The organism is Labrys sp. (in: a-proteobacteria), assembly GCF_047605565.1.
Classification (GTDB): domain Bacteria; phylum Pseudomonadota; class Alphaproteobacteria; order Rhizobiales; family Labraceae; genus Labrys; species Labrys neptuniae.
Genome location: NZ_JASGFM010000036.1, coordinates 1 through 56907, shown reverse-complemented (window position 1 = coordinate 56907; position 56907 = coordinate 1). Strand labels below are relative to the sequence as shown.

51 protein-coding genes and 1 tRNA gene (1 of these 52 only partly in view) are annotated in these 56907 nt (G+C 64.5%); 22 read left to right on the top strand and 30 right to left on the bottom strand.

Annotated features, from left to right (window positions below; genetic code table 11):
• Positions 1-1993, bottom strand: the 5' portion of a protein-coding gene (gene clpB, locus QM672_RS25190; RefSeq protein ID WP_311934319.1) for an ATP-dependent chaperone ClpB. 608 nt of this gene lie to the left of the window's left edge; the window shows 1993 of its 2601 coding nt (coding positions 1-1993); it begins with the start codon at positions 1991-1993; the stop codon falls past the left edge of the window.
• A 184-nt stretch (positions 1994-2177) separates the two neighbouring features.
• The gene (locus QM672_RS25185; protein ID WP_415085892.1) at positions 2178-2723 is read right to left on the bottom strand and encodes a cytochrome b; all 546 of its coding nucleotides are present in this window, start codon (positions 2721-2723) and stop codon (positions 2178-2180) included.
• A 239-nt stretch (positions 2724-2962) separates the two neighbouring features.
• Here QM672_RS25185 and zwf point away from each other — a divergent pair, with 239 nt between their 5' ends.
• A complete protein-coding gene (gene zwf / locus QM672_RS25180; RefSeq protein WP_311934355.1) occupies positions 2963-4438 on the top strand; it encodes a glucose-6-phosphate dehydrogenase in 1476 nt (491 codons plus the stop codon).
• Positions 4439-4623: 185 nt separating this feature from the next.
• Positions 4624-5394, top strand: a complete 771-nt coding sequence (locus QM672_RS25175) for a transporter substrate-binding domain-containing protein (RefSeq protein ID WP_415085890.1) — start codon at positions 4624-4626, stop codon at positions 5392-5394.
• Between the two features lie 281 nt (positions 5395-5675).
• Here the strand turns inward: QM672_RS25175 and QM672_RS25170 are convergent, their stop codons facing one another.
• From QM672_RS25170 to QM672_RS25155, 4 genes are all read right to left on the bottom strand, one after another.
• Entirely contained in the window at positions 5676-7148 is a 1473-nt protein-coding gene (locus tag QM672_RS25170; RefSeq protein ID WP_415085888.1) for an N-acyl-D-amino-acid deacylase family protein, read from the bottom strand.
• Positions 7149-7209: 61 nt separating this feature from the next.
• Positions 7210-7863, bottom strand: coding sequence for a DUF6963 family protein (locus QM672_RS25165; protein WP_415085886.1), 654 nt, complete (start codon positions 7861-7863; stop codon positions 7210-7212).
• A gap of 209 nt (positions 7864-8072) precedes the next feature.
• A complete protein-coding gene (locus QM672_RS25160) occupies positions 8073-8969 on the bottom strand; it encodes a fructose bisphosphate aldolase (protein ID WP_311934324.1) in 897 nt (298 codons plus the stop codon).
• A 347-nt stretch (positions 8970-9316) separates the two neighbouring features.
• On the bottom strand, positions 9317-9511 hold the full coding sequence (locus QM672_RS25155) for a DUF2735 domain-containing protein (protein WP_311934325.1): 195 nt from the start codon (positions 9509-9511) through the stop codon (positions 9317-9319).
• A gap of 375 nt (positions 9512-9886) precedes the next feature.
• On the opposite strand from QM672_RS25155, the gene QM672_RS25150 reads away from it, so the two are divergent.
• From QM672_RS25150 to QM672_RS25135, 4 genes are all read left to right on the top strand, one after another.
• Entirely contained in the window at positions 9887-10921 is a 1035-nt protein-coding gene (locus QM672_RS25150; RefSeq protein WP_311934326.1) for a glutamine synthetase beta-grasp domain-containing protein, read from the top strand.
• A gap of 157 nt (positions 10922-11078) precedes the next feature.
• The gene (gene rlmN / locus QM672_RS25145; RefSeq protein ID WP_415085883.1) at positions 11079-12350 is read left to right on the top strand and encodes a 23S rRNA (adenine(2503)-C(2))-methyltransferase RlmN; all 1272 of its coding nucleotides are present in this window, start codon (positions 11079-11081) and stop codon (positions 12348-12350) included.
• Between the two features lie 125 nt (positions 12351-12475).
• Positions 12476-12973 (top strand): hypothetical protein, encoded by a 498-nt coding sequence (locus tag QM672_RS25140; protein WP_311934328.1) that lies wholly within the window; start codon positions 12476-12478, stop codon positions 12971-12973.
• A 199-nt stretch (positions 12974-13172) separates the two neighbouring features.
• A complete protein-coding gene (locus QM672_RS25135) occupies positions 13173-13736 on the top strand; it encodes an invasion associated locus B family protein (RefSeq protein ID WP_311934329.1) in 564 nt (187 codons plus the stop codon).
• Between the two features lie 131 nt (positions 13737-13867).
• Here the strand turns inward: QM672_RS25135 and QM672_RS25130 are convergent, their stop codons facing one another.
• From QM672_RS25130 to QM672_RS25120, 3 genes are all read right to left on the bottom strand, one after another.
• On the bottom strand, positions 13868-14428 hold the full coding sequence (locus QM672_RS25130; RefSeq protein WP_367625901.1) for a queuosine precursor transporter: 561 nt from the start codon (positions 14426-14428) through the stop codon (positions 13868-13870).
• A 512-nt stretch (positions 14429-14940) separates the two neighbouring features.
• Positions 14941-15564, bottom strand: coding sequence for a DUF1638 domain-containing protein (locus QM672_RS25125; RefSeq protein ID WP_311934331.1), 624 nt, complete (start codon positions 15562-15564; stop codon positions 14941-14943).
• Between the two features lie 76 nt (positions 15565-15640).
• On the bottom strand, positions 15641-16333 hold the full coding sequence (locus QM672_RS25120; RefSeq protein ID WP_311934332.1) for a corrinoid protein: 693 nt from the start codon (positions 16331-16333) through the stop codon (positions 15641-15643).
• 476 nt (positions 16334-16809) lie between these two features.
• On the opposite strand from QM672_RS25120, the gene QM672_RS25115 reads away from it, so the two are divergent.
• Positions 16810-17490 carry a L,D-transpeptidase gene (locus QM672_RS25115; RefSeq protein WP_311934333.1) on the top strand — a complete coding sequence of 227 codons (681 nt, stop codon included), beginning with the start codon at positions 16810-16812 and terminating at the stop codon, positions 17488-17490.
• Positions 17491-17587: 97 nt separating this feature from the next.
• Here the strand turns inward: QM672_RS25115 and QM672_RS25110 are convergent, their stop codons facing one another.
• Together QM672_RS25110 and QM672_RS25105 are read right to left on the bottom strand one after the other, a co-directional pair.
• A complete protein-coding gene (locus tag QM672_RS25110; RefSeq protein ID WP_415085879.1) occupies positions 17588-18940 on the bottom strand; it encodes an MFS transporter in 1353 nt (450 codons plus the stop codon).
• A 218-nt stretch (positions 18941-19158) separates the two neighbouring features.
• A complete protein-coding gene (locus tag QM672_RS25105) occupies positions 19159-19800 on the bottom strand; it encodes a PadR family transcriptional regulator (protein ID WP_311934335.1) in 642 nt (213 codons plus the stop codon).
• 281 nt (positions 19801-20081) lie between these two features.
• Here QM672_RS25105 and QM672_RS25100 point away from each other — a divergent pair, with 281 nt between their 5' ends.
• Positions 20082-20729, top strand: a complete 648-nt coding sequence (locus tag QM672_RS25100) for a VOC family protein (RefSeq protein ID WP_415085876.1) — start codon at positions 20082-20084, stop codon at positions 20727-20729.
• Positions 20730-20781: 52 nt separating this feature from the next.
• Here the strand turns inward: QM672_RS25100 and QM672_RS25095 are convergent, their stop codons facing one another.
• Entirely contained in the window at positions 20782-21474 is a 693-nt protein-coding gene (locus QM672_RS25095) for a DUF1194 domain-containing protein (protein ID WP_415085874.1), read from the bottom strand.
• A gap of 298 nt (positions 21475-21772) precedes the next feature.
• Positions 21773-22465: a DJ-1/PfpI family protein gene (locus QM672_RS25090; protein ID WP_415085872.1), complete on the bottom strand. Its 693-nt coding sequence runs from the start codon at positions 22463-22465 to the stop codon at positions 21773-21775.
• A 65-nt stretch (positions 22466-22530) separates the two neighbouring features.
• On the opposite strand from QM672_RS25090, the gene QM672_RS25085 reads away from it, so the two are divergent.
• From QM672_RS25085 to QM672_RS25065, 5 genes are all read left to right on the top strand, one after another.
• Entirely contained in the window at positions 22531-23553 is a 1023-nt protein-coding gene (locus QM672_RS25085; protein WP_415085870.1) for a GlxA family transcriptional regulator, read from the top strand.
• A 198-nt stretch (positions 23554-23751) separates the two neighbouring features.
• Entirely contained in the window at positions 23752-25272 is a 1521-nt protein-coding gene (locus QM672_RS25080; protein WP_367625986.1) for a sugar ABC transporter ATP-binding protein, read from the top strand.
• The gene (locus tag QM672_RS25075) at positions 25269-26270 is read left to right on the top strand and encodes an ABC transporter permease (protein WP_311934339.1); all 1002 of its coding nucleotides are present in this window, start codon (positions 25269-25271) and stop codon (positions 26268-26270) included. The genes QM672_RS25080 and QM672_RS25075 overlap by 4 nt, the downstream gene beginning before the upstream one ends.
• Positions 26271-26342: 72 nt before the next feature.
• Positions 26343-27287: an ABC transporter substrate-binding protein gene (locus QM672_RS25070; protein WP_311934340.1), complete on the top strand. Its 945-nt coding sequence runs from the start codon at positions 26343-26345 to the stop codon at positions 27285-27287.
• A 522-nt stretch (positions 27288-27809) separates the two neighbouring features.
• Positions 27810-28466, top strand: coding sequence for a hypothetical protein (locus QM672_RS25065; protein ID WP_311934342.1), 657 nt, complete (start codon positions 27810-27812; stop codon positions 28464-28466).
• Between the two features lie 141 nt (positions 28467-28607).
• On the opposite strand, the gene QM672_RS25060 is transcribed toward QM672_RS25065, so the two are convergent.
• A complete protein-coding gene (locus QM672_RS25060; protein WP_415085867.1) occupies positions 28608-29384 on the bottom strand; it encodes an SDR family oxidoreductase in 777 nt (258 codons plus the stop codon).
• Positions 29385-29566: 182 nt separating this feature from the next.
• Between QM672_RS25060 and QM672_RS25055 the strand changes: the two genes are divergently transcribed.
• Entirely contained in the window at positions 29567-30025 is a 459-nt protein-coding gene (locus tag QM672_RS25055; RefSeq protein ID WP_311934343.1) for an NUDIX hydrolase, read from the top strand.
• Between the two features lie 269 nt (positions 30026-30294).
• Positions 30295-31200, top strand: a complete 906-nt coding sequence (locus QM672_RS25050) for a ketopantoate reductase family protein (RefSeq protein WP_415085864.1) — start codon at positions 30295-30297, stop codon at positions 31198-31200.
• 10 nt (positions 31201-31210) lie between these two features.
• Here the strand turns inward: QM672_RS25050 and QM672_RS25045 are convergent, their stop codons facing one another.
• From QM672_RS25045 to cpdR, 6 genes are all read right to left on the bottom strand, one after another.
• On the bottom strand, positions 31211-32230 hold the full coding sequence (locus QM672_RS25045) for an amino acid ABC transporter substrate-binding protein (protein ID WP_415085862.1): 1020 nt from the start codon (positions 32228-32230) through the stop codon (positions 31211-31213).
• A 77-nt stretch (positions 32231-32307) separates the two neighbouring features.
• Positions 32308-32931, bottom strand: coding sequence for a L,D-transpeptidase (locus tag QM672_RS25040; RefSeq protein WP_376717638.1), 624 nt, complete (start codon positions 32929-32931; stop codon positions 32308-32310).
• A 14-nt stretch (positions 32932-32945) separates the two neighbouring features.
• Positions 32946-33452, bottom strand: coding sequence for a hypothetical protein (locus QM672_RS25035; RefSeq protein WP_415085859.1), 507 nt, complete (start codon positions 33450-33452; stop codon positions 32946-32948).
• A gap of 398 nt (positions 33453-33850) precedes the next feature.
• Entirely contained in the window at positions 33851-34567 is a 717-nt protein-coding gene (locus QM672_RS25030; RefSeq protein ID WP_415085857.1) for an outer membrane protein, read from the bottom strand.
• Between the two features lie 497 nt (positions 34568-35064).
• Positions 35065-35139 (bottom strand) — tRNA-Val (locus tag QM672_RS25025).
• A gap of 77 nt (positions 35140-35216) precedes the next feature.
• On the bottom strand, positions 35217-35582 hold the full coding sequence (gene cpdR / locus QM672_RS25020) for a cell cycle two-component system response regulator CpdR (protein ID WP_105864233.1): 366 nt from the start codon (positions 35580-35582) through the stop codon (positions 35217-35219).
• 358 nt (positions 35583-35940) lie between these two features.
• Here cpdR and QM672_RS25015 point away from each other — a divergent pair, with 358 nt between their 5' ends.
• From QM672_RS25015 to QM672_RS24995, 5 genes are all read left to right on the top strand, one after another.
• Complete coding sequence (locus QM672_RS25015) at positions 35941-36819, top strand: N-formylglutamate amidohydrolase (RefSeq protein WP_311934349.1); 879 nt, start codon at positions 35941-35943, stop codon at positions 36817-36819.
• Positions 36820-36830: 11 nt separating this feature from the next.
• Positions 36831-37358: a gamma-glutamylcyclotransferase gene (locus tag QM672_RS25010; protein WP_311934362.1), complete on the top strand. Its 528-nt coding sequence runs from the start codon at positions 36831-36833 to the stop codon at positions 37356-37358.
• A 152-nt stretch (positions 37359-37510) separates the two neighbouring features.
• Positions 37511-38071 (top strand): HNH endonuclease, encoded by a 561-nt coding sequence (locus tag QM672_RS25005; RefSeq protein WP_068290559.1) that lies wholly within the window; start codon positions 37511-37513, stop codon positions 38069-38071.
• Between the two features lie 206 nt (positions 38072-38277).
• Positions 38278-40089 carry a cation:proton antiporter gene (locus tag QM672_RS25000; RefSeq protein ID WP_415085855.1) on the top strand — a complete coding sequence of 604 codons (1812 nt, stop codon included), beginning with the start codon at positions 38278-38280 and terminating at the stop codon, positions 40087-40089.
• Between the two features lie 410 nt (positions 40090-40499).
• Positions 40500-42344, top strand: coding sequence for a peptidoglycan D,D-transpeptidase FtsI family protein (locus QM672_RS24995; protein WP_376717639.1), 1845 nt, complete (start codon positions 40500-40502; stop codon positions 42342-42344).
• A gap of 99 nt (positions 42345-42443) precedes the next feature.
• Here QM672_RS24995 and QM672_RS24990 read toward each other — a convergent pair whose 3' ends face one another.
• The 8 genes from QM672_RS24990 to QM672_RS24955 all read right to left on the bottom strand — a co-directional run bounded on the left by QM672_RS24990 (position 42444) and on the right by QM672_RS24955 (position 52397).
• Positions 42444-43220, bottom strand: a complete 777-nt coding sequence (locus tag QM672_RS24990; protein WP_415085852.1) for a metallophosphoesterase family protein — start codon at positions 43218-43220, stop codon at positions 42444-42446.
• A gap of 61 nt (positions 43221-43281) precedes the next feature.
• Positions 43282-44133 (bottom strand): carboxylating nicotinate-nucleotide diphosphorylase, encoded by an 852-nt coding sequence (gene nadC, locus QM672_RS24985; RefSeq protein WP_415085850.1) that lies wholly within the window; start codon positions 44131-44133, stop codon positions 43282-43284.
• A 1-nt stretch (position 44134) separates the two neighbouring features.
• Positions 44135-45694, bottom strand: a complete 1560-nt coding sequence (locus QM672_RS24980; RefSeq protein WP_367625915.1) for an L-aspartate oxidase — start codon at positions 45692-45694, stop codon at positions 44135-44137.
• Positions 45691-46674 carry a quinolinate synthase NadA gene (gene nadA, locus QM672_RS24975; RefSeq protein WP_415085848.1) on the bottom strand — a complete coding sequence of 328 codons (984 nt, stop codon included), beginning with the start codon at positions 46672-46674 and terminating at the stop codon, positions 45691-45693. The genes QM672_RS24980 and nadA overlap by 4 nt, the downstream gene beginning before the upstream one ends.
• A gap of 334 nt (positions 46675-47008) precedes the next feature.
• Positions 47009-47926 (bottom strand): NrtR DNA-binding winged helix domain-containing protein, encoded by a 918-nt coding sequence (locus QM672_RS24970; RefSeq protein WP_311935927.1) that lies wholly within the window; start codon positions 47924-47926, stop codon positions 47009-47011.
• 122 nt (positions 47927-48048) lie between these two features.
• A complete protein-coding gene (locus QM672_RS24965; RefSeq protein WP_415085845.1) occupies positions 48049-48771 on the bottom strand; it encodes a metallophosphoesterase in 723 nt (240 codons plus the stop codon).
• Between the two features lie 142 nt (positions 48772-48913).
• Positions 48914-49684: a metallophosphoesterase family protein gene (locus QM672_RS24960; protein WP_415085843.1), complete on the bottom strand. Its 771-nt coding sequence runs from the start codon at positions 49682-49684 to the stop codon at positions 48914-48916.
• Positions 49685-49835: 151 nt separating this feature from the next.
• Positions 49836-52397, bottom strand: a complete 2562-nt coding sequence (locus QM672_RS24955) for a GcvT family protein (RefSeq protein WP_415085841.1) — start codon at positions 52395-52397, stop codon at positions 49836-49838.
• Positions 52398-52876: 479 nt separating this feature from the next.
• On the opposite strand from QM672_RS24955, the gene QM672_RS24950 reads away from it, so the two are divergent.
• Positions 52877-53194 carry a hypothetical protein gene (locus tag QM672_RS24950; RefSeq protein ID WP_394312345.1) on the top strand — a complete coding sequence of 106 codons (318 nt, stop codon included), beginning with the start codon at positions 52877-52879 and terminating at the stop codon, positions 53192-53194.
• A 186-nt stretch (positions 53195-53380) separates the two neighbouring features.
• Positions 53381-54955, top strand: coding sequence for an acetolactate synthase large subunit (locus tag QM672_RS24945; protein WP_415085839.1), 1575 nt, complete (start codon positions 53381-53383; stop codon positions 54953-54955).
• A 27-nt stretch (positions 54956-54982) separates the two neighbouring features.
• Here QM672_RS24945 and QM672_RS24940 read toward each other — a convergent pair whose 3' ends face one another.
• A complete protein-coding gene (locus tag QM672_RS24940; RefSeq protein WP_415085837.1) occupies positions 54983-56215 on the bottom strand; it encodes an MFS transporter in 1233 nt (410 codons plus the stop codon).
• 119 nt (positions 56216-56334) lie between these two features.
• Complete coding sequence (locus tag QM672_RS24935) at positions 56335-56817, bottom strand: hypothetical protein (protein WP_367625924.1); 483 nt, start codon at positions 56815-56817, stop codon at positions 56335-56337.
• Positions 56818-56907: the final 90 nt, after the last annotated feature.

The window sequence follows — 56907 nt, the reverse complement described above, 5'->3', positions numbered from 1 at the left end:
CGGTCAGCGCACCGCCTTCGTCATAGCCGACATAGCCCGGAGGCGCGCCGATGAGCCTGCTCACCGAATGCTTCTCCATATATTCGGACATGTCGATGCGGGTCATCGCCGTGTCGTCGTCGAACATGAAGGCGGCAAGCGCCTTCACCAGCTCCGTCTTGCCTACGCCCGTGGGGCCCAGGAAGATGAAGGAACCGATCGGCCGGTTGGGATCCTGCAGGCCGGCGCGGGCGCGCCGAACCGCGGTCGAAACCGCCTGCACGGCCTCGCCCTGGCCGACCACGCGGGTCGCCAGCACGTCCTCCATGCGCAGGAGCTTGTCCTTCTCGCCTTCCAGCATCTTGTCGACGGGCACGCCCGTCCAGCGCGAGACCACCTGCGCGACATGATCCGCCGTCACGGCCTCTTCCACCATGCCGACCTTGCCTTCGGACGCCTCGACCTCCGCCAGCTCCTTTTCGAGCTTGGGAATGATGCCATAGGTCAATTCGCCCGCGCGCTGGTACTCGCCGCGGCGCTGGGCCTCGGCCAGTTCGTTCTTGGCCTTGTCGAGCTGGCCCTTGAGATCGGCGGCGCGGCCGAGCTTGTCCTTCTCCGACTTCCAGCGCTGGGTGAGTTCGGACGAACGCTCCTCCAGATCGGCCAGCTCCTTTTCGAGCTTGGCGAGGCGATCCTTGGAGGCGTCGTCGTTCTCGCGCTTGAGGGCTTCCTGCTCGATCTTGAGCTGGACGATGCGCCGGTCGAGCTCGTCGAGCTCCTCGGGCTTGGAATCCACCTGCATGCGCAGCCGCGAGCCGGCCTCGTCGACGAGGTCGATCGCCTTGTCCGGCAGGAAGCGGTCGGTGATGTAGCGGTTCGACAAGGTCGCCGCCGCCACGATCGCGCTGTCGGTGATGCGCACCTTGTGGTGCTGCTCATACTTCTCCTTCAGGCCGCGCAGGATGGAGATGGTGTCCTCCACCGTGGGTTCCTCGACGAAGACGGGCTGGAAGCGCCGCGCCAGGGCCGGATCCTTCTCGACATGCTTGCGATATTCGTCGAGCGTGGTGGCACCGACGCAATGCAGCTCACCGCGTGCCAAAGCAGGCTTCAAGAGGTTGGACGCGTCCATCGCCCCCTCGCCCTTGCCTGCGCCGACCAGCGTGTGCATCTCGTCGATGAACAGGATGATCTCGCCGTCGGCGGATGTCACCTCGTTCAGGACGGCCTTCAGGCGCTCCTCGAACTCGCCGCGATATTTGGCGCCGGCGATCAGCGCACCCATGTCGAGCGCCAGCAAAGCCTTGTCCTTGAGGCTCTCGGGCACGTCGCCATTGACGATGCGCAGCGCCAGGCCCTCGACGATCGCCGTCTTGCCGACGCCGGGCTCGCCGATCAGCACGGGGTTGTTCTTGGTGCGCCGCGACAGCACCTGGATGGTGCGGCGGATCTCCTCATCGCGGCCGATCACCGGGTCGAGCTTGCCCTCGCGGGCATCGGCGGTGAGGTCGCGGGCATATTTCTTCAGGGCGTCATAGGCGTTCTCCGCCGTGGCGCTATCGGCGGTGCGGCCCTTGCGCAGGGCCTCGATCGCCTTGTTGAGGTTCTGGGGCGTCACGCCGGCAGCCGCCAGCGCCTTGCCGGCCTCGGTATCCTTCTCGACGGCGAGCGCCAGCAACAGCCGCTCGACCGTGACGAAACTGTCGGAAGCCTTGTCGGCCGCCTTCTCGGCCGCCTCGAACACACGTGCGAGTCCCGGCGTCAGATAGACCTGGCCGGCACCCGTGCCCTGCACCTTGGGCAGCTTCTTGATCGCGGCCTCGACGGCATTCAGCGCCTGGCGCGAATTGCCGCCGGAACGATCGATGAGGCCCGCCGCCAATCCCTCGGGATCGTCGAGCAGGACTTTCAGGAGATGCTCGGGAGCGAACTGCTGATGCCCCTCGCGCAAAGCGAGCGACTGCGCCGACTGCACGAAGCCTCTGGCCCGTTCGGTATAGCGTTCAAAATTCATTCTATGTCCCTTCCAGCACGCCCGGGGACCCGTAGCATCGTCCAGGCGCCATACAGATTTGCGAACCCCGCAGGCATTCGCTGAGAATGATGTGGGGTGCCGGAACGAAGCTACAAGGGGTATCGAAGCAAGAGTCTGAGCCAGATCAAACAAGAAGCCAAGACGTCCGTGTCGCCGCCCTGCATCACCGCGCCGGGCGGCCTGGAAGCATGCGTGTCAGCACATCGTCGCCCCGGACATAATGGTGCCAGAGCGCTGCAACGGCATGGAGGCCGGCCACGACCAGGATCCCATCGGCGCACAGCTCATGCACCTCCTTGACCAGATGCGCCAAATCGCGATCGGGGGCCATGGGGGCGGGTATGGTGAACAGGCCGAAAAAGGTCAGGGCATCGCCGCGCAGCCAGGTGAGAGTGATGCCGAGGCCGACGATCCCGATCATCAGGGCATAGAGGAGGAAATGGGCTCCTTTCGCCGCCGCGACCTCCATGCCCGACATGGTCGAGGGCAAGGGCGGGGTGCCGAGCGCCAGGCGGGCGAGGAGACGGGCGGCGATCAAGGCCGTAAGCAGGAGGCCCAGCGAGATATGGCTCCACCAGGACAGATCCCGGATCGGGTCCCCCTTGGCGAAGAACACTTCATTATAGGTGAGGCCATAACAGGCAAGCACCAGCAGGAAGATCGCCCAGTGCAGGGCTTTTTGAACGGGGCGGTAGGACGCGGAGGACATGTTCGGGCTCCAGATTAGATTAATTCTAAGCTGCGCAAAACTGCGGCGACGATATGACATCGACCGCGCCAGGCGAATTAATTCTGCGCCGCCCATTTTTTCTTGCCGCCCTTGATCATCCCTCCCGTCTATGCCCCTATTCCTGCCTCGAACCGGTATGGGGCTCGGCGATGGCGGCTTCAGGCAAGGACGGGCCTGGATCGGCCCGCGGCGTGGCGCGCCGGCGCAGTGCAAAACCAATGGGAACGAGAGCCTTGATCAAGAATTCCTCGCGCGTCGGCCCGGGCAAGCCGCAGGTCGTGGTGCTGGTGGGCGCCACGGGCGACCTCTCCCGCCGCAAGCTGATCCCCGGCCTCTTCCATCTGGCCAGTGCCGGCTTCATCCCGGGCTGCCGCATCATCGGCGTCTCGCTCGATGACATCGATGCCGACGGCTTCCGTGCCATCGCACGCGACGCGCTCGACAAATTCTCCACCCGCAAGGTCTCCCAGGCCGATTGGGAAGCCTTTGCCGCCAGCCTCGACTATGTGCCGATCTCGGCCGGTGCCGGCCCGGTCAAGGAAGCTGTGGCGCGGGCCGAAGCCGAACTCGGCCCTGAAGCCCGCCGCGTGCATTATCTGTCCGTGCCACCCAACGCCGCACTCTCGGCCGTGCAGATGCTGTCGGAGGCGGGCCTCGTCGACCGCTGCCGCATCATCATGGAAAAGCCCTTCGGCACGGATCTGGCCAGTGCCGTCGCCCTTAACGCCCGCCTGCACGAGGTCTTCCACGAGAGCCAGATCTTCCGCATCGACCACTTCCTCGGCAAGGAGCCGGCCCAGAACATCCTGGCCTTCCGCTTCGCCAATGGCCTGTTCGAGCCGATCTGGAATCGCAATTTCATCGACCACGTCCAGATCGACGTACCGGAAACGCTGGGCCTGGGCACCCGCGCCGCGTTTTACGAATCCACCGGCGCCTATCGCGACATGGTGGTGACGCACCTGTTCCAGATCCTCGCCTTCATGGCGATGGAGCCGCCGACCGCGCTGGAGCCCCAGCCGATCTCGGAGGAAAAGAACAAGGTGTTCCGCTCCATGGTGCCGCTCGATCCGCGCGAGGTGGTGCGCGGACAGTATATCGGCTATCGCGAGGAGCCGGGCGTCGACCCTGAAAGCGACACCGAGACCTTCATTGCCCTAAAATGCGCCATCGACAATTGGCGCTGGGCCGGCGTGCCCTTCTACCTGCGCACCGGCAAGCGCCTCGCCGAAGGCCAGCGCATCATCTCGATCGCCTTCCGCGAGCCGCCCAAGAGCATGTTCCCGGCGGGCTCCGGCGTCGGTGCGCAAGGCCCCGACCACCTCACCTTCGACCTCGCCGACGCCTCCAAGGTCTCGCTCTCCTTCTACGGCAAGCGCCCCGGCCCGGGCTTCCGGCTCGACAAGCTCTCGCTGCAATTCGCCCTCAGCGAAACCGGCCTGATCGGCGACGTGCTGGAGGCCTATGAGCGCCTGATCCTCGACGCCATGCGCGGCGACCACACTTTGTTCACCACGGCCGAGGGCATCGAGCGGCTCTGGGAAGTCTCCCAGCCTTTGCTCGAGAATCCGCCGCCCGTGCGCCTCTACGACCAGGGCAGCTGGGGCCCGAAGTCGATCCACCAGCTCATCGCCCCCAACGCCTGGCGCCTGCCCTTCGAGCGAGTGTGGCGTAAACCGGCCGGGAAGGAATAGGCATCGGCCCCCCACCGGCATCGTCGCGAACCGCTCCGCCACCGGCAAACTGCCGGCTTTGGCCGTCATCGGGCCGATTGACCTTGTCTGACGAATACGTTCTGCTGCCACGCGCCGGAGGCTTTTTCCTCTCGGCCCAATCAAAAACGCCGACAGAGCGGGAGCAAAGGGAGGACATTGGGTCCATGAAGAGTTTCAAGACGAGTTTGCTGGCGGGCGCGGCCCTTCTGATGGGAATAGCCGTGGCGCACGCCGATCCCGTCAGGATCAGCGTCTCGGCCGAGCCGATCCCGCCCTTCTTCTCGCTGGACGGCCAGGGCAGTTGGCAGGGCTTCCTGCCCGACTATGCCAAGGCGGTGTGCAAGGAGGCCAAACTCGATTGCGTGGTGGTGGCCACCGCCTGGGACGGCATCATGCCGGCCCTCCTCGCCAAGAAGATCGACGTGATCTGGGCGGGCATGTCGATCACGCCGGAGCGGCAGAAGCAGATCGCCTTCACCATCCCGATCTACAACACGCCGGTTGAGTTCATCGGCAACAAGGACGACAAGTTCGAATTCGTGCCAGGCGGCCTCAAGGGCAAGGCGGTCGGCGTGCAGACCAGCACCATCCACGCCCAATATGTGCAGAAGGCCTATCCGGAGGCCGAGATCCGCAACTATGCCACGCTCGATGCCGCCATGGCTGACCTAGCCGCCGGGCGCATCGAACTGGTGCTGGGCGACGCCGATTCCGTCGGGCCGTTCCTGGAAGGCAAGGACGGCGCCTGCTGCGATTCCAAGGGCTTCCCCAAGGATCCCTTGTTCGAGGGTGGCATCGGCGGCGGCCTGCGCAAGGAGGACACCGAGCTGAAAGCCAAGCTCGATGCCGGCATCAAGGCCGTCTATGCCAGCGGCGAATTCAAGCAGATCGCCGGGAAATACTTCAAATACGATATCGGCATGCCGCCCAAGTGAGGGTGGTCAGGACAGCTCTCGGAATAGAGCGCCATTATCCTTCCCCGGCTTCGGGGAAGGTGCTGCGAAGCGGCGGATGGGGGAGCGTGGCGCGACAGTGCCAATTTTGGTCCGAAAACCACCACTCTCCCCCTTCCGACCTCACTGCGTTCGGCCACCTTCCCCGAAGTCGGGGAAGGACTCCGGCGCCTTTTCTTGCCTCGTCGAGATGTATGAATCCGATAGCCGAAACCGGGGAGGGATCGTTGCGCCTCACTCAGCGCGCCCTCACCACTTCTTCTTCACGCAAATGCGGCGGTGAAATTCTTCGCCACCAGGTCGCGGTTGCGCAGCACCTTGCCGGCGCGGGGGCCGGCCGCCTTGCCCTCGCTCCAGGCCAGGCTCCCATTGACATAGACCGAACGAATGCCGGCCGAGAGCTGGGTGGGATCGTCGAAGGTCGCCTTGTCCCGGATGGTCTCGGGATCGAACAGCACGAGGTCGGCATAGGCGCCCTGCCTGATCACGCCGCGCTGGGCGAGGCCGAAGCGGGCGGCGGGCAATGCCGTCATGCGGCGAACCGCCTCCTCCATGCCGAACAGGCCGATATCACGGGCATAATGACCGAGCACGCGGGGAAAGGTGCCCCAGAGCCGAGGATGCGGGCGCACGTCGTGCGGCAACCCGTCCGAGCCCACCATGGTCAGCGGGAACTGCAGCACGCGCCGCACGTCCTCCTCGTCCATGGTGAAATAGACGGCACCGGCCGGCTGCAGCTTCGCCACCGCCTCCTCCCTGGAGACGCCGAGCTCGCGGGCGATGACGTCGAGCGTCTTGCCGGCGAGATCGGGCCGCGCCTTCGACCAGGTGATCAGGATGCGCTCGACCTGGCCGGCACGCTTGGCCTCCAGCACGGTGGAGGACGCCGCATAGGGATAGACGTCGAGCGTGACGGGCTGCTCGCGCGCCCGCTTCTCGATGATCGGCAGGGACACGCGGGTGCGGCCATGGTTCTGCGGGTCGGTCGCCTTGTGATGCGACAGCACCACCGGCGCATCGGCCTCGCGCCCGATGGCGAAGGCCTCTTCCATCGCTTCCAGCAGGTGATCGGCCTCGTCGCGCAGATGGGTGGTGTAGATGGCCGAATATTTCGCCAGCGGCTCGGCGACGGCGATCACCTCCGCCGTCGAGGCGGCATTGGCCGGCTGGTAATAAAGCCCGGTCGAAAGGCCGATGGCCCCATCCGCCAGCGCCTGGTCGAGCAAATCGCGCATGCGGGCGCATTCGGCCTTGGTGGCCGGGCGGTCGAGCCGGTCCATAGTGGCGAGCCGGAGCGTGGTGTGGCCGACCAGGCAGGTGACGTTCACCGTGGTTCCCGCCGCTTCCACCGCCTCGAAATAATCGGCGAAACGCTCGAACAATTCATGCTCGCCTTTGGCGATCAGGTCGAGCGGTGGCACGACCTCGCCCTTCGCCCGCAGCGGAGCGAGGCTGATGCCGCAATTGCCGACCACCACCGTGGTCACGCCCTGGCTGAGCTTGGCCGCCATGTCGGTGGCGATCACCGCGCGGTCGTCATGGGTGTGCACGTCGATGAAGCCGGGCGCGAGGGCAAGCCCGGCGGCGTCGATCTCGGTCCTGGCCTGGTGTGGCAGCTTCTCGCCGAGGGCGACGACGCGCTCGCCGATGACGGCGACATCGGCGAGATGCGGCGTGGCGCCCGTGCCGTCGAAGATCTTCGCCTGCCGGAAGATCAGGTCGCAGGTGGCAGTCATGATGAGGTCCCTGGGTCGTTCCGGACCGGTATGCCGGCCTCTACTTCGCTATAGCCCGGCCTTATGATTCGTGCCCGGCCAGCACTGCGGCGCCCCGTCGCGCGGCGCTGTCGGCGAGGCCCGCTGCCGGCTCGATGGAGTTGTGCAAGAGGGCCAGGCCGTAACGCCCATCGGTGGCAAGAACATGGGCCTGGCCGCGATCGGCGCGCTCGCGCACCAACTCGCTGTCCTCCACGCCGACGGCATGGGGCGTCACGGCGATCAGGCCAGCATCGACGCGCGGATTGGCTTGGAGCACCATACGCACGGCTTCATCGGGACGGACGCCCCTTTCGATCAGCGACAGCGCCTCCCTGTTCACAGGAAAGCCGGAAGCGCCTACCCTGTTCGGCAACCGGTGGCCGGTGACGAAGCCCCTGCGGCTTGCGGCGAGAAACTGGGCAAGCGGCTCGGGGCGATCAGGTCCGCTGGTGATCACCGCCGCCAGCGGCGAGGCCATCATCCAGGCAAGATCAGGTCGGGTGGACCATTGGGCGCGAATGGTCTCGAGCCCGCCGCGCTGGCACTCCAGGCTGACCGGCTCACCATCCGGCGCCAGGGCGTAGAACACCGCAAAGCCATGCAGGTCGCCCTTGCCCAGCCTCTCAGCCTCGGCCCAGGCTGCCCAGACCGCCCGGCCCGCTTCGGCCCCGAAGGCAGCAATGCCGATCGTCACGACCCGAACTCCCCGATTGCCATCAAGATTGCGTTCCCTAAACGAATCCGGCCGCGAGCCGGGCACCCTGCCCCGCTCGCGGCCAGTGATCTCGAACGGCCCTGGAGCAAAGCGCGATCAGACGAAAACGCTGTTTTGCTCCAGCTCTTTGGTTCGACGCGTCCTTGCGATTCCTGGCGATGCCACCAAATCGCAAAACGCTCTCGGGATCAGACCTTGACGACGCTCGCCTTGTAGATCTGATCGATTGCCTTGCCCAGCGTATCGTTGAATTCGGCATCGCTCATCGAGACGCGCAGGTCTTCGGCGAGAGCGCGCGAGAAGGAAGCAATCATGCCATGATTGTGGCTGAGCTTCTCGCAGGCATCCGGACAGGTGTAGCCACCCGAGAGGGCCACCAGACGGGCCACGGCTTTGTGGTCGACCAACGGCTTGTAGAAATCGGCGACGGTCGGGATGGTGAGCTTGAGCATCACCTGCTCGCCCGCCGGCAGCGCGTCGAGTTCCCGGGCGATCTCATCGCGCAGGATGGCCTCGGCTTCCTGCTTGGTCGGGCTCTTGATCGAGACTTCCGGCTCGATGATCGGCACGAGGCCATGGCCGAGGATCTGCTTGCCGACTTCGAACTGCTGCTTGACGACGGCGGCAATGCCGGTCTTGTCGGCATTGGCGATCACCGAGCGCATCTTGGTGCCGAAGATACCCTTCTTCGCCGCGCGCGCGAGCAGGGCATCGAGTTCGGGCATCGGCTTCATCACCTGGGCGCCGTTCTCTTCTGCCGCCAGGCCCTTGTCGACCTTGAGGAAAGGCACCACGCCGCGATCTTCCCACAGATAGGTCGGCACCGGCTTGCCCTTGGCATCGCCGTCCATGGTCTTCTCGAACAGGATGGCGCCGATCACCTTGTCGCCGGAGAAAGCGGGCGACGTCATGATGCGCACGCGCATTTCATGCACCAGGCGATACATCTCTTCGTCGCCACTATAGCTGGATTCGGCGATGCCATAGAGACGCAGGGCGCCGGGGGTGGAACCACCGCTCTGATCGAGGGCGGCGATGAAGCCATCCTTGCCGGTTATCTGTGACATCATCTTGGCGTCTGCCATGCTGGTCTCCCTGTTGCGGGCCGGTGCGCGGCGCGCCCAGCCTCCGCGGTTGCCTAGAACACAGCGCGTTTAGACGAAAACGCTCCTTCGCTCTAGCTCATTGTTTCCAAGCCAATCCGACGGATTGGCGAGAGCGTCTCTGCGATTCACGGCGATCGCGCCAAATCACGAAATGCTCGTGTTTCGAGTCGGCGCGAGTATCGGCATGGAAGGAAGGTGAAGCAAGGGGCTGCGCGGTGAAAAGCTTTGGCGCGGAAGTGAGAAATCGGCGCCGGACACCTTCCGGCCCTGACACAGCCAACGGATATGGCGGGGGTGGATCGGACCTGTCCTGTCTGCCCGTATCGTCAGCGCTTGCGCGGATCGGCCGCATCGCGAATGGCGGCCTGGTGATACCAGGCGCCGTCGACGTCGACGGGCGGCAAGGGCTGGGTCTCGCGCGAGGAAAGCCGGGTCTCGTCACGCCCGAGGCTGGACCCCATACGCGGCCGCGCAGGGAAGAGGTAGATCTTGGCGGTCTCTTGCCGGGTACTCGCAGTCATGCTCGTCTCCCTTGCCTGGCGCGCCCTGGGGCGCAACCAAACCAGGATCAAGTCTTAGCACAGCGATCCTCCCCTTCCTATCATTTGCCTGCTTTGCAGGCAGTGTTTGCCTAAACTATGTGCATTCTGGGCTATATCGGGACACTGCGCATGAAGGCAGCACTCCCGGCAATGACAGCTCGTGCCTCTTTCTTCCGTCGATGGCGCGGAAAGACGCGGATTTCGCCGCGTCTGCGCCGACGGGAGGGCCATCATCTGCGACAAAAGCGCCGCACCATGCGCTCTGGCACGCTTCCTGCTTATTGCACTGCAACCGGCGGCAGCCCGGCGAACCGGCTGCCGTCCATTCCATTCACACCAGCGAGTATCCTAAGAATGACGAAGTACAAGCTCGAGTATGTCTGGCTCGACGGTTACCGGCCGACCGCCAACCTGCGCGGCAAGACCATGGTCCGCGAATTTGACGCCTTCCCCACGCTCGAGCAACTGCCTCTCTGGGGTTTCGACGGCTCCTCGACCAAGCAGGCCGAGGGATCGAGCTCGGATTGCGTACTCAAGCCGATCCGTGTCGTCCCCGATCCGGAGCGCCTGAACGGCGCCGTGGTGCTGTGCGAAGTGATGATGCCCGACGGCGTCACCCCGCACGCCTCCAACACCCGCGCCACCATCCTCGACGATGACGGCGCCTGGTTCGGCTTCGAGCAGGAATATTTCTTCTACAAGGATGGCCGCCCGCTCGGCTTCCCCGAACATGGCTTCCCCGCTCCGCAGGGTCCCTACTACACCGGCGTCGGCTACAAGAATGTCGGCAACATCGCCCGTGAGATCGTCGAAAAGCATCTCGACATCTGCCTGGCCGCCGGCCTCAACCATGAAGGCATCAATGCCGAGGTCGCCAAGGGCCAGTGGGAATTCCAGATCTTCGGCAAGGGCTCCCGCGCCGCTGCCGACGAGATGTGGCTCGCCCGCTACTTCCTGCTCCGCCTGACCGAGCAATACTCGATCGACATCGAATGGCACTGCAAGCCGCTCGGCGACACCGACTGGAACGGCTCGGGCATGCATTGCAACTTCTCGACCACCCATATGCGCGAAGTCGGCGGCAAGGCCTATTTCGAGGCCCTGATGGCAGCGTTCGCCGCCAACAAGGAAGCCCATATCGCCGTCTACGGCCCGGACAACCATCTGCGCCTCACCGGCAAGCACGAGACCGCTTCGATCGACACCTTCTCCTGGGGTGTGGCCGACCGTGGCGCCTCGATCCGCGTGCCGCACTCCTTCGTGCGCAACGACTACAAGGGCTACCTGGAAGACCGCCGTCCCAACTCCCAGGCCGATCCCTACGAGATCGCCTCCCAGGTGCTGAAGACCATCGCTTCCGTCTCGACCGCGGTGAAGGCCGCGGCCTGAGCCCGAACGGTTTCCGACGAAACGGCGCGGATCTTGCGATCCGCGCCGTTTCGCATGCTGCGTCCGGATGAGGCCAGCGCGCGCCCACCATGCATCTTTGCCGGTCGCCCTTTTGGGCTGGCTGTGCTATAGCGCCGGCCAACATCAGGAATTTTGCATGTCGGCCCTCCCGCTCGAACAGGCAGCGAGCACTGCGCCCGTTGCCGCTGCTGAAACCACTATTCCCGCCGCCAAGCCCTCCCTCGCCGGGATGGATCGCGCGGCGCTGACCGAAGCTCTCACTGCCGTGGGCGTACCCGCCGGCGAGGTGAAGATGCGCGTCAACCAGCTTTCGCACTGGCTCTATGTTCGCGGCGCCAGCCGTTTCGATGCCATGACCAACGTGTCCAAGCATCTGCGGGCCCTCTTGGAGCAGTCCTACACGCTCGACCGCCCGGAGATCATCGCCGAGCAGATCTCGGCCGACGGTACGCGCAAATGGCTGATGCGCATGCCCTCCACCGGCCCCGCCGACAAGGGCGCCGAGATCGAGACCGTCTACATCCCCGACGAGAGCCGCGGCACGCTGTGCGTCTCCTCCCAGGTCGGCTGCACGCTCAACTGCTCCTTCTGCCATACCGGCACGCAGAAGCTGGTGCGTAACCTCACCGCCGCCGAGATCGTGGCCCAGCTCCTGGTGGCGCGCGACCGTCTCGGCGACTGGCCGGGCCAGGAAGCGCCGGAAGGGGCGATCGTGCCGCGTGACGGCGGGCGCTACGTCTCCAATGTCGTGATGATGGGCATGGGCGAACCGCTCTACAACTACGACAACGTCACGACCGCCCTGAAAGTGATGTCCGACCAGGACGGCCTGTGCCTGTCGCGCCGGCGCATCACCCTGTCGACCTCGGGCGTGGTGCCGATGCTCGGCCCGCTGGGCGACGACGTCAATCCGGCACTCGCCATCTCGCTGCATGCCACCAACGACAATCTGCGCAACGAGCTGGTACCGCTGAACAAGAAATATCCGATCGCCGAGCTCCTGGATGCCTGCCGCAACTATGCGGGCCTGTCCAATGCCCGCCGCATCACCTTCGAATATGTCATGCTCAAGGGCGTGAATGACAGCCCGGCCGAGGCGCGCGCTTTGGTCAAGCTGCTTAAGGGCATCCCTGCCAAGATCAATTTGATTCCCTTCAACCCCTGGCCCGGCACCTTCTACGAATGCTCGGACTGGGAGACGATCGAGGCCTTCTCCGACATCGTCTTCAATGCCGGCTACGCCTCGCCCATCCGCACGCCGCGCGGGCGCGACATCCTCGCCGCCTGCGGCCAGCTCAAGAGCGAAAGCCAGAAGATGCGGGCCCGCGAGCGCCTCGCCATCGAGGCCGACGCCATGAAGAAGCTGGCGGTTGAGGCTTTCTACGCCCACGGGGCGGACGGGGAATAGTACCCTCCGGGACCGCAGGCTTCCAGCCTGCATCTCTTCTCCCCCTATGGGCATTGCCACGAGCAGGTGTCGCAACAATCTTCGCTGATGGTTGTTGCCGAGAAGCCTGCGGTCCCAGGAGTTCGATGTCCTCTCCTCCCTCCCCCAATAGCCCGCGTGGCGTCATTGGCTTCGTCGACCGTCTGGTGCTGGTGGCCTTCGCCGCCGTCCTGGCCGCGATCGCCGCGCTTGTGGTCGGCGTGATGGGCCTTGCCAATCACGATTTCGGGCAAGAGCTCACCGGCACCGCCGAATTGTTGGGCCTCAAGACCCTGGCGACGCTGATCGACGGGACTCCCGTGGAAGACATCGGTGCGATGATCCGGCAAGCCGCAACCGCTGCCTTGGCGATCTGGCTCGCCCCGATCGCCCTGGTGGCTGTGATCGGCGAAACCATGGGCAAGGCAAGCTGGATGTTCTATGCCATCGGGATGGCGCTCGCCTTTGCGGTGGCGCCGATGGTGATGAGCCTGAACATCCTCGCCATCGTGCTGCTCTACCGTGCCTTGCTCGGTCTCACCGCCATCGGCATCGTCGCCGGCACGGTCTATTGGCTGGTGGCCGGCCGCAACGCGGCGGGTTGAGCGGAGCCAGAATTGCACGCCATGGTTCTTTTGGCCCGATTTAACCATTTGCTCACCGCGTCCGCGTAGGCTGCGAGCCGTTCCGGTCGAACTTTCGCCGGAATCCCTGTCTTTCGTCGCAGTTGCGCGAGGCGCTCCGATTCACGATGATCGGCGCCACCGCTTTCTGCCCTCTTACTTCGGGATCGATCGAGCCAGCATGATGTCCTCAACCCTTCGCATCGCGCTCATCGCCACCGCCGTCGTCGCATTCACCGGTTCGGCTCTGGCAGCACCTCGCAAACCCAAGGCCGAAGCGCCGGCGCCGGCCGCCGCAGCCGGCGCCCAGCCGACGCCGCTCGGCCAGTTCGGCGATTGGCAGGCCTTCCAGAACGGCACGGCCAAGGGCAAGTCCTGCTTTGCCATCACCAGCCCGAAGGACCGCAAGCCTGCGCGGCTGAAACGCGATCCGGCCACGCTCTTCATCACCCGCCGCCCTGGCGAAGGTGTGAAGAACGAGCTGAGCATGATCACCGGCTTCGGCATGAAGGATGGCGGCGACGCCACGCTGAAGATCGGCCGCTCCTCCTATACGCTCTACACCAAGGGCAGCAATGCCTGGGTGAAGAACGCCGCCGAGGAAGGCACCGTGGTCAATACCATGCGCAAGAGCCGCGAGGCGGTCTTCACCGGCGCTTCCAAGCGCGGCAACAAGACCACCGACCGCTATTCGCTCGACGGCCTGCCGCAGGCCCTCGACGCCATCACCAAGGGCTGCCCGTAAGATTTGGAGCGCGGACATCCTGTCTGCTCTTGAAGCATAGAACTCGCAAAAAGGGCGCAGCCAGATCAAGCCGCGCCCATTTCTTGTAGGTCTCTATTTCCAAGAGCGGACAGGATGTCCGCGCTCCAAAACTACACCGTCTTGGCAGCGAGCCTGTCGCGGAAGACGAGATAGCCGTAAACCGGCATCACCACGAAAACCATGGCGATCTTGATGGCATAGTCGGCAAAGCCGAGGCTGACCCAGGGCACGTCCGTCCCGACAAAGGCGATCACCCAGAACAGCACGCTGTCGACCGTCGAGGCCAGGATGTTGGAGATGGAGGGCGGCACCCACCAGGCATGCTGGCGGAAGCGGTTGAAGACCTGCGCATCCACCATCTGGCCGGAAATGAAGGCGACACCGCTGGCGATGGCGATGCGCGGGTCCGCCGCCACGAAGGAGACGATCACCGCGATCACGAAGGAGGCCATCACCACCTTGCGCGTCATTTCCACGCCATGGCGCCGATTGCACAGATCCGTGATGAAGAAGGCGACCGGGAAGATGAAGGCGCCCCAGGTCAGGAAATCGGAAGTGCCCGGCACGACATACTGCACGCCCCAGTTGGCGGCTGCCACGATCACGGCGTGGGCGAGCACGTAGCGCCAGCGCAAGCCGGCGAAAGAGTTGAACAGGGGATTGGCGGTCACGGCATACCTACGCGAAGGAGGAGATTTTCTGGGGCGCTGCCATACAGCAAAAACAGCTTCCCGTGTAGCCTCTCCATCGCAATTGTGCTTCCCAGGGCCGGCATGACCGCTTTTTTGCGTTTACGCGGCAGCCTTTCCGCAGGCGGTGCAGAATTTCGCCCTGGGCAGCACCCGGCCACCGCACTGGGCACAAAAGTGCGCATCGGCCGGATTGTCGCCACCGCATTTGCTGCACGCCATGACGCGTTGCGCAACATTCGGTGAAAGTCCATCCTGGGCAGGAGACCGGCCCCATCCGCCCTGATGGCGCCCCTCAGACCCGTGGCCACCGTGATGGCCGCCGGCGCCATGCCTGCCACCCGACAACAATCGATCGAAAAAGTGCCCCATCGTCCTGCTCTCCTCTTCAGGATGAGAAGAAAGCCTAGCTTCTACAGTCGCTAGAGGAGCAAATGACATATCGGTAAGGTACAGCCGGACCGGTCCGCGAGCCGTCTTGGCCGCGACGCGCCCTATGTCCGGGCCTGGCCCGTTTCCAGGAAGCGCTCCACCCCGGTCAGTCCGGTGTAATGCACCTCGAGGGGCAGCCCCAGCCGCTCGGCGGCGGCCTTCGCCTTGCGCTCGAGCACCGGGTCGGGGAATTGCACCAGGAACATCACCCGCTTGTAATGGCCGAAATACATCGGCAGCAATTGCGGATGGACATCGAGCTTCAGGCCCTTGATCACGAAGCGGTCGAAATGCCGGACCAGGAAGTCGGTGAGGTAGAAGGTGCCGATCTCCTCCTCCTGCATGCGGTCGAAAACGTCCGCGCCGGCGAAAAAGGAATAGCAATGCGGTCCGTCGATGCGCTCGACGCCCTCCTCGGCGAGGACTGCGTCGAGCAGGCCGCCGGTGCCGCAATCGCCGTATAGCACCAGGATCTCGTCATATTTGGCGCGATTGGCGCGGATCTTGCGCCTGATGCCGTCCGGAATCTTCTGGGGGTAGTTGTGCCAGATCGCCGGCAGGCAGGTGACCTCCATATGGTCCCAGCCATTGGCCGTCTTCACCGCCAGAAATTCACGCGCCAGCGCCCCGCAGGCGATCACCAGCGTCGAGCGGGGCCCATCTGTTTGTTTCGAAGGACTGGTCATCGCCCACTCCCCGAGATCGGCCGCCGCTCCAAGGGCGGAACGGCATCGACCGCTCCGCACAGGTCTGCGACCGAGCTTAGCCCGCCATGCCCTGGCGCTTGCCGATCAGCGACTTGGCCATCTCCACCGCAATGGCGGCATCGCGGCAATAGGCATCGGCGCCCACGGCTTCCGAGAAGGCTTCGTTCAGCGGCGCGCCGCCGACCAGCACGATATAGTCGGAGCGGATGCCCTTCTCCTTCATCGTGTCGATCACAACCTTCATATAGGGCATGGTGGTGGTGAGCAAAGCCGACATGCCGAGAATCTCGGGCTGGTGCTTCTCCAGCGCCTCGAGATAGTTCTCGACCGGGTTGTTGATGCCGAGGTCGATCACCTCGAAGCCGGCGCCTTCCATCATCATGGTGACGAGGTTCTTGCCGATGTCGTGAATGTCGCCCTTGACGGTGCCGATCACCATCTTGCCGACCTTGGGGGCACCGGTCTCAGCCAACAACGGGCGCAGCACGTTCATGCCGGCCTTCATCGAATTGGCGGACATCAGCACTTCCGGCACGAACAGAATACCGTCGCGGAAGTCGACGCCGACGATGCGCATGCCCTCGACCAGCGCCTTGGTCAGCACGTCATAGGGCGTCCAGCCGCGCTTGAGCAGGATATTGACGCCCTCGACGATCTCGTCGGCCAGGCCGTCATAGAGGTCGTCGTGCATCTGCTCGACGAGCTCGTCATCGGGGAGTGAGTTGAGATCGAGATCGCCGTCGGACATGACTTGCTGTTCCTGCACTGGGTGAAGCACGGATTACTATAGAACGCTTCTTAATGCGAGGTAGCCTGACAGGGGCGCCTTGCGCTGTCGCACCGGGGACATCGTATATTCAATCTGCGACAACGGCTCAAAAGAGCGATGGCTGCCAGGCAGCTGAAACCCGATTGGGTGGCCGATCTTATCCGCAATCGGGTTCCCGCAGATCGAGCCCGCTATTGGCCCGGCCCGCTCGTCCGAGCTTGTGGTCCGGCACCTTTCGCAAGGGCGCTCATTTGCCCCACAGCCTGCCGCTCGCGAGCCTTTGCGATTCCCGCCGAGTCCGGCTATCCGCAGATCGCTTCGGCAAAACGTTGGCGCCTGACGTCGGTATTGGCTTGCGTGAACGCTGCATGAAATAGTAGGCCTACCTAACGGAATGTCGTGGCGCCGGCCTTTGGCGTGACTTCGATACTGATGGCTGTTCGGAAAAGGTTGTGATGCCCGGTTTATCTCGTCGTGTCTTTGTTCTCGGTGCTCCGTTGCTGCTCGCCGGCTGCGCCTCCTCGCGTGCCACCATCGGCTCCCTGTTCGATAGATCGAGCGACAGCGGCTTCAACTATCGCGAGATCTATGCCGGCGGCACGGAGAACGGCCATGACTATCCGCCCATCAATCTGAAGGCGATCGATCCCAAATATTTGCGGCGCGTCGTGGTCGCCCCCGCCGGTGAGGCGCCCGGCAGCATCATCGTCGATCCCGACAATCGTTTTCTCTACCATGTCCATGACGACGGCACCGCCACGCGCTATGGCGTCGGTGTCGGCCGCGAAGGTTTTGGCTGGAGCGGCAAGGCCACCATTCGGCGCAAGGCGGAATGGCCGCGCTGGACGCCGCCGCCGAAGATGGTCAAGCGCGACCCGCTGGCCGCCAAATTTGCAGGCGGCATGGAGGGCGGTGTCGAAAACCCGCTCGGTGCCCGCGCCATGTATCTCTATCAGGGCGACCGCGACACCCTCTATCGCCTGCATGGCACCAACGATCCGACCTCGATCGGCAAGTCGATGTCGTCGGGCTGCATCCGCCTGCTCAACCAGGACATCATGGCCCTCTATCACAACACCCCGGTGGGCGTGCGGGTGGTGGTGCGGCCTTCCCACGGCGGTACCGAGGCGAGCTGACAGGGGCCGCTGCTGCCATCGTCCTCAGGGCAAAGTGCGATTGCCTCGAACCGCACTTTGCTGATCGAACAGTCGATTGCCTTTTCCGGAGCGCGCTTTAGCCCGGCTTGCGCAGTCCGCTCGACACCGCCCCGATCAGCGCAAGGCCTGCGCCGATCCAGGCGATCATTTCCGTCTGTCCCTGCGCAACCAGGCTGAAGATGACGGCCGCGACGGCGGCGCCCATCGACTGGCCGAGCAGCCGGCCGGTCGATTGCAGACCGCTCGCCCCGCCGCTGCGCTCGCGCGGCGCGCTGGTGATGATGATGCGGTTGTTGGGCGACTGGAACAGGCCGAAGCCGAAGCCGCACAAAGCAAGCCGCCAGGCGATGTCGAAGCTGTCGGGCCGCTCGCCCATGCTGGCGACCGCCGCCAGCCCCGCGGCCAGCAGGCAGAGCCCGGCAATGCCGAGTTTCTCGGGCGAGATCCGATCGGACAGCCGGCCCGAGATGGGCGCTATCAGCGCGGTCATCAGCGGCCAAGGCGTCATCAGGAATCCCGTCGCCGCCTCGGAATGGCCGAGCGTGCGCTGCAGGAAAAAAGGCAGCGCCACATAGGCCATGCTCTGCGACGCGAAGGAGCAGATCGAGGTCGCCATCGACAGCGAGAAGACCGGCCGCCGCAGGAGGTCGACCGGCAGCATGGGCACCGGCAGTTTCACCGAGCGCCGCACCAAGACGAGGGCCGCCACCGCGGCCCCGCCGATCATGGCAAGGGCCACAGGCATGGTTGCGGTATCGCCGAGGCCATCCAAGCCGGCGATCAGCAGGCCGAAGGCAAAAGCATTGAGGACGGCACTGATCCAGTCGAAGCGATGGCCGGATGCCGGCGTTTGCGGCAAGGCCCGGGCTGCGACGAAGAGGGCGATGAGGCCGATGGGGACGTTGACCAGGAACAGCCATTGCCAGTTCGCCACGGTCAGGATGGCCGAGGCCACGCTGGGCCCGGCCGCCGAGGACACCGCCACCACCAGCGCCGTGTAGCCGACGCCCGAACCCAGGGAGGCCTTGGGAAAGATATAGCGCACCAGGGCGATGTTGACGCTCATGATGCCGGCCCCGCCAAGCCCCTGCACCGCCCGCGCCAGCGCCAGCACCGGCAGGGACGAGGCCTGGGCACAGGCAAAGGAGGCCGCGGTGAACACGGCCAGCCCCGCCCAGTAGACGCGCTTGTAGCCGATGATGTCGCCGAGCGAGGACAGAGGCAGCAGCGAGATGGTGACCGCGAGCTGATAGGCGGTAACCACCCAGATCGATTCCGCGGGGGAGACCGCGAGTTCGCCCGCAATCGAAGGCAAGGCGACATTGACGATGGCACTGTCGAGCACTGCCATGGTCAGCGCCATGGCGATGGTCAGGAAGGCCAGGAAGCGTTGGGGAATGGGCAAGCCATCCATGGCGGCGGCGTTCATCAAATACTCACAACCGACAAGGGCCGACGGTAGCAGCCTCTAAAGACAATGAATTGAAAAAATTACCTGAAACGACAAACAGGGCGCCGCAACGGCACCCTGCTTCTACGCTTCCTGGATCGCCGGGGAAGTGCCAGCTTTATCCTAGCATTAAAACCAACAGGATCCGTGATCCTGCAAGGTTTCCTGGATAAGGGTGGCCTTCACCCGGCTGACCGTCAGCCCTGTCCGCCGACGATGTCGCGGGCAGCCTTTTCGATGATGGCGCGGACCCGCTCGGCCTCGGCCTGCGTCCAGGGACCGCGATGCATCTGCAGAGCGTGCCGGAACGTGTGCAGGGCCTCGCGCACCATCTCCGGCGTGGAACGGGCGGAGAAGGCGCTGGCAGCAAGATCCATGCGGGCCATGACGCCATCGACCGCGTCGCGGTTCTCGGCAAGGAAGGCCTCGCCTTCGGGGGTAATGGTGTAGAGCTTCTTGGTGCCCTCCGACGCCTCGCTGCGGATATGGTCCTGCTCTTCCAGGAGGGTCAGCGTCGGATAGACCGCGCCGGGGCTCGGCGCATAGGCGCCGCCGAACTTTTCCTCGATGGCACGGATCAGCTCATAGCCATGGCGCGGCTTCTCGGCGATCAACGCCAGGATGACCAGGCGCAGGTCGCCATGGCCGAAGACCCGGCCACGGCCACCAAAGCCCCTGCCGAAGAAATCGCCCGGACCATCGCCTTCGAAACCGCCGCGCCCCCAGCGCCCGCCGCGACCCGGTGCACATTCCTGCTGCCCCTCGCGGCCCCAGCCACGAAAACCGCCGCGGCCCCAGAACTCGCCGCGTCCGCGGCCCTCATGATGTCGTCCAAACATACGATATACCTTTCGTTCTATCTTTAAGATGGATCTTAAGATATATCGAAAGATAGATTACGCAAGAGCCTTTCTCAAATTTCTGCTGCCACGGCGGACATGATGGAAGACACAGGTGAGACAAGGGCCATTGTGGCGCATGGGCAGCGTGTTCTGGCTCGCAACGCTGCGATGATTGACAGCGAAGGCCCCCTGCAGCACTCTTTCGGCGCTGCGTAGGGCGCACCGGCGGACCGCCGGAAGGGCAATGCCCGCCTACAATCGAAAACACGATTGCGCCCATGCCGAACCTCGAAAACCTCAGGAAGCAGGCCAAGCAATATCTGCGTTGGCATCGCGAGCACTATCACCCGGTCGCCGCCGAGATCAGGGCTGCCTTGCCGCGGTTCCACGGCCTCGACGATCATCAGATATTGGAGGCGAATTTCCAGCTTGCCGACGCTCTGGAGCTCGTCGCCCGCCAATCAGGCTTCATGGGATGGGAGGCGCTCAAGACGGGAGCTTCGACCATGACGGATATCTCCGCACCGACCCTGCCGGAACCCTTTTTGAGCTCGGCCGCGGCTCAGCTCTTCGTCACCGACATCAAGACCTCCTGCGACTTCTTCACCACCAGGCTCGGCTTCAGCATCGACTTCGTCTATGGCAATCCGCCCTTCTACGGGCAGGTCAGCCGCGACAGGGCCCTGCTGGCCCTCAGATTGGTGTGCGAGCCGGTCTATGTCGGCGATGTCAGGCAGCGCGAACATCTGCTCTCTGCCGCCATCACGGTCGACAGCGCCGCCGAGATCAAGCAGCTTTTCCTGAATTTCCAAGCAACAGACGTGGTCTTCCACCAGCCGCTCAGGAAAGAGCCCTGGGGCGCCAGGACCTTCATCGTCCTGGATCCCGACGGCAACCTGATCCTGTTCGCCGGCCCGGCTGGGTAAAACGCAGCGCTTGGCCGGAACTGCCCGGGGCGGCACGGTCGAGCATGGACACTCAATTGGCCGCGATCTCGCGCAGCAATTTTGACTTGATCGATCTCAGTACATTGGCCCTGTCGTCCACTTTCAGGAGAAAGGCCCCCGGGCCACCGATGACGTGATCGCGGTAATAGATATCCGCCGGCACCTCGCCGAGCCGGCGGGGGTCGACCCAGGTCGGCATAGGCAGGCCGTTGATGGTAATGCCCCGCAAAATTGCGAGGTCGCGAGCACGGTCAGGCGCCTCGCCCCTGTTGTTCTCGCCATTGCCCGAAATATCGATCACCCGACGCAGGGCAGCGAAATCATTCTCCTCGATCATCCTTGTCCCGAACCGGATCACGCCGGTGATATAGGTGGTGCCAGCCGAGCGCTTCACCGAGCCGGCCATGATGCGGGATGCAAAGCGCTCGGCATCCGCCCTGTTCCGGAGCAAGGTCCATGGCACCACGACGCGCTGCCCGTCCGACCATTCGACATAGCTGACTGCAATCTGGCCCAAGGGCCCGGTGGAGAGGGCCGCAACGACCTCGGGATCGCGAAAGGCCTGCGCATAGCCATCGGTCTGAACGGCCAGATTCTCGTCTGACATCGAAAAGGAAATGTCCGCAGCAAGAACCAGCTCGAGATCGACGGCGAGTTGTCCCGCAGACGAGGGCGGTGCCCACGGCATCGTCGCTGCGACCAGGAAAAGCAGCAAGTTCCGCATGAGGGCCCCTCTTTGGGGTCAGCCGCCACGTGAGACACCGCACTCAAGTCAAAAAGTTCGAGAAAGCGTCCTGACTATGCGTCTCTACCCCTTCGGTCACAAACCTCTTTTTTGGGCGAGGCCCTCGAGCCTTGATACAGCATGGCCTGCAACACTTCGGCCCCGCCCCCCCCCCCGAGATAGGGCGAGCAGGCTGCCCGGGTACTGAGGCGCCGTTGAGAAACGACGCTCCGTCGTCCCCGGCAAGGCTGGAGAAGACGGAGCGCTCATTCTCGAACGATCCCCATGGCGTTTTACTTTAGACGGCGGCGATGGCCTTCCTCTCTCGCAGCCTGGCAACGATGCGCTCGCGCTCCTCGACATAGCTCGAGGCGGAAGCCCTCGCCACCTCGATCGCGCCGGCCGGTGCCGTTGCCGGAGACCCGGCATCGAAGGGCGGCGCCGGGGCATATTCAAGCTTGAGTTGCACGGCCTCGGCCTCCTCGCGGCCTCGCAACCGGGCGATGATATCGAGTGCGAAGTCGATACCCGCCGTGACGCCACCGCCGCTAACCAGCCGGCCATCAGCGACAATGCGCTCGGCCACCGGCACCGCGCCGAGCGGTTCGAGCAGATGATGCGAGCCCCAATGCGTCGTCGCCCGTTTTCCTTCCAAAAGCCCCGCTGCCCCCAGCACGAGCGAGCCCGTGCAAACGGAGGTGACAAAGCGGGCGCTCCAGGCCTGGCGGCGCAGGAAGTCGAGGACGACCTCGTCCTCCATCAGCGGATTGACGCCAGCCCCGCCCGGCACGCACAGCACATCGAGAACCGGGCAGTCCTGCAGTGTCGTCGTGGGCTGGACAGGCCAGCCCGAGGTCGCCATCACAGGATCGAGATCCTTCCAGATCAGGTGCTGCACGACGCCCGGCATGGCGGCAAAGGCATCGAAAGGCCCGGCCAGGTCGAGCAGTTGCACCTTGGGAAAAACCAGAAAGCCGATCTGCAGGATCATGTGGGTGCTCCGTTCCAAATCTTCAGGTTGACAGGGCCACTCTAGCGCGGCAGCTTCTGGCGCAAATGTCGTTTGACCCACACTTTACGCCAAACCCAATCGACGGGCGGTGGACCGGCAGGCCACCCCGCGCCGTCGACCTGCTGGCTTTCCCGGGCTTTCAACTCCTCGACATCGCCGGCCCCATGCAGGTGTTCGCCTCCGCCAATCGCCTCCTGGAGGATGACGGGCTGCCTCCGGCCTATCGCCTGCGCATCGTCGCCCGGCAGGCCCAGGTCGCGGCTTGGGCCGGACTGACCCTGCAAGCCGAGCCCCTGCCGGATGCGGGCGACACCTGTGATACGCTGGTTATCGCCGGCGGGCGTGCCGTGCATCAGGCCGCCGAGGATGCCGTGCTCGTTGCCTGGGTCGCGGCCAGGGCGACGACCGCGCGAAGGGTTGCGGCGGTCTGCACAGGTGCGTTCCTTGCCGGTGCCGCCGGCCTGCTCGACGGCAGGCGCGCCGTGACCCATTGGGATTCCTGCGCCCTGCTGGCCGAGCGCTTCCCGGCAGCGCAGGTGGAAGCCGATCCGATCTTCATCGAGGACGGCAATCTATGGACCTCGGCCGGCGTGACCGCCGGCATCGACCTCACTCTCGCTTTGGTCGAACACGACCTTGGCCGCGCCATGGCGCTGGCGGTGGCGCGCGAGCTGGTGGTCTTCCTCAAGCGTCCGGGCGGACAGTCGCAATACAGCGCTGCCCTGGCGCTCCAGCATGGCGCCTCCCGCTTCGAAACCCTGCATGGCTGGATGCGGGAAAACCTTGCAGCCGACCTGTCGGTCCCTGCCCTTGCTGCGCGGGCCGGCATGAGCGAACGCAGCTTTCAGCGCCGCTACCGGGAGGCGACCGGCATGCCGCCGGCCCGCGCCGTCGAAAGGCTGCGTGTCGAACAGGCGCGTACGCTGCTCGCCGACACCGTCCAACCCCTCAAGCAGATCGCCGCTCGCTGCGGCTTCGGCTGCGAGGAGACCATGCGGCGTGGCTTCGCCCGGCATCTGGCGACAACTCCGCAATCCTATCGCGAACGATTTTCTGGCAGGCGATGATATTGGCGGAGCGTTTCATGCTGCCCCGATCTGGAAAGCGTGATTGACAGAACCTGCCGTCCCGTTAATCTGACAATTGCGAGGTACGTAACTCATTCGCCCGGGCAGATGGCGAAGAGAACGTTGGCGGGAAACGGAAACCAGGAACCGGATTTGTCCGAAAGGGAAGCGAACGGGGCTGCCGCGCAGAACCAGACCGTGCCGGTGCTGGCCGCCAGTGGCCTGTCCAAGAGCTTCGGCACCATCGAGGTGCTGAGCAACATCGCGCTCGACCTCAAGCCAGGCGAAGTTCACGCCATCATCGGCGAAAACGGCGCCGGCAAGTCCACTTTGATGAAGATCCTGGCCGGCCATCTCCAGCCGAGCAAGGGCAGCCTGGCCATTGACGGCGAGCCGGTGCATTTTACCGGCCCCGTCGACGCCGAGCATCGCGGCATTGTGCTGGTCCATCAGGAGATCCTGCTCGCCCCCCATCTCACCGTGGCACAGAACATCTTCCTCGGCCGCGAAATCCGCCGTGGTCCCATGGTCGACGACCGGGCCATGAACCGGGAGGCCGCTCGGGCAGTCCGCGAACTCGGGGCAGAGATTGCGCCGACCCGGGTGGTCGAGCGCCTCTCCATCGCCCAGCGCCAATTGGTCCAGATCGCACGCGCCCTGGCAGTGCCGCACCGCGTGGTGATCTTCGACGAACCCACGGCCTCCCTCACCCCGGTGGAGACGGACGCGCTCCTCAAGGTGATCGGCGCCATCCGCGCCAAGGGCACGGCGGTGCTCTACATCTCGCATCGCCTCAACGAGGTGAAGGCCATCGCCGACCGCGTCACCGTGCTGCGCGACGGCAAATGGATCGCCACCAGGCCCGCCGCCGAACTCCAGCCCATCGACATGGCGCAGCTGATGGTGGGGCGCGACATGGCCAATCTCTACCCGGCCAAGGCTTCGGCGGAGGCGAACGCAGCAGCAGCCGAAGAGCCGCTGCTCGCCGTCGAGCATTTCAACGTGCCCGGCTTTGCCACCGATGTCAGTTTCGGCCTCGAGGCCGGCGAGATCCTCGGCTTTGCCGGCCTGGTCGGGGCAGGACGAACCGAATTGTTCGAGGGCCTGCTGGGCCTGCGCTCCGGCAGCGGCAGCCTCAGGCTCGACGGCCGGCCGGTGCATTTTCGCGAACCCCGCCAGGCCATGGAAGCCGGCATCGTCTATCTTTCGGAGGATCGCAAGGGCAAGGGCTTGTTGCTGGCGCAGGATCTGCGCACCAATCTCACCTTGGCCGCGCTGGATCACTTCACCTCGGGGCCCTTCATCGACAAGGCGCGCGAATGGAGCGCCCTCAACCAGGCCTTCCAGGATTTCGACATCAGGGCCCGTTCCAAGACCCTGCTCGCCGGCCAGCTTTCCGGCGGCAACCAGCAGAAATTGCTGCTCGCCAAGATGATGCTGCTGGAGCCGAGGATCGTCATCATCGACGAACCCACCCGCGGCATCGACATCGGCACCAAGGAGCAGATCTACCGTTTCATTGCGGCGCTGGCCGCCCGGGGAAAAGGCGTGATCGTGATCTCCTCTGAAATGCAGGAGCTGATCGGCGTATGCCATCGCATCCTGGTGATGCGGGGTGGGCAGATCGCCGGAGAAGTCAGCGGCGAGGCGATGACGGAGGCCGAAATCGTGGTGCACGCCACCGGCGTTTCCAGGCAAGAAGCGAGAGCACAGGTATGAGCGAGCAACTCGCCCCGACCAAGACCACAAGCCGGTTCCAGGATTTCGACCTGCGCGCTGTCGCGCCCTTCGCGGCGCTCGCCGTGCTGATGGTCCTGGGCTACTTCGTCAACGCCCGCTTCATCGACCTCGACAATATCACCAACGTCCTGGCCCGCAGCGCCTTCATCGCCACCATCGCCGTCGGTGCCACTTTCGTGATCACCGCCGGCGGCCTCGACCTCTCGGTCGGCTCGATGGCGGCGCTGGTCTCGGGCGTGATGATCCTCTTCCTCAACAAGGCCATGATCGGCGATGGCTATATGCTGCTCGCCATTGGCATGGTCCTGGCCCTGCTGCTCGGCGCCCTGTGCGGCGCCGCCAACGGCCTGGGCGTCACCGCGGGGCGGCTCGAACCCTTCATCGTCACACTCGGCACCATGGCGATCTTCCGCTCGCTCCTGATCTGGCTGGCCGATGGCGGCTCGATCGCCATGAAGTCGATGGAGCTCAGGGCCGACTATCGCCCGGTCTATTTCGGCACCATTCTCGGCCTGCCCTTCCCGGTGTGGGTGATCATCGCAGTGGCCGTCATCGGTGCCTTCCTGCTCTACCGCACCACGTTCGGACGGCATGTCATGGCCGTCGGTTCCAACGAGGATGTCGCGCGCTATTCCGGCATCTCGGTCGGGCGCGTGCGCATGCTCACCTACATCATCCAGGGCCTGTGCGTCGCAATCGCCGTGCTGGTCTATGTGCCCAGGCTCGGCTCCACCACCTCCACCACCGGCCTTGGCTGGGAATTGCAGGCGATCACCGCGGTGGTGGTCGGCGGCACGGCACTGCGCGGCGGCGTCGGGCGCATCTGGGGCACCATCTGCGGCGCGCTGATCCTGGAAGTGATCTCCAACATCATGGTGCTGTCGAACTTCGTCTCCGAATATCTGGTCGGTGCCGTGCAGGGCGCCATCATCATCATCGCCATGCTGGTGCAGCGCTCGCTCGCCCGGAGGAGCTGAGCCCGCCGGTCCATATGCAGCGGGCGGGACGAACCCGCCCCCGACAGAATGAAAAGCGCTAGGGAGGATATCATGCGCAAAATGCTGACCGGCCTGATGGCGGCCGGTCTCTTCGCACTCGCCGGGGCAGCGGCACACGCTGCCGACAGCAAGACCATCGCCGTCTCGATCCCGGCCGCCGACCATGGCTGGACGGGCGGCGTGGTCTATCACGCCCAGCAGGAGGCCAAGGCGCTCGAAGCGCGCTATCCCGGCCTCAAGGTCATCGTGAAGACCTCGCCGGATGGCGCCGCGCAGGCCAACGCCCTGGAGGACCTGACCACGCAGGGCATCAACGCCCTCGTGGTGCTGCCGCATAATTCCGACGAGCTGACCGACCCGATCCGCCAGGTCAAAGGCAAGAACGTCTTCATCACCGTGGTCGACCGCGCTTTGCGCGATCCGATCCAGGATCTCTACGTCGCCGGCAACAATCCGGGTCTGGGCACCGTCTCGGCCGCCTATGTCAAGGAAAAGCTCGGCGGCAAGGGCGACGTCGTGGTGATCCGCGGCCTGCCCATCGTCATCGACGAGCAGCGCGTCAATGCCTTCAACGAGGGCCTCAAGGGCTCCGAGGTCAAGGTGATCGACAGCCAGTTCGGCAATTGGAGCCGCGACGACGCCTTCAAGGTGATGCAGGACTTCCTGACCAAGCACCCCAAGATCGACGCGGTCTGGTGCCAGGATGACGACATGGCAGTGGGCGTGCTGGAGGCGATCAAGCAGGCCGGCCGCAGCGACATCAAATTCGTGCTCGGCGGCGCCGGCATGAAGGACATGGTCAAGAAGGTCATGGACGGCGACGCCACCATTCCGGCCGACGTGCTCTATCCGCCGGCCATGGTGGCCGTGGCGATGGATCTCACCGCCGCCGGCCTCTACGACAAGCTGCCCGTGCGCGGTTCCTATATTCTCGATGCCACGTTGGTGACCAAGGACAACGCCAAGGATTTCTATTACCCCGACTCGCCATTCTGAGCGGAAGCGACGAGGCGAAAGCCGCCCTTCACGATGAAGGGCGGCTTTTTTACCTCAGATATTAGGTATTATAATACCAAATAAAGCAATACCTATTTGGAGCTACAGTCATACCTCTCCGACACGATCTAATACTTCAGTATCATCATGGCGGCGGCAGCCTGCTACCCAATTTCGCCCCACAAGCGTCACATTCCAGACGCAATTCATCTATGACAAAATCCACCTGCATCCCACAGGAACAGCAGAAAACGAAAGCATAAATAGGCCTAAGCTGCCTTAAGTGAGTTCGTAATGCACCAAATTATGTAAGTATATTTTAAATTACTGATTGTACAAAATATAATACAACCCAAGTAGTTGAAATAAATCGATTTATCTTTAATAATTCAACATTGCGATTTACTGTATTTTGGCATATTTTTCTATCGACATTCAGCTTCCGGTCGATCGAGAAAGCACCCAAGGCTCCCTTCCCCGGAGTTCCGGCCGAATGTTCGAGTTTTCCAGGTGGAGGTCGACATGTCTGAGCACTATCGGAAGGACTGGCGCAAGGTTGCAATGTTCGCTGGACTGGCGACTACTTTGCTTCTTGTCGCTCCGCAGGCCGCTCTGAGCGGTAGCGTAGGCAATGCTGTTGGTGGCGTCGGCAACGCCGTAGGCGGTGCCGTGGGCGCGGTCGGTGGTGCCGTTGGCGGTGCGAATGTCGGCGTCAGCGCCAAAGTGGGCCCGGTCAGCGCCAACAGCAACACCAGCCTCAACAGCGGCGGATTGAACTCCAACACGACGGCCTCGGTCGGCAACGCCGCCACGGCCAATGTCAGTGCATCGGCGACACCCAGCACCGGCGTCAAGGCCAATGTCGGCGTCAACTCCTCGCTCGCCGATGCGGATGTGAGCGCCTCGCTCAACAACAACACAGGCGTGAACGTCGGCGTGGGCGTCAATGTCCCCGGTTCCGACACCGGAACGCCCGGCACACCCGGCAGTCCAGGAACTCCTGGTACCCCGGGCGTTCCCGGCACGGGCGTGAATATAGGCAATGTCTCCAGCCAGCTCGCTTCGATGAGCAGCGCCCAGCGCATTGCCCTCAAGAAACGCTGCAAGTTGATCCTCGGGGCCAGCGACGACTATGACGCGCAGCTCATCAAGCTGTGCCAGATCCTGGCCAAGCTCTGAATCCGTTCCACGAAGGGAACCGGACTGCGCAGAACGACAAGGGGCTGGCCTTCAAGGCCAGCCCCTTTTCCTTGGAGGAGGCGGGGAGCGCCGGAGAAACCGGCGTTTCAGTCCGATCGCCCCGCAATTGCAACAAGCCCCTCAGAACGATCCGGCAAAGTTGCCGCCATCCATCAGGATGTTCTGGCGGGTGATGTAGCCGGCCTGCGCACCGGCGAGAAAGGCACAGACCAAACCGAGTTCGTCCGGATCGCCGAAACGTCCGGAAGCCTCGCCGTCCTGCCATTCCGCCAGGACGGCTTCGGGCGATTGCCCCGGCTTGGCCGAGGCAGCCGCATTGTCCCGCAGCCTATCGGTGCCGAAGGAACCCGGCAGGATATTGTTGATCGTCACATTATGGCGGGCAATGTCGCGGGCGAGGCCGGCGACGAAGCCGGTCAAGCCGGTACGGGCACCATTCGACAGGCCGAGATAGGAGATCGGCGCCTTCACCGTCACGGAGGTGATGTTGATGATGCGCCCGAAGCGGCGAGCGATCATGCCGTCGAGCGTCGCCTTGATCAGTTCGATCGGCGCCAGCATGTTGGCATCGAGCGCGGCCAGCCATTGCTCGCGGCCGAACTGGCGGAAATCCCCCGGTGGCGGGCCGCCGGCATTGTTGACCAGGATGTCGGGCTGCGGGCAGGCTTCCAGTAGCTTGCGCCGTCCCTCCTCGCTGGCGACGTCCGCTACCACCGGCGTGACCGTTGCCCTCGTCGTGGCGCGGATCTCGGCCGCAGTGCGTTCCAGCGTGGCGGGCGTGACACCGTTGATCACCACATTCACGCCTTCACGCGCCAGAGCCAGCGCGCAAGCCCTGCCGAGCCCTCGGCTGGAGGCACAGACGATGGCGGATTTTCCTTCGATACCGAGCTTCATGGTCCTGGGCCTCTTCATGCGGGTCGAGAGCAGGCTTTTCGCAGGGCTGCAGACCGCCGGCAAGCCCGTGTGATGCGGCAGACGCGCGAGGTCGCAATTACCGCCCCGCGGGATTGGCATGGCACCGTGGCAGCGCCTATAGCTGAGCCTTCAACCCGCAGGCAGTTCCGGAGAAACAGACAATGGCCTCGGATCCGGCCGAAAGTGACAATCTGCCCCGTCCGGTCGCCGCCGTGCTCGCCGTGGTGCTGCGCGGCGAGGAATTCCTGCTGGTTCGCCGAGCCAATCCCCCCGACCAGGGCCTGTGGGGCTTTCCGGGCGGCAAGATCGAGCCCGGCGAAGGCGTTCTGCAGGCGGCCCTGCGCGAGCTCCAGGAGGAAACCGGCGTCACGGCCCACGCCGTGAAGGCCTTCGCGGCCCTCGATTCCATCGATGCCCGTCCAATCGATGAAGGCGGTCACCATTATGTGCTGGTCGGCGTGCTCTGCCGCTGGCAATCCGGCGAGGCCGTCGCCGCCGACGATGCCCTGGAAGCAGCCTGGTTCGATCTGCCCACCCTTCTGGTGAATCGGGCCCGTGCCAGCATCGACGTCGATACGCTCGCCCGGGAGGCCCTGGCCTTGGCGCGCACCTTGCCATGACAGCCTCCAGGCGCGGGCGTCGCGATCGCATCGTGGCCCGCCTATCGCCGGCCTTGCCGACCGGGAGAACCCGTCTATCCTTGGCGGCGGTCCGACCGCCGGCCATGATCGGCATGGATAGAGGCCTCGCCTATCGGTAAGATCATGAGCATGCCGCGCCTCTCTCTCAGGTCCCAAGCCGATTCGAAGCGGCCGTCACGAGCTTTGCGCGATGAGCCGGGACCGTGGGTTGCGGCGGCCCTGTCCATATTTGCCGAGGAAACATCATCATGAAGATTGCGGTGATGGGTGCCGGCGCCGTCGGCTGCTTCTTCGGCGCCCTGCTCGCCCAGGCCGGCCATGACGTCACCCTGATCGGGCGCCCGGCCTTGGTCGAGGCCGTCAGGGATGGAGGATTGCTGCTCGAGCACAATGGCGAACGCTGGCACGTCGCCGTTTTCGCCGATACCAGACCAGAGGCCGTCGCCGGGGCCGAACTGGTGCTGTTCTGCGTGAAATCCTTCGACACCGAGGCGGCAGCCGCCGCCATCGCTCCCCATATTGGCGCCGATTGCTCGGTCTGGAGCCTGCAGAACGGCATCGACAATGCCGACAGGCTCGCCCATATCCTCGACAGGCCGGCCGTGCCCGTCGCCGTCTATGCCGCGCTCGAAGCGCCCGCCGCCGGCTATGTCCGCCACAAGGGCGGCGGCAAGATGGTAATCGGCCTCTCGCCCCGAAGCGAGGAATTCGCGGGCCTGTTCGCGGCCGCCGGCATTGCGGCTCGTGTCACGCCGGATGTCGTCGGCACGCTGTGGACCAAGCTGGCGGTCAATTGCGCGCTCAATGCCCTCTCGGCGCTCGCCGCCCTGCCCTATGGCCGGCTGGTCGGCCGCGAGGGCGTGGATGTGCTGTTGAAGGGGATCCTGGCCGAGTGCCGTGTCGTAGCCGAGGCCTACGGCGTCACCTTGCCTCCGACGCTGGAGGACACCGTGTTTGGGCTCGGCACCAGCATGGCGGAGCAATATTCCTCCACCGCCCAGGACCTCGCCAGGGGCCGGCGCACGGAAATCGACGATCTGAACGGCGCCATCCTGCGCCGGGCCACCGCACGTGGCCTCGAGGCGCCGCTGAACCAGGCGCTGTGGACACTGGTCAAGCTGCGCGAAGCCGGTCCGCCGTCATCCTCGACCTGAGTGCCCGGCCCTATTCGACCGGCGGCGCATATTGGACGCCGCCCAGGCTCCACAGCTGGTTGAGGCCACGCGGTATGCCGAGCTTGGTGGCGTCACCAAGATTGCGTTCGAACACCTCGCCGTAATTGCCGACCTGTCCTACCACATTGGCCGCCCAATCATTGGCCAGCCCGAGCCCGGAGCCCAGCTTGCCCTCCGTGCCGAGCAGGCGCCTGATCGCCGGCCGCGTCGAGTCCTTGGCCTGATCGAGCGTCGCCTTGGAGACACCCAGCTCCTCGGCGTCGACCATGGCGAAATGCACCCATTGCACCAGATTGCGCCATTTCGGATCGTCCAGGCGCACGGCCGGGCCGAGCGGCTCCTTGGAGATGACATCGGGCAGGATCAGGTGCTCGCCGGCATCGGCGAGGTCCAGGCGTTGGGCATAGAGCTGGGAGACGTCGGAGGTGAGAACCAGGCAATCCTTTTTCTTGTAGCGCTCCAGCGCCTCGGCCGCCGATCCGACCAGCACCGCTTCGAACTTCATGGAATTGGCCTCGAAATAATCGGCCAAATTGTGCTGGGTGGTGGTGTCCTTGAGCACGCAGACCTTGCTGCCGCCAAGTTCCAGGGCCGAATTCACCTTGGCGCTGCGCGGCACCATGAAACCCTGGCCATCGAAATAGGTGATGGCGGCAAAGCTCAGCCCATAGTCGAGCTCGCGCGACAAGGTCCAGGTCGAGTTGCGCGAGAGGATGTCGATCTTGCCCGAGCGCAGGGCTTCGAAACGGCCGCTCGCCGACAGCGGCACGAACGCCACCTTGGCGGCATCCCCGAGGACGGCGGCCGAGACGGCGCGGCAGAAATCGACGTCGAAGCCCGCCCATTCGCCGGAGGCCGATCTGCTGGCAAAGCCCACCAGCCCCTCATTGACCCCGCACAGGAGCTGGCCGCGCGCCTTGACAGCCTCCAAGGTCTGCGCCTGCGGGCCGCTCGCCAACCCGAGTTGCAGCGGCAGGACCGCCACGATCCCCACAATGATCCGATGCATGGCTATCCCCCCGTGCCTTGCTCGATGATGGACAAACGAAAGCGCCTCGCCGAAAGGGCGAGGCGGGCTGATCTCGACTAGAGCTTGGGTGCCTGGCGCACCACCACGCGGGTGCCGACGGGAACGCGGTCATAGAGATTGATCACGTCCGGATTGACCAGGCGGATACAGCCCGAGGACACGGCATAGCCGATGGTCTCGGGCTGGTTGGTGCCGTGGATGCGGTAGCTGGTGCTGCCGAGATAGAGGGCGCGGGCCCCCATCGGATTGCCGGGGCCGCCCGCCATGAAGCGTGGCAGATAGGGCTGGCGCTTGATCATCTCCGGCGGCGGCCGCCAATCGGGCCATTCCTGCTTGCGCGAGATCTTCAACAGGCCAGACCATTGGAAACCCTCGCGCCCGACACCGATGCCGTAGCGCATGGCGGTCTTGTTGTCCTGGATGAGATAGAGGAAGCGTTCCTCGGTCTGGATCACGATGGTGCCGGGCGGCTCGTTGGAGCGATAATAGACCGGCTGCGGCCGGTATTCGGGCAGGAGCTGCTCCTCGGCGGCATCCGGCACGAAGCCGGGCTTTTCCAGATCCTTGCTGGGATCGAGAGGGCGCGGCTGGGCCAAAGCCTGCGGCATCGAGCCTGCCAGTCCCAGGGCAAGTGCGATGCAGCCGACACCGAGCCGGGTGATCCAGGAGCGCCTCGTCATGGCAAGCTCTCCTCTCATGCCGTGGCGCAGCGCACGAACATCATCGTGCCGTAGCGCTTGGCAACGCCGGGATCCACCCAACGCGTCACCAGCACGCCCTTGTCATAGGACAGGATCTGGCGGTCCGCCCGCTCCCCGGGCTTGCCCTGCGGCCCGATATAGACCCCGCCATCGGAGGCGGTCTTGAGATAGACTTCCTGCGGCGTCGCCTGGTCGGCCAGATGCATGGTCACCCCGCCCTGGGCACCCTTGCCGATCACATAGGGATTGGAGCAGGCTGCCTTGGCGGCGACCTCGGTACGAACCTTGTCGGTTTCTTCGCGATAGGAGGCCAGGCCCCATTTGCCGACGAGTTCTTCGGAGGTCACCGCAACCGTCGGTGTCGCCACCACCGGCGTCGGTGCCGAGGAGGCGCCGCAGCCAGCCAGCAAGGCGGCGCAGCCGAGGAGAATGCTCGCCTGCACGAACCGTCCTTGTCGCGGCATCCCCGCGAGAGTCTTCTCAAACAGATCCGCGCCCATGTATCCCTCCCCACCGGAACACAAAACGACCCACCCCGGGACAGCGGCCAAGCAATAATGGACGCCACATCAGTAGGTGGTTCGGTTAAATCAGGGACAGCACCCGTCTTTGCCGGCTATGAACAGTCAGCTTACCAAAGACCGAGCATGAATGATCACGAGTGCCAAGCTGCAACATTGGCAATGGCGGGCGCAAGTGTTTTCTGGCCATAACCTGCACTCTGACCGCAAGGAAAACCCCGCCTCGTCGGCGGGGTTAGGTCGCTCGGGGATCTCTGGCGGCCGGTCTCTTCCGGAGTCGTGATCAGCCGCGGATGTAGAATTGGACACCTGGTGTGAATTCGCCGTGACGCGCTGCCCGACCTTTGCCAAGCCCTGCGCCTTCCGCGATCGAATGATCAGAACTTGTAGTTCGCGCCCAGACGAACGGTATGGAAAACCGTGCGCAGCCTGGTGTGGATGGTGTAATCCGTCGGCTCGCCACCATTGATTTCGGTCGCGCTGATTTTCGACCGGCCAAGATCGATATATTGATATTCGAGCTTGGCGGTCCAATGCTCGTTGAAAGCGTATTCCGCGCCGCCGCCAACCGCGAAACCGACTCTGGTCTCGCTGGTACGAGGGTGAGCGAGGAAATCGCCATTGGCATAGTTCTGGGTGTATTTGACCCCGCCGACAGCCAGACCGCCGGTCGCATAAATCAGGATGTTGTCAAAGGCGTAGCCGATTCGCGGACGAACCGTGCCGAACCAGTTGACCTGGCTCTTCGTGCTCAGGAAGTAACCCGTGGCGGTGCCGATGCGTCCGGCCTTGTCGCTGATGCCGCCGCCCTGGATATCGCCTTCCAGGCCGAGAACAAAATTGCCCGCCTGCCGATTATAGCCAGCCTGGACGCCGCCGAAGCCCCCCTTGGGTGAAAGGCTGCCATACCCGTCCACGAGGGGGCCAGTGGCCGGAAACAGCTCCGACATCGTTACGTCGTGGCTGGATCCGAAGGCATAGCCACCATTGATACCGGCGTAGAAGCCCGTCCAGTCATAAGCAGTTGCGGGAACGACAGGCTCGACTGCGGCAGGCGCCAGATCGGCAGCCGAAGCACCGGCCGTGGCAAGCAAGAACGCGGCTATCGAAATCCGTAACTTCATGTCCGCAAACCCAGATCTTGCCGAGTGACGAACTTTTCTACCACGCCATCCCTCGCGAGTATGTGCTTTTACAGCAACAGTTTTTACATATTCACTCGGCTAAACGTACGATTTTTACCGTGCTAAATTTGCAACGCAATTCGATTTATTCAAATATGATTTGAAGCAAATCTTCCAATCTCTTCAGTCGCGCGCGCCAGACCGTTCAAATCACCATGTTTCCGTCGCTGGCGAGCATCGGATCCTTGACCTTGTGCGAGCCCCGCCTTTGGAAACCTCAAGCCGCCCGAATGCCCGTCCGAGAGCACCGCATATGCTCGGGGCTTGAAGGGCGTTTCGTCAATGTGGCCGGCAGATCCTGTGTGATGCGCCAGAAGCGGCAGAACACCAAGCCAGCGAGGGCTGCGGAAACGCAAAAGGCACCGCGCTTGCGATGCCCTGGGTCTTTTCGTCGTTCGAAGAAGCGATGGTGGGCGCGACAGGGATTGAACCTGTGACCCCTACGATGTCAACGTAGTGCTCTCCCGCTGAGCTACGCGCCCATCGCTTGCGGAGGCCGGCCTGATAGCAGGTTGAATCAGGCCACGCAAGCCATTCTCCCGCTATTTTTGAGGAAAGTTCAGGCGGCCTTCAAAAGCTTGTCGACTTCGTTGACCAGATCCTTGAGATGGAAGGGCTTGGACAGCACCTTGGCGTCGCGCGGCGCCTGCGAATCCGGATTGAGCGCCACGGCCGCAAAACCGGTGATGAACATCACCTTGATGTCGGGATCGAGCTCGGTGGCCCGGCGGGCCAGCTCGATGCCGTCCATTTCCGGCATGACGATATCGGTGAGCAGCAATTCGAACGGCTCTTCCCGCAGCCGGTGATAGGCCGATAGGCCGTTGTCATAGGACATCACCTCATGTCCGGCATTCTGCAGGGCGCGCACCAGAAAGCGGCGCATATCATTGTCGTCTTCGGCAAGGAGAATCTTGTTCATGATGGCGTCCCGAATCCCCGGCAGGGCCGGAGCTTGTTCGAACTCTATAAACCGTCGTCAGGGTAAACGCCCCGTTTACATCGCAATAGAGTTAATCCCGAATTCGTGATGCTGCTAGAGCCTGTCATCAGGTATGGTTCGACTTCACCGCCCCCGGCCGCACCCGTCAAATCGCCTCCCTAACTGATGACAGACCCTGGGGTTGCTTCTGTTCGCGATGGAGAAAATCATGCGGTGGGACTTGTGATGCTTGCCTGCGCATGATTTTGTCGAGATATGTCGGTATCGCCTGGCTTGCCCGCGTCCCCTCGGGGACGTGTCGCGAAGGTGAAAGCAACCGCCGCTGGAGTCCGTGGACGGCATGGAAATCGAGCTCAGCCCTCCCTTCGACGTGGTCGAGCCGGCTGCCTATTCGGCGCCCCTTCTGTTCAACTCGCCTCATTCCGGCCGGGTCTATCCGCGCTCCTTCCTGGAGGCTTCCCGCCTCGATCCGCTTTCGCTGCGCCGTTCCGAGGATGCCTTCGTCGACCTCCTGCTCGCCGATGTCGCCGCCACCGGCTCGGCGGTGATGAGCGCGCGCTTTCCGCGCGCCTTTCTCGACGTCAACCGCGAGCCCTACGAGCTCGACCCCCGCATGTTCGACGGCCGGCTGCCGAACTATGCCAATACACGCTCCCTGCGGGTGGCCGGCGGCCTGGGCACGCTGGCGCGGGTGGTCAGCGAGAATCAGGAAATCTATGCCCACCGCCTGCCGGTTGATGAGGCGCTGCGCCGGATCGAGGAGCTCTACAAGCCCTATCATCGCACGCTGCGCCGTCTCCTCGGCCAGATCCACCGCGAATTCGGCGTGGCCCTGCTGGTCGACTGCCATTCCATGCCGTCCTGCGGCCTGGCACGCGAGGACAGGCCTCGGGCCGACATCGTGCTGGGCGACCGCTACGGCACGAGCTGCTCGCATCTGATCATGGATTGCGCCGATGAGGCGCTGCGCAATCTCGGCTATTCGGTCGCACGCAACAAACCCTATGCTGGCGGCTACATCACCGAGCACTATGGCAATCCCGGCGCTGGCTTCCATGTCATCCAGATCGAGATCAATCGCTCGATCTATATGAACGAGCAGACCTTCTCCCTGCTGCCGGCCTTCGATCGCCTGAAGCAGGACCTCACCGTGCTGCGCGACACGCTCGCTGGCCTGCCCTTCCACTATCTCGATGCATTCCATCTGGCCGCCGAGTGAACCAGCCCGTTCTGCCCGCCCCTGAAGCCAATTGGGTTTTCGGTTACGGATCCCTGATGTGGAATCCCGGTTTTGCCTATGAGGAACGGCAGAACGCGTTGATTCGCGGCCTGCACCGGGCCTTGTGCATCTGGTCGCATGTTCATCGCGGCACACCCGAAAAGCCCGGCCTGGTGCTCGGCCTCGACCGGGGCGGTTCCTGCCGGGGCGTTGCCTTCCGCGTTGCCTCCGAAAATTGGGATACGACGGTGGATTATCTGCGTCGTCGCGAGCAGGCCACCAGCGTCTATATCGAGATTTTGCACGAGGCCCGGCTCGAGGACGGGCGCCATGTCCGGGCACTGGCCTACCGGGCCGACCGGGCGCATCATCAATATTGCGGCAAGCTGCCAGATCGCCAGCTTCTGGAGGTGGTGCGCGGCGGCGTCGGACTTTCAGGCGCCAATCCCGACTACGTGCTGGCCACCCACGACCACCTCGACGAACTCGGCATCCCCGACCGTACGCTGGCCTGGCTCTCGCACCAGTTGCGGGGATGATGCGGCGGCATGGGAGGCCGGCCGGTGGACCTACCCCCTTCACAAGACCGACACGTTAATCCTACATTGTGTTGGACGAACAGCCGAATCGGCCTTTTCGGCTGGACTGATGGTGACGGGAGCGCTTCGTGACAGCGCATGTTTCGCCTGCTGTGTTTCATCCGCCGGTCTCGCCCGAGGCGTGCCCCGCCCTCGTGCTGAACGCCGATTACCGGCCGCTGTCCTATTATCCGCTGTCGCTATGGTCCTGGCAGGATACGGTGAAGGCGGTCTTCCTCGACAGGGTCAACATCATCTCCGAATATGACAAGGTGGTGCGAAGTCCCACCTTCGAGTTCCGATTACCCTCGGTGGTGTGTCTCAAGACCTACGTCAAACCCAGCCGGAACCCAGCCTTCACCCGCTTCAACGTCTTCCTGCGCGACTGTTTCACCTGCCAATATTGCGGCACGCGCTCGGATCTGACCTTCGACCACGTCATCCCCCGTTCCCGGGGCGGACAGACCACCTGGGAAAACGTCGTCGCCGCCTGCTCGCCCTGCAATCTGAAAAAGGGCGGCGCCATGCCCGCCGAGGCCGGCATGCATCCCAACCAGAAGCCCTACGCCCCTTCCCTCAGCGACCTGCACCAGAACGGCCGGCATTTCCCGCCGAACTATCTGCATGAAAGCTGGCTCGACTATCTCTATTGGGATACCGAACTGGAGCCTTGATCGGCTTCATCCACCGGGGCATGCTTTACGCGTCGCGACAGCTTCATTCCGCGCTTTCGGCGTGGTTTGATGGCGACCTTTCCGATTGTTAACGAGCGCTCACTACGGAACTCTCCTATGGTGAAGCGGCCGCAAGGCAATCATCAAACAGATCTGGGGTGCTGTAAGCACGTCGAAGGCTCGTTACGACCGCGAAGGGAGGTTCCATGCCGCACGAGACACCGTTGATTGCAACGATCGTGGCGGGTTTGGGACTGGCATTCATCTTCGCGCTCGCCGCGCAGCGATTGCGGCTGTCGCCGATCGTGGCCTATCTGCTCGGCGGTGTGGTGATCGGCCCCTTCACGCCCGGTTTCGTGGCCGACCAGAATCTCGCCAACGAACTGGCCGAACTCGGCGTCATCCTGCTGATGTTCGGCGTCGGCCTGCATTTTTCGCTGAAGGACCTGCTTTCCGTCCGCGCCATCGCCATTCCCGGGGCGCTGGGCCAGATCGCGGTGGCGACACTGCTCGGCATGGGCTTTGCCTGGATCATGGGCTGGGGGCTCGGCACGGGCCTGGTCTTCGGCCTCGCCCTCTCGGTCGCCAGTACCGTGGTGCTGCTGCGCGCCATGCAGGAACGCAAGCTGATCGAGACCGAACGCGGGCGCATCGCCGTCGGCTGGCTGATCGTCGAAGATCTGGTGATGGTGATCACCCTGGTGCTGATTCCCCCTCTGGCCGGCCTACTCGGCGGCCATGCACCGGGTGAGGTCGCCCCCTCCGGCCTTGCCGCCAATCTCGGCCTCAATTCGATCGCAGCCACCCTGATGGTCACCGCCGTCAAGGTCGCCGCCTTCGTGGCGCTGATGCTGGTAGTCGGGCGCAAGGTCATCCCCTGGGTCCTGCATTTCGTCGCCCATACCGGCTCGCGTGAGCTCTTCCGCCTGGCCGTGCTGGCGATTTCGCTGGGGGTCGCCTATGGCGCCGCCGTGCTCTTCGGCGTCTCCTTCGCGCTGGGCGCCTTCTTCGCCGGCATGGTGCTGGCCGAATCGCCGCTCAGCAAGCAGGCCGCCAATGAGACGCTGCCGCTGCGCGACGCCTTCGCGGTGCTGTTCTTCGTCTCGGTGGGCATGCTGTTCAACCCGGCGATCCTGCTCCAGCATCCGCTTGCCGTGCTCGCCACCTTCCTGATCATCGTGGTCGGCAAGTCGATCGCCGCCTTCCTGATCGTGCGCGGCTTCGGCTATTCCAAGGGCGTGGCCCTGACCATCTCCGCGAGCCTGGCCCAGATCGGCGAGTTCTCGTTCATCCTGGCGGTGCTCGGCGTCAAGCTGCAGATCATCCCGGGTACGGCACGCGATCTGGTGGTGGCGGGCGCGCTCATCTCCATCGTGATCAACCCGATCCTGTTCATGGCGCTCGACCGTTTCGTCTTGCGCCCCGAACGCCAGCCGGCTGCGGCACCTAAAGCTGAGACCAGACCGGAGGCCGAGCCTGAGGCGCCGGCTCAGCCCGAGGCCCAGCCTGGCGCGCCCGTAGCGGAAGCCGCTCCCGCACCTTTGCCTGAGGAGGACGACATCGAGGTCGTCCAGCCGACCAAGCTCAGCGAGCACGCCATCCTGGTCGGCCATGGCCGCGTCGGCAGCCGGGTGGCCAAGGCCCTGCATGAGTCCGGTATACCGTTGGTGGTGATCGAAGAATCGCAGAACGAGGTCGAAAAGCTCAAAGCCGCGGGCATCGAGGTTTATTCCGGGCCGGCCGGCGACTACGAGACGCTGGAACTGCAGAATCTGGCCGGCGCGAAATGGCTGGTCGTCGCCATTCCCGACGCCTTCGAAGCCGGCCATCTGGTGGAACAGGCCCGCAAGCTCAATCCGTCCATCCGCATTCTCGCCCGGGCTCACAGCGAAGAGGCCGTCGACTATCTCAAGGGGCTCGGGGCTGACGTGATCCTGATGGGCGAAGAAGAAATCGCCCGCGGCATGATCCGCGACCTGTTGCACCCCGTGGAAAGCCATCCAGGCCAGGCCGCCTGAGCCGGCGCGACCTAGTCATTGCCGGGCCCGCCGGCCCTTCGCGAGCGGAAAATACCTGAACGGGGAATGAGCAGGTCAAGCCCAGGCACGGCAATACGAGACCCGCTTGGCCGATGTCTGATACTTACCCCCACTAAACACAGGCTGGCGCCAGCTTTTACCTCTACGTTAAGACCTCGATAACCGTACGAATTGTTAATGAATTGATACTCTTTACCCGCATTTTCAGCGGCTTTATTGCTATTCCATGAATAGAGCGAACCATTTTTAGACACCAACTCCATTTTGGATAGCGGGCGAAATCCACGGGCGCCCCGTGTCGTCAACGTCAGATCGAGATGCAGCACGAACCGTCGGGTCCTGGCCCGGACGGATCGCGGCTGCCTGCAAGGCATTGGGGGAAAGCGGCGATGCAGACGCCCACCGTCGACGAGGCAGATCAGGACCAGGAGGCAATAGCGGGCCATCCGTCCCTTGCGATCGATAGTCCGCCTCGTGACACCCGGGCGAGCGAGCCCACCATGCCGGCCGAAAGGCGCAGGCGGCGACCGATAGCCCCCACCAAGCTGCAGAAGAGCGCCGGGCGCATCACGCTCATCGTGGTGGGGTTCGTCTGCATCTATGTGGCGATCCTGGCCCGGCTGGTGCAGTTCGGCATCGCGCCGGACGAGCAATATGACGCGCGCCGCTCGGCGGCCGACCAGTTGGCGGCATCCCGCCCTGACATTCTCGACCGCAACGGAAAGATCCTGGCGACCGACGTGCAGGTGCCCTCGCTCTATGCCGAGCCCAGGAAGATCATCGATGTCGACGAGGCGACCGAACTGCTCACCGCCCAGATGCCCGAATTCGACGCGCGCGACCTGAGAGCGAAACTCTCCTCGGGCAAGGGCTTCATCTGGCTCAAGCGAGAGATCACGCCCGAGCAACGCAACCGCATCTACGCGCTCGGCCTGCCGGGCATCGGCTTCCTCAACGAGGCCAAGCGCATCTACCCCAACGGGCCGACGGTGAGCCATGTGCTCGGCGCTGTGAACATCGACAATCAGGGCATCGCCGGCATCGAGCGCTATATCGACAGAAAGCGTGGCCTCTCCGAATTGCAGGCGCTCGGCTATGCCTCGGACCCGCATGACCTCAAGCCGGTCCGCCTGTCGATCGATCTGAGGGCCCAGGCGGTGATGCGCGATGAACTCGTCGCCGGGATGGAGCACTACCAGGCCAAGGCGGCGGCCGGCGCCATCATGGACGTCAATACCGGCGAGATGATCTCGCTGGTGTCCCTGCCCGATTTCGATCCCAACAACCCCGCCGAAGCGCTCGATCCCAACCGGATCAACCGCATCAATGTCGGCGTGTTCGAGATGGGTTCGACCTTCAAGGCCCTGACCTCCGCCATGGCCATCGAATCGGGCAAGTTCACCACCGCCTCCATGCTCGATGCCCGTACCACGCTCAAATATGGCCGTTTCACCATCCACGACGACCATGCCCGCCGGCGCATGCTGAGCCTGCCGGAGGTGTTCACCTATTCGTCCAATATCGGCTCGGCCAAAATGGCCCTCGCCCTCGGCGTCGATGCCCACAAGGCCTTTCTCAAGATGATGGGCCAGACCACGCGGCTGATCACGGAATTGCCCGAGAATGCCATGCCGATCCTGCCCAGGCGCTGGAGCGAGATCAACACCATCACCATCGCCTTCGGCCACGGCATGGCCGTGGCGCCGCTGCAGGCGATGATGGCGGTGGGAGCGATGATGAATGGCGGCCATCTGATGAGGCCGACATTCCTGGCGCGCAGCGAAAGCGATGCCCTGGCGGGATCCAAGCTGGTCCTGAAGAAACACACCTCGGACGTGATGCGCTACATCATGCGCCTCAACGCCACCGACGGCTCCGGCAAAAAGGCCAATGTTCCCGGCCTCGGCGTCGGCGCCAAGACCGGTACGGCCGAAAAGGTCATCAACGGTCGTTATTCGAAGAAGCTCAACTTCACCACCTTCATGGCGGTGTTTCCCTTCGACAAGCCGAAATATCTGGTGCTCGTGCTCTATGACGAGCCCAAGGGCCTGCCCGAGACCTATGGCTATTCATCGGCCGCCTGGAATGCCGGCGTCACCACCGGCAAGATCCTGGAACGTGTCGGGCCGCTGCTCGGCGTCAAGCCGCGCTTCGAAGAGATCCCTAACCCGGTGCCGCCACTCTACGCCCCCCGCAACGAAGACCACCCGATGGAGTGGCTGGTCACGCATTGAGGGCGGAAGGCTCTGCATGGCGCACCTTTCAGGGTGTTTGACGCTGTCGCGTCAGGTCTGATCGTCGAAGTCGCGCTGCCCGTCAGCTCCCCGACCCGCTCAGGGAAAATGCGTACCGGGCGGCGCGGGGATGGAGGCGAACACCTCGGCTACGTCATCCTCGAAGATCGCCGCCGTCAGCTTGCCGCCATAGCAGGCGCCGGTGTCGAGATTGATGCGGTTGGTGCGGAAATCCGGCTCCTCCACCGAGGTGTGGCCATGCACGATCTTCTTCTCGAAGAGCTGGCCCGACGGCAGGAACTCGTCGCGGATCCAGATCAGGTCATATTCCTTCTGCTTGGCCAGCGGCACGTCCGGCCGCACGCCGGCATGCACGAAAAAATAGTCACCGAAGGTGAGACTCAAAGGTCGCGTACGCATGAAGTCGAAATGGTCGGGCAGCATCCTGGCGCGGAACTCGGCCCTGATACGCTCGACATCCCGCTTCGAATGCGGGTCGGCTCCCTCGATGTCGACGCCATAGCTGCCGACGGTGGCCATGCCGCCCCATTTGAGCCAGACATCGGCATCCGGGTCGCCGGCCAGGAAGGACATCAGCAAGGTTTCATGATTGCCCCTGAGCACATGGAGCTCACAGCCCGGCAGGCTGCCCATCAGCCGGGCCACGACACCGCGGGAGTCGGGGCCGCGATCGACGAGATCGCCGAGGCTGATGACGATGTGGCGCCGGTCCGGCTTGGTCCGGGCCCGGGCCTGCGCCTTGGCCAGGATCTCTTCCATCAGGGTGAGATGGCCGTGGACGTCGCCGAAGGCAATGATGGTCGTCCCCGCCGGCGCGCGCGGCGGGATGGGAAAGGGTACCGTACGATTCTGCATGGCGGCAGCATAACAGCCGCGCATCCGGCAGCAAGGGGATGCGGCAATGCGGCCAGGCCGCTCAGGCCCGATAGTCCAGGCCGATGTCGAGGATCGGCGCGCTGTGGGTGAGCCAGCCCACGGAGATGAGATCGACGCCGGAGGCCGCGATCGCCGGCGCCGTTGCTGCCGTGACCCGACCAGAGGCCTCGGTAAGCGCCCGCCCGCCGACCATGGCCACCGCCTCGCGCAGCTGGTCCGGGCTCATATTGTCGAGCAGCACGGCATCCACGCCGACGGCCAGCGCCTCCTCGAGCTGGGCAAGCGTATCGACCTCCAGCTCGATCTTGACCATGTGCCCTGCCGCGGCCTTGGCCCGCTCGAGCGCCGGGCGGATGCCGCCGGCGATGGCGACATGGTTGTCCTTGATCAGGATGGCATCGTCGAGCCCGAAGCGGTGATTGCCGCCACCGCCGGCCCGCACCGCATATTTCTCCAGGGCACGCAGACCGGGCGTGGTCTTGCGGGTGCACACGATGGTGGCCCTGTGCCCCTTCACCGCCTCCACCACCGAGGCCGTCGCGCTGGCAATGCCGCTGAGGCGGCAGAGGATGTTGAGAGCCGTGCGCTCGCCCGTCAGCAGGGCCCGGGCCGAGCCGGTGACGGTGGCGATGGTTGACCCCGACGACACTCTGGCTCCGTCGCCACGCTCCACCGCGATCACGGCGGAGGGGTCGAGCAGGCGGAAAGTGGCTGCGGCGATGTCGAGGCCGGCGACCACGCCGTCCTGGCGCGCCGCCAGCACGGTGGTCGCCTTGAGATCGGCGGGCACGATGGCATCGGTGGTGAGATCGCCGGCCCGGCCGAGATCCTCGACCAGGGCCGCGCGGACGATGGGCTCGAACAACAGGGGAGAGAGAGGAGAAAGGGACATGTCAGGCACTTTCCGCGAAACAAAGGGAGAGGGCGACCTCGCGGGCGATGGCAAGGGTCTGGTCGAGCGAGAGCAGCGAGGGCACCGCCTCGGAACGGCTGGACGGGAAATCCGCCCGCCAATGCGCGCCCCGGCTTTCCTGCCGGTTGAGGGCGGAGACGGCCAGCATCAGGCCGACCAAAGCCGGTCCCGCAGCAGGCCGCGCGCTGGTGGCCAGCGGCAGGAGCTGCGCGACCGCCACCTCCAGCGCGGCACGATCCCGGACCAAGCCGAGCGCGCGCGACAAGATCGGACGCGTTTGCTCGGCGTCCCCGGTGCGCAGGTCGGCGACCTTCGCGGCGACGGGCGCTCCTGCGAGAAGGCGGCTCGTTGCCGGCGCATTCCCCACGCTGTCGGCGACCCAGGCGGCACAGACCGCGGCCTCGGCCAGGGAATTGCTGGCCAGGCGATTGGCGCCATGCAGCCCGGTACAGGCCACCTCGCCGCAGGCCCACAGCCCTGCTACGGAACTCCTGCCTTGTCCGTCCACCGCAATGCCGCCCATGTGGTAGTGCTGGGCCGGGCGCACTGGCAGCGGCTGCAAGGCAGGATCGAAGCCCGCGTCCCGGCAGAGCCGATCGATACCGGGGAAACGGCGCGCGAACCCCGCGCCGGGTTGATGGCGGGCATCGAGATAGACGCGGTGGCCCGCAACCAGATGCTGCCAGATGCCGCGGGCGACTTCGTCGCGCGGGGCGAGCTCGGCGCCCGGCAGGTGGCGAAGGAAGCGTTCGCCGGTCTCGTCGATCAGCACGGCGCCCTCGCCCCGTACGGCCTCGCTGACCAGCGCCATCGGCCGCGCCGCGGTATCGAGCGCCGTCGGATGGAATTGCACGAATTCGAGGTTGGCGAGCAAGGCGCCGGCGCGAGCGGCCAAAGCGAGCCCCTGCCCCTGGCTGCCCCGAGGATTTGTACTGTCGCAGAAGAGGCCACCGATGCCCCCGGTGGCCAGCACCACGCGGGCGGTCGGAATCGTCATCGCCTCGCCGTTCGGGCCGACGCAGACGATGCCGGCAACGGCGCCGTCCTCGACGATCAGGCGCCGTGCCTCGACGCCCTCCAGCACGGCGATCGAGGGCGTGGCGCGCACGGCGGCAGCCAGGGCCCGTACGATCTCCCGCCCGGTGGCGTCGCCATGGGCATGCACGATGCGGCGGCGGCCATGGGCGGCTTCGAGGCCAAGCTGGAAGCCTTCGCCGTTCCTGTCGAAAACGACACCGAGTGCGGCGAGCCGGCGCACCGCCTCGGGGGCCGCCTCCAGGATGGCGCGGGCAGCGGCCGCATCCACCAGGCCGGCGCCGGCGGCCAGCGTGTCGTCGAGGTGGAGGCTGGGCGTGTCGTCATCGGCCAGGCTCGCGGCAAGTCCGCCCTGCGCCCAGCCGGTCGAAGTCTCCGCACCGAGCGGTGCATGGGAGAGCAGCACCACCGGCTCGGGCGCAAGCGAAAGCGCCGTCATCAGTCCGGCGAGGCCGGCCCCGACCACCACCGGCCGGTCGCGATAGAGCTGGGGATGATCGGTCATAGCTCGAGCATCCTTTCGACAGCCCGGCGTGCGGGAGCCGCCACGGCGGGATCGATGGTGACTTCGTGCTGGCCGGTCTCCAGCGCCTTGCGAATATTGGCGAGCGTGATGCGCTTCATATGCGGGCAGAGATTGCAGGGGCGCACGAAATCGACGGTGGGGTGCTGCACGGCCACATTGTCGCTCATCGAGCATTCGGTCAGCAGCACCACGCGGGCGGGCCTGTGCTCGGCGACATAGTCGGACATCAGCGCGGTCGAGCCGGAGAAATCGGCTTCCGCCACCACTTCCGGCGGGCATTCGGGATGGGCGAGCACGACAACGCCCGGATGGTCTTCCCGGAGCTGGCGCACTTCGGCCGGCGAAAAGCGCTCATGCACCTCGCAATGGCCCTTCCAGGCGATGATCTCGACATCGGTCTCGGCGGCGATGTTGCGGGCAAGATATTCGTCGGGAAGCATGATCACCCGGGGCACGCCGAGCTTTTCGACGATGCGCCTGGCATTGCCCGAAGTGCAGCAGACGTCGGATTCGGCCTTCACGGCTGCCGAGGTGTTGACATAGGTGACGATGGGCACGCCCGGATAGCTCGCCCGCATCAGGCGCACATCTTCCGGCGTGATCGAATCGGCCAGCGAGCAGCCGGCGCCGAGATCGGGGATCAGCACCGTCTTGTCGGGATTGAGCAGCTTGGCGGTCTCGGCCATGAAATGCACGCCCGCCAGCACGATGATGTCGGCGTCGGTAGCGACAGCCTTGCGGGCGAGCGCCAGGCTGTCGCCCACCACGTCGGCGACGCAGTGGAAGATCTCCGGCGTCTGGTAGTTGTGCGCCAGGATGACGGCGTTGCGCTCGCGCTTCAGCGCCAGGATGGCGTCGACGTCGTCGGCGAAGACAGGCCATTCCATCGCGGGAATGACACGCCTGACCCGCTCATAGAGCGGCGCGGTGCGGGTGAGGACGGCAGTATCGGGGCCCATATTTATACTCCTATTGAGCATATATCGGGCATATGCTTAACCTGAGCATAAGCGATGTCAAGCTAATTATGTTCACTTAGAGCATAAGAGATCGAAGCAAAATCGAGAGAGCGAACCGCGACTCCCCTTCTCCCCTTGCGGAAGAAGGTGGCGTGAAACGCCGGATGAGGGGTCTCTCGACCTTGCCAGCCTTGGCGTTCGCTCGAAGCGTCGTTTCTGGACGGAGTGCGAGACCTCTCATCCGCCCCTGTGGGGCACCTCTAGTCAACTCAAGGGAGTTGACGACACCCGCAAGGGGAGAAGGGAACCGTGCCAAACTCGGGGAGGCGAGCCCCTACCCCCGCGCCAGTGGGAGTTTGGTGCCGGCGGCAACACGTTCGGCGAGCACGGCCTGGCGGAAGCGGAACAGCTTGGCCGGACGGCCGAGAGTCTCGGCGGCGATTTCGCCGGTTTCCTCCACCAGTTCCTGCTGCTCGATCAGGCGGCGAAAATTCTGCTTGTGCACCAGCCGCCCGGCCAGGGCCTCGACACTGCGCTGGAGTTGCAGCAGGGTGAAGGTGGCCGGCAGCAACTCGAACACCACGGGACGATATTTGATCTTGGCTCTCAGTCGCGCAATGCCGGTGGCGAGGATGCGGCGATGATCGGCGAGCATCGGGCGCCCCGGCACCGTCTGGGCATCACCAGTCGCCGCTTCCGGCACCAGCCCGGCCTCGTAGAGCAACTCGTAGCGCTGCAGCACGAGTTCCTCGTTCCAGGCAAAGCCCGCCAGCCCGAAGGTGATGGCGACCCGCTGTGACCGGATCTCACGCAGGCCCGCAGTCTCACCCCCCCCGGCCCAGGCGTTGAGAGGAGCGACGATCCCGGCCTGGAAGAAGGCCGGCAGGCCGGAACGATGGTCCTCCCAGGGGAAAAACTCGTACCAGTCGCGCCAACCGGTCTCTTCGCTTCCGGCGGCATTTTCCCGCGTCAGGCCGAGATAGGAGATCGAGATCGCCCGCTGCAGGCCCTCGGCGTCGCGGTCCTTGTCGGCGAAGGTATAGAGCTGCTCGACATAGCCCAGCGGATGGCCGGTCTGCCCCTCGACCCAGGCGCGCAGCCCCGTTTGCAGCGAGCGATGTCCGGCTTCGAAAGGCCCCGAAGGCAGCCCCCCGCCCTCGCGCACCGTCATCACCCGCGGCCGCCCCGCGGTGACCGCCACGAGCACGGCGATCAGGTCGGCGGTGACGAGGTTGCCGGTCTCTGGCGGCACGATCGGTTTCTCCTGGTGGCAAAGCTGCTATCTGGTGCGGAGACTCGCAGTTGCGCCCGGCTGGGGCAAGCAATCGGCAGCTTTTGACCAGAGGTTTCAACAGGCGAAGCGACGGAGGCGCCTCAGAAAATCGTCGCCTCCGTCCCTTCCAGCAGCACCGCGGTCAGCGGGCCGCCAAAACAAGCACCGGTGTCGAGATTGATGCGGTTGTGCCGAAAGGTGGCGATATCGACCGGCGTATGGCCGTGCACGATGCGCTTGCCGAAATCACCGTCCCAGTCGAGAAACTCGTTGCGGATCCACAAGAGGTCCTCCTCGTCCTGACGGTCGGGCGGACGGCCCGGGCGAACGCCGGCATGCACGAAGAAATAATCGCCGCAGCCATAGCTGAGCGGCATCTTTGCCAGGAAGGCGAGATGATGTTCCGGTATCGCGTCGAGAAAGGCGCGGCGCAGGCCATGAAGCGTCGGGCCCTCGGCCAGGGTCCGCTCCAGATCGATGCCATAGCTCGCCAGTGTGCGCAGGCCGCCATTGTGCAGCCAGGCCTCGGCGTCCTCGCCGCCGCGGATGAAGTCGAGCATCATGGCCTCGTGGTTGCCCTTGAGCACCACGAGTTCGCAGCCCGGCAAGCCGGCCGCAAGCCGTTCGACCACACGGGCCGAATCCGGGCCGCGATCGACGAGATCGCCGACGGAGACGACGATGTGCCGCCGCTCGGGCATGGAGGCCAGGCGTTCCTCGATCTGCTCAAGCAGAATCTCCAGCTTGTCGTAACAGCCATGCACGTCGCCGAAGGCGATGACGCTGACATCGTCGGGGATAGCGGGCAGATGGAATGGCCCCATGATGCGCTCCCTCCATGCGACACAATAAGGGGGGCGCGGGCCGGGCTGCAAGGGGCCGGAAGCGCGGACATCTTGTCCGCTCTTGGAAACACAGCGCTAGCAAATAAGAAGAAGCGGACTGGAAGTCCGCGCTCCAAGGAGGTCAGAACACCACGGCCTCGATGCCCTCGAACCGCACGGCCGTCAGGATGCCCGAGGCATAGGCCTTGGTGTCCAGATTGATGCGATTGCGGTTGAAGTCCGGCTTGCGCACAGGGGTGTGGCCGTGGACGATCTTCTTCTCGAAACGCTGCTTGGAATGCAGGAATTCCTCGCGGATCCAGACGAGGTCGCGGTCATCCTGCTCGGCCAGCGGCACGCCGGGGCGCACGCCGGCATGGGCGAAGAAATAGTCGCCGATGCCGTAAGAGGTGGGCAGGGCACGCAGGAAATCGAGATGGGCCTGCGGTATGGCCGCAAGCATGTCCTGGCGCAGGCGGTCCGGCGTCTTCTCGACCTTGTAGTTCTGCCGGCTGGCAATGCCGTAGCTCTGCAGGAAGGCATCGGCCCCGAAGAAGCTGCGCCAGGCGTCGCCGATCGGCTTATCGTCCAGAAAGCCGAGCAGAGCGTCCTCGTGATTGCCGAGCAGCACAATGAGTTCGCAGCCCCGCACGCCATTCATCAGACGCTCGATCACCCCGGCGGAATCGGGGCCGCGGTCGATGAGATCGCCGACGCTGACCACGATATGCCTGAGGCCCGGAAGCAGCGAGGCGCGCCTCTCGATGCGCACGAGCAGCGGCTCCAGCAGATCGAGCCGCCCGTGGATATCGCCGATGGCGATGACGGAGGTCTCGGGCGGCATGCTGGGCGGCTCGGGAAAGCGCTCGATCTTCTTCTTGGCGATGGGTTTGGCTATCGGTTTCTTGGGCATGGCGGGCTCCCTCTCCCACACCGGGAGAGGGCTGGGGATTGAGATCCCTTACTTCCGCGTGCCGGCCCCAAACGTCAACAAGAGCGGGCAATTGTGACGTGGAGAACTCGGGGGCTCCCCCTCCCCTGGAAGGAGGAAGGGGAAATCTGCTTCAGCTCCGCGGCTTGGTGTTCTCGGGGTCGTAGAGCGGCTTGTAGCCGACGCCGACCACCTCGACCGGATAGGTCTCGCCAAAATACTCGACCTGGAACTTGCGGCCTTCCTGCGCATAGGCACGCGGCAGATAGGCAAGCGCGATGTTCTTGCCGATGGTCGGACCATAGGCGATCGAATAGGTGTAGGAACGCCGGCCGAGTTCGTCGACCAGCGTCTCGCCCGTCTCCGGATCCATCACCGGCAGGATGCCTACGGGATAGCGTGCGACACCCTTGGCATCGACATTGTCGGTGATCACCAGCGTGCAGAGCATGGCCGGCTGGTGGGCGCGGGCGCGGTGCTCCAGATGCTTGGCCTTGCCGCAGAAATCGGCCTCCTTGACCTTCGGGCGCTGGAGGTCGGTTTCGATCAGATTGTACTCGGTGTTGAGCTCGGCATTCTGCAGGCGCAGGCTCTTTTCCATGCGGCGGGAATTGGCGTAGGTCTCGACGCCGACCGCCATCACGCCGGTGGAGCGCAGCGCGTCCCAGACGGCGAGGCCGTCCTCATAGCGCATATGCAGTTCCCAGCCCTGCTCGCCGACATAGGAAATGCGGAAGGCGGAAACGTCTTTGCCGCCGATGCGGAGCGGCTTGATGGCGGCGAAGGGGAAGTTCTCGGGATCGAGCCCGGCCGGATTCTCCACCACCTTCTTGAGGTTGACGCGGGCATTCGGGCCCCAGATGCCGATGGTGACGTATTTCTCGGATGTATCGGTGACGGTGACGTCGAAGCCCTTGTCCTGGGCGACGCGGCGCAGATAGTTGAGATCGCGCGGGCCGGCATCGGCGCCGTCGACCACGCGGCAACGGTCGGCCATGCGGAACACGGTGAGGTCGGCGCGCACCATGCCGTCCTCGTCGAGGAAATGGGTGTAGATGCCCTTGCCGACATTGGCGTCACCGCCGATCTTGGCGGCGCAGACCCATTCCATCAACGCGACATGGTCGGGGCCCTCGACGTCGATCATGGCGAAGTGCGAGAGGTTGATGATGCCGCAATCCTCGCTCATGGCGAGCTGTTCGGCATTGGAGACACGCCAGAAATGGCGATTGTCCCACTCGTTCTCGCGCACCGGCACGCGGTTGCCGTATTTTTCGAGCAGATGCTCGTTGGCGGCGTAGCCATGGGCTCGTTCCCAGCCGCCGAGCTCCATGAAATAGCCGCCGAGCTCCTTCTCACGCTCGTAGAAGGGCGAGCGCCGGATGTTGCGGCCGGTGTCATAGGGCTCGCGCGGATGCACGGCCGGATTGTAGATCTTGCGGGCCGCCTCGCCGCAACGCCCCTCGATGAAGCCTTCCTCCAGCATATGCGGGGAGAAGCGGGCATAGTCGATCTTGTTGTGGTCGATCGGCGTGCGACCGTCGGTCATCCAATCGGCAATCAGCTTGCCCATGCCGGGGCCGTCCTTGACCCAGATGGCGACGGCATACCACAGGCCCCGCACCTTCTGGCTTTCGCCCATCGAGGGGCCGCCATCGGTGGTGACCTGCAAGAGGCCGTTGAAGGAATGGCCCTCATTGTAGCCGAGTTCGCCGAGGATCGGCGTCAGCTCCATGGCGCGTTCGAGCGGGCCGATGATCTGCTCCATGTCGAGGTCACGCTGCGAGGGCGACAGGCGCGCCTCGTGCTTTTCCAAGAGGTCACGCGGATGGCACAAGCGCGGATTGGTCTCCTCGTAATAGCCCCACTCGATCTGGCCGCCTTCGGCGGTGGTCGGATCGCCGGTGTCGCGCATATAGGCGGAGTTGCCCTGGTCGCGCATCAGCGGCCAGCCGATCTCCTTGCCGGTGCCGGCGAACTCGTTATAGGGCCCGAAGAAGGTCAGCGGATGGTCGACCGGCATCACCGGCAGGTCCTCGCCCGCCATCTCGGCGATCAGGCGGCCCCACAGGCCGGCACAAACCACGACATGATCGGCCTCGATGGTGCCACGGCTGGTGACCACGCCCTTGATGCGGCCGTTCTCGATGATGAGCGAGGTGGCCGGCGTGTTGGCAAAGGCCTGGAGCTTGCCGGCGGCCTCGCCCTGGTCGACGAGTTTGCCCGCCACCGTCTGCGAGCGCGGGATGACCAGGCCGGCATCCGGATCCCACAGGCCGCCCTGCACCAGATGCTCCTCGATCAGCGGGAACTTCTCCTTGATCTCGGCCGGCTCGATCAGGCGGGCACGGGTGCCGAAGGCCTTGCCGGAGGCGACCTTGCGCTTGATCTCGTCCATGCGGGCATCGTCGCCCACACGCGCCACTTCAAGGCCGCCGACGCGGGCGTAATGGCCCATCTTCTCGTAGAAATCGATGGAATAGAGTGTGGTCCAGCAGGACAGGAAGTCATGGCTGGTGGCATAGCAGAAGTCGGAGGCGTGGGCGGTCGAGCCGATATCGGTCGGGATGCCCGACTTGTCGATGCCGACGATGTCGTCCCAGCCCCGCTCGATCAAATGATGGGCGATCGATGCGCCGACGATCCCGCCCAACCCGACGATGACGACCTTCGCCTTTTTTGGAAACACTGCCATTTGCCTGCGACTCCGGATGCGTTGCGGGCGACCTTAGCGCCTTCGCCGCCGCGGTTGCTGCCTGGGTGCGACCATCTCGCAAACCCGTGCGACCATCACCGCAGGACGCGGCACCGATGCCATCCCGTTGCCGACTAGCTCTATAGAAGACGCGCCGGAACGATGTCGCATATGGGCCGGGACATGGCCAGAAAACGACGTCGAGGGAAATCCTGTCGCCGAGGCTGATCGCCAGCCGAGCTATTCCCTTCTCCCCTTGCGGGAGAAGGTGGCGCGAAGCGCCGGATGAGGGGTCTTATGACCTGGCTTTTCTGATGCTCACTCGCAAGCACGACCTAGATAGGTTGCGAAACCCCTCATCCGCCTGCCGGCACCTTCTCCCGCAAGGGGAGAAGGAAGGATCTCGCCTTGTGCGCACCGTCACGGCGGTATCCCGCTGCCTGTGGCTCTTACGCCATAGTCACGCACCGGACTCCGCCATGAATCGCTCCCTTCGTCCCCCGCTGCTCGCCGTCTGCCTCGCTTGTCTCTGGCCGGCCGCAGGCTCCGCCATGGAACTGTGCCATCTGCGCAAGACGCCGGATGGCTTCGTCGCCTTGCGGGCCGGCCCCGGCCCGCAGCATCGCCTAATCGCCCGCATGAAGCCCGAGGACGAAGTGCAATATGGCCAGGGCCGGCAAGGCAAATGGGTCGAGGTCACCTGGTGGCGCGGCGATTCGCGCCTGGAACAGGATGGCTTCAGCAAGGGCGTCCATGGCTGGGCCTTTTCGCCGCTGATCGCCAAGGATTGCGGCTGAGCCTTGCGCCATCAAGCTTGAGATGCCCGGTCCTTTGCGCCCAGAGCGTTTTGCGATTTGGTGGGATCACCAAGAATCGCAAAGACGCGTCGAACCAAAGAGTTAGAGCAATGCAGCGTTTCCGTCTAAACGCGCTTTGCTCTAAGGGTGGGGGACCGCATATTTCTCAGCTCATGGACGCCTATCATGCATCAGCCCCTCCCCGCCACCAACAGCATGAACGGCGCCGAAAGCCTGGTGCGCACGCTGGTCGATAGCGGCGTCGAGGTCTGCTTTGCCAATCCCGGCACGTCGGAAATGCACTTCGTCGGCGCGCTCGACCGTATCGAGGGCATGCGGCCGGTGCTCGGCCTGTTCGAGGGCGTGGTCACCGGCGCGGCGGATGGCTATGCCCGCATGACCGACAAGCCGGCCGCGACATTGCTGCATCTCGGACCAGGCCTCGCCAATGGCCTGGCCAATCTCCACAATGCCCGCAAGGTGCCGGTGCCGATGGTCAACATCATCGGCGACCATGCCTCGGCGCATCAGGGGTTCGATGCGCCGCTGACCTCGGATGTCGCCGCCTTTGCCCGCCCGGTCTCGCATTGGGTGCATTCCTCGCCCAACGCCCGCAGCGTCGCCGCCGATGCTGCCCGTGCCGTGCAGGCCGCCCGCAACGCGCCCGGCCAGATCGCCAGCCTGATCCTGCCGGCCGACACCGCCTGGCTCGCCGCCGACAGGCCGGCCGCGCCGCTGCCCGTCCTCGGTCCCGCACCCGTCTCCGACAACGCCGTGGCGCAATCGGTGGCGGCCCTCAAGGCTGGCGGCCCCGTCGCCTTCCTGCTGCGCGGCGAGGCCCTGCGCGGCCGTGCACTCGCAGCCGCCGGCCGTATCGCCGCCAAGACCGGAGCGCGGCTGATCTGCGACACCTTCGTGCCGCGCGTCGAACGCGGCGCGGGGCGCATTCGCGTGGAAAGGCTGCCCTATCGCCCCGGCCCCGCCCTCGAATTCCTCGAGGGCACCCAGACCCTGATCCTGGTCGGGGCACAGGCGCCGATCGCCTTCTTCGCCTATCCGGGACAGCCGAGCGAATTGACGCCAACCGGCTGCCGGCCTCTCGTGCTCGCCTTTCCGCACGAGGACGGCACTGGCGCCCTCGAGGCCCTCGCCGAGGCGATCGGCGCCGCCACGCCCGGCAAGGCCTCCGCGCACGCCCCGCCTGCCTTGCCTGCCGATGGTCCTATCACGGCGGAGGGCATCATGCGCATCGCCGGCCATTTCCTGCCCGAGAACGCCATCATTTCCGACGAGACGATCTCCTCAGGCTTTCCCTTCTACCCGCTCAACGAGACGGCCGCCCCCCATGACAGCCTGCAGCTCTCCGGCGGGGCGATCGGCGACGGCATGCCGGTGGCCACCGGCGCCGCCATCGCCTGCCCCGACCGCAAGGTTGTGTCGCTGCAGGCCGACGGCAGCGCCATGTACACGCTGCAGTCGCTGTGGACGCAGGCGCGCGAAAAGCTCGACGTCACCACCGTCATCTACGCCAACCGGGCCTACAAGGTGCTGATGGACGAGGTGGCGGGCGTCGGCCTCGGCAGTGTCGGTCCCAGGGGTCAATCGATGTTCGACATCGGCAATCCCGATCTCGATTGGGTGAAGCTTGCCGAGGGCATGGGCGTGGAGGCGGTACGGGCGGAAAGCCATGCCGCCCTTGCCGCCGCCTTCAAGGCGGCGATGGGACAGCGCGGACCGAGATTGATCGAGGCAGTGCTGTAGGGGGCTGGTCTTCGGACCTCCCCCCGATCACACCCGCCCGCTCAGATGCCGCGCCTTGCGCAGTTCTGGGAACCAGTGCCACCACAGGCCGGCCACGGCGATGGTGGCGACGCCGCCGAAGATCACGGCGGGCACCGCACCGATCAGTCCGGCAGAGATGCCGGCGCGGAATTCGCCCAGTTCGTTGGAGGCACCGACAAAGACCTGGTTGACAGCGTTCACCCGGCCGCGCACCGCATCGGGGGTCCAGAGCTGGATCAGGGTCTCGCGCACATAGACGCTCACCATGTCAAAGCCCCCCATCAGCGCCATGGCGAGGATGGAAAGCCAGACCACGGTGGAGGCGCCGAACACAGCGGTAAACAGCCCGAACAGCGCTACGCAGACGAACATCACCACGCCGGCGTGGTCCTTGATCGGGTGGCGCAACAGCAGGGCCGCCACCACGATGGCACCGACGCCGGGCGCCGCCCTGAGCATGCCGAGCCCCCAGGGCCCGACATCGAGGATGTCGCGGGCATAAACCGGTAGCAGCGCCGAAGCGCCACCGAGCAGAACGGCGAACAGATCGAAGGAGATGGCGCCGAGCACGATCTTCTCGTGCCAGATATAGCGGAAGCCCGCCACCAGCGTCTCGAAGCTCGGCTTCTCCTTGGCTGCCTTCAATTGCGGCGGTGGCGCGATGGTGATGGTGAGCAGGGCAGCGAAGCCGAGCAGCACCAGCGCCGTGCCATAGGCGATATTGGCCGACAGGCCGTAGAGCAGGCCACCCGCGACCGGGCCGACCACGGTAGCGATCTGCCAGGACGAGGTGCTCCAGGCGATGGCGCTGGCCAAATCCTCCGCCGGCACCAGATTGGGCATCAGCGACTGCTGGGCCGGGCCGAAGAAGGCCCTGAGCGTGCCGAACACCACCAATGTGACGAAGATCGGCACGGCCGTCTGGCTGCCCCACAGGCCGAACAGCATCAAGGCCAGGGCGCACAGTGCTTCGCCTGCGAGGCAGAGCGCCATGATCCTGACGCGGTTGAAGCGATCGGCCACTGCGCCGGTGACCAGCACCAGGAGGAAGGCCGGCAGGAACTGCACCAGGCCGACGATGCCGAGATCGAAGGGATCGCGCGTGAGGTCATAGACCTGCCAGCCGACGGAAACGCCGATGATCTGGGCCGAAAAACTACCGAGGAAGCGCGCCAGCCAATAGCGCGCGAAACCGCCGTGACGGAAGGCGCCTGCGCGCGAAAAAGAAAGCTCTGGCATGTCCAAAACCGTGGGAGAGAGGCCTTCTTGTAGAAAGACAGCGGATTCGGGGCAAGTTCCCGCGAATGGAACCTAGCCATACCCGGAATATGCTTCCGGCAGCACCGCTATCGGGCCGATCACCGTCTGACGTTGATATCGCAGAGAAGGTCCACCTTCGAGTTTTCGGGGTGGTTCCACGTCATCCGCCCAATCGTCTTCGCTGCGATGGAGGGGATCGAAAGCAGTGCACCGCGGGAATTGGCGACTTGCAGCCCATATACACCTTGCTCCAGCACGACCTTGACCGTCCAATCCTCTTCGCGCAGATCCGGAAAGAGCAGAAGGGCGAGGCCTGTGGTTTTTTTCAGCTTTGCGGTGCCTTTGCCATCAAGGACGAACTCCATGGCATTGTCACCCTCGCGACAGATCATGGTCCTCTGCGGCGGCTGATCGGCGCAGACCGATTGAACCCAGCATGCTCCGACGATCGCCAACAGGGTGGTTTTCGCCAAGAGCGGTCGCCAGCGCTCCAGGCCGGGATATCGCAGCTTTGCCGAAGGCAGGAAGGCACCTCGCCGGATAGCCGCTTTCATCATGGGATTTGCCGCCTGCATCAACATCCTGGGGCATCGCAGCGAAAAGTGAGCGCCGATCTTAGAGCGTATCTTGTTTAAGTTGGTTCATAGCCCGCTGCCTGGAAGTAGTTCGCG

Excerpts from the sequence above, each read along its gene's own strand:
- QM672_RS25100 (WP_415085876.1), top strand. The coding sequence starts at position 20,082 with ATGCCGAACCTCGAAAACCTCAGGAAGCAGGCCAAGCAATATCTGCGT.
- QM672_RS25065 (WP_311934342.1), top strand. The coding sequence starts at position 27,810 with ATGTCTGAGCACTATCGGAAGGACTGGCGCAAGGTTGCAATGTTCGCT.
- QM672_RS25120 (WP_311934332.1), bottom strand. The coding sequence starts at position 16,333 with ATGTCCGACGGCGATCTCGATCTCAACTCACTCCCCGATGACGAGCTC.
- QM672_RS25015 (WP_311934349.1), top strand. The coding sequence starts at position 35,941 with ATGGAAATCGAGCTCAGCCCTCCCTTCGACGTGGTCGAGCCGGCTGCC.
- QM672_RS25155 (WP_311934325.1), bottom strand. The coding sequence starts at position 9,511 with ATGACTGCGAGTACCCGGCAAGAGACCGCCAAGATCTACCTCTTCCCT.
- QM672_RS24950 (WP_394312345.1), top strand. The coding sequence starts at position 52,877 with ATGAATCGCTCCCTTCGTCCCCCGCTGCTCGCCGTCTGCCTCGCTTGT.
- QM672_RS24945 (WP_415085839.1), top strand. The coding sequence starts at position 53,381 with ATGCATCAGCCCCTCCCCGCCACCAACAGCATGAACGGCGCCGAAAGC.
- QM672_RS25090 (WP_415085872.1), bottom strand. The coding sequence starts at position 22,465 with ATGATCCTGCAGATCGGCTTTCTGGTTTTTCCCAAGGTGCAACTGCTC.
- QM672_RS25070 (WP_311934340.1), top strand. The coding sequence starts at position 26,343 with ATGCGCAAAATGCTGACCGGCCTGATGGCGGCCGGTCTCTTCGCACTC.
- QM672_RS25055 (WP_311934343.1), top strand. The coding sequence starts at position 29,567 with ATGGCCTCGGATCCGGCCGAAAGTGACAATCTGCCCCGTCCGGTCGCC.
- QM672_RS25040 (WP_376717638.1), bottom strand. The coding sequence starts at position 32,931 with ATGACGAGGCGCTCCTGGATCACCCGGCTCGGTGTCGGCTGCATCGCA.
- QM672_RS25170 (WP_415085888.1), bottom strand. The coding sequence starts at position 7,148 with ATGACTGCCACCTGCGACCTGATCTTCCGGCAGGCGAAGATCTTCGAC.
- QM672_RS25060 (WP_415085867.1), bottom strand. The coding sequence starts at position 29,384 with ATGAAGCTCGGTATCGAAGGAAAATCCGCCATCGTCTGTGCCTCCAGC.
- QM672_RS24940 (WP_415085837.1), bottom strand. The coding sequence starts at position 56,215 with ATGCCAGAGCTTTCTTTTTCGCGCGCAGGCGCCTTCCGTCACGGCGGT.
- QM672_RS24960 (WP_415085843.1), bottom strand. The coding sequence starts at position 49,684 with ATGCCCAAGAAACCGATAGCCAAACCCATCGCCAAGAAGAAGATCGAG.
- QM672_RS24935 (WP_367625924.1), bottom strand. The coding sequence starts at position 56,817 with ATGTTGATGCAGGCGGCAAATCCCATGATGAAAGCGGCTATCCGGCGA.
- QM672_RS25035 (WP_415085859.1), bottom strand. The coding sequence starts at position 33,452 with ATGGGCGCGGATCTGTTTGAGAAGACTCTCGCGGGGATGCCGCGACAA.
- nadA (WP_415085848.1), bottom strand. The coding sequence starts at position 46,674 with ATGGGCCCCGATACTGCCGTCCTCACCCGCACCGCGCCGCTCTATGAG.
- QM672_RS25075 (WP_311934339.1), top strand. The coding sequence starts at position 25,269 with ATGAGCGAGCAACTCGCCCCGACCAAGACCACAAGCCGGTTCCAGGAT.
- QM672_RS25175 (WP_415085890.1), top strand. The coding sequence starts at position 4,624 with ATGAAGAGTTTCAAGACGAGTTTGCTGGCGGGCGCGGCCCTTCTGATG.
- QM672_RS25160 (WP_311934324.1), bottom strand. The coding sequence starts at position 8,969 with ATGGCAGACGCCAAGATGATGTCACAGATAACCGGCAAGGATGGCTTC.
- QM672_RS24995 (WP_376717639.1), top strand. The coding sequence starts at position 40,500 with ATGCAGACGCCCACCGTCGACGAGGCAGATCAGGACCAGGAGGCAATA.
- QM672_RS25150 (WP_311934326.1), top strand. The coding sequence starts at position 9,887 with ATGACGAAGTACAAGCTCGAGTATGTCTGGCTCGACGGTTACCGGCCG.
- QM672_RS25125 (WP_311934331.1), bottom strand. The coding sequence starts at position 15,564 with ATGACCAGTCCTTCGAAACAAACAGATGGGCCCCGCTCGACGCTGGTG.
- QM672_RS24965 (WP_415085845.1), bottom strand. The coding sequence starts at position 48,771 with ATGGGGCCATTCCATCTGCCCGCTATCCCCGACGATGTCAGCGTCATC.
- QM672_RS25140 (WP_311934328.1), top strand. The coding sequence starts at position 12,476 with ATGTCCTCTCCTCCCTCCCCCAATAGCCCGCGTGGCGTCATTGGCTTC.
- nadC (WP_415085850.1), bottom strand. The coding sequence starts at position 44,133 with ATGTCCCTTTCTCCTCTCTCTCCCCTGTTGTTCGAGCCCATCGTCCGC.
- QM672_RS25050 (WP_415085864.1), top strand. The coding sequence starts at position 30,295 with ATGAAGATTGCGGTGATGGGTGCCGGCGCCGTCGGCTGCTTCTTCGGC.
- QM672_RS24955 (WP_415085841.1), bottom strand. The coding sequence starts at position 52,397 with ATGGCAGTGTTTCCAAAAAAGGCGAAGGTCGTCATCGTCGGGTTGGGC.
- QM672_RS25095 (WP_415085874.1), bottom strand. The coding sequence starts at position 21,474 with ATGCGGAACTTGCTGCTTTTCCTGGTCGCAGCGACGATGCCGTGGGCA.
- QM672_RS25135 (WP_311934329.1), top strand. The coding sequence starts at position 13,173 with ATGATGTCCTCAACCCTTCGCATCGCGCTCATCGCCACCGCCGTCGTC.
- QM672_RS25085 (WP_415085870.1), top strand. The coding sequence starts at position 22,531 with ATGTCGTTTGACCCACACTTTACGCCAAACCCAATCGACGGGCGGTGG.
- QM672_RS25110 (WP_415085879.1), bottom strand. The coding sequence starts at position 18,940 with ATGAACGCCGCCGCCATGGATGGCTTGCCCATTCCCCAACGCTTCCTG.
- QM672_RS25185 (WP_415085892.1), bottom strand. The coding sequence starts at position 2,723 with ATGTCCTCCGCGTCCTACCGCCCCGTTCAAAAAGCCCTGCACTGGGCG.
- QM672_RS24990 (WP_415085852.1), bottom strand. The coding sequence starts at position 43,220 with ATGCAGAATCGTACGGTACCCTTTCCCATCCCGCCGCGCGCGCCGGCG.
- QM672_RS25000 (WP_415085855.1), top strand. The coding sequence starts at position 38,278 with ATGCCGCACGAGACACCGTTGATTGCAACGATCGTGGCGGGTTTGGGA.
- rlmN (WP_415085883.1), top strand. The coding sequence starts at position 11,079 with ATGTCGGCCCTCCCGCTCGAACAGGCAGCGAGCACTGCGCCCGTTGCC.
- QM672_RS25115 (WP_311934333.1), top strand. The coding sequence starts at position 16,810 with ATGCCCGGTTTATCTCGTCGTGTCTTTGTTCTCGGTGCTCCGTTGCTG.
- QM672_RS25045 (WP_415085862.1), bottom strand. The coding sequence starts at position 32,230 with ATGCATCGGATCATTGTGGGGATCGTGGCGGTCCTGCCGCTGCAACTC.
- QM672_RS25105 (WP_311934335.1), bottom strand. The coding sequence starts at position 19,800 with ATGTTTGGACGACATCATGAGGGCCGCGGACGCGGCGAGTTCTGGGGC.
- QM672_RS24980 (WP_367625915.1), bottom strand. The coding sequence starts at position 45,694 with ATGACCGATCATCCCCAGCTCTATCGCGACCGGCCGGTGGTGGTCGGG.
- zwf (WP_311934355.1), top strand. The coding sequence starts at position 2,963 with ATGGGAACGAGAGCCTTGATCAAGAATTCCTCGCGCGTCGGCCCGGGC.